Origin of the sequence: Streptomyces sp. NPDC046197, assembly GCF_040646295.1 — a bacterium.
Classification (GTDB): Bacteria; Actinomycetota; Actinomycetes; order Streptomycetales; family Streptomycetaceae; genus Streptomyces.
Map to the genome: position 1 here is coordinate 1 of NZ_JBEYZY010000018.1, position 57671 is coordinate 57671.

A 57671-nucleotide genomic window follows, 5' to 3' on the forward strand; every position below is an offset into this window, starting at 1 on the left:
CCTCGTACTGGACGTACTTGGGCTTTCGGCCGGTGCGGCGAGAGTGCGTGCCGGGCGTCGCGACGGGGCGAACGTTGCCTGCCGGGGCACTAGCCCTGCACGGTGCGAGCAGAGTTGGCGGGAGCAGTCAAGGACACGTCAATCAACGTCTGCCGGTGTGGTCACCGCCCGGCCTGCCGGGAGCGGGCCCGGACGGGCGGAGGTGCCCCACAGCCTCACGGCGCCGTCAGCGCCGTCTCAGATGGCGGCGCGAATGGCTCGCTCGAAGCCCTCGACGTGACTGCGGGCGAGTCGTGCCGCCGTGTCGGGTTCACCGGCCACGATCGCCTCGATCAACGGTCCGTGTTCTCCGACGTGGCCGGCCATGTCGGACAGACGGTCGATGAACAGGCACCAGATACGGGTGGCCAGGTTGTCGTACCGGACGAGGGTGTCGTCCAGATACGGGTTGTGCGTGGCGGCGTAGATGGCGCGGTGGACCTGGAGGTCCAGGTGCAACAGCTCGGCAGCGTCGTACCGAGGGGAGTCCGCGCTCTCCAGTTCCTGCCGCAGGGTCGTCAGGGTCGCCCGGTCCGCGGCCGTGGCGCGCCGCGCGGCCCGGGCGGCGGCCAGGGGCTCGAGTTCCTGACGCACCTCGGAGATATGGGCCAGGTCGGTGATGTTGACCTCGGTGGCGAAGGTGCCGCGCCGGGGATAGGTCGTGATCAGGCGCTCGTACTGGAGCCGCTTGAGGGCCTCACGCACCGGCGTCCGCCCCACACCGAGGGACTGTGCCAACTGGTCCTCGTTGATCGGCGCGCCCGGCCGGATCTCGAGCATGACGAGCCGGTCACGGATGGCGCGGTAGGCGCGCTCGGCGAGGGACAGCTCCTCGCCCCTGGGCTCGGTCGCCACCTGCTGCATGAGGCCCCCTTGACCTGTCCGGCGCGCTCCCATACCTTACCGGAGAGGCTAATATATCAGTTGTGCAGTAGTCGTCCCTCAGGATGGTGTGCAGATGGCAACGACCCCGTCGATCACCACGGTCACCTCCCGACTCTCCCTCCCGCTCGGCGAGCTCGACCCGGAAGTCGCCGCCGCGGTGAACGCCGAGCTTCGCCGTCAGCAGTCGACCCTCGAAATGATCGCCTCGGAGAACTTCGCCCCGGCCGCCGTCATGGAGGCCCAGGGCTCCGTGCTCACGAACAAGTACGCCGAGGGCTACCCGGGCCGCCGGTACTACGGCGGCTGCGAACACGTCGATGTCATCGAGCAGTTGGCCATCGCCCGGGTGAAGGACCTGTTCGGCGCCGAGGCCGCGAACGTGCAGCCGCACTCGGGTGCCCAGGCCAACGCGGCCGCGATGTTCGCGCTGCTCCAGCCCGGCGACACGATCCTCGGCCTCGACCTGGCGCACGGCGGGCACCTCACCCACGGCATGCGCATCAACTACTCCGGCAAGCTGTACAACGTGGTGCCGTACCACGTGCGCGAGTCCGACATGCGCATCGACATGGACGAGGTCGAACAGCTCGCCCTGGCCCACCGGCCCAAGATGATCGTCGCCGGCTGGTCGGCCTACCCCCGACAGCTCGACTTCGCAGCGTTCCGGCGGATCGCCGACGCGGTGGGCGCCTACCTGATGGTGGACATGGCGCACTTCGCCGGGCTGGTGGCCGCGGGCCTGCACCCGAGCCCGGTGCCGTACGCCGACGTCGTCACGACCACCACGCACAAGACCCTCGGCGGGCCGCGCGGCGGTGTGATCCTCAGCCGCGCCGGCCTGGCCAAGAAGATCAACTCCGCTGTCTTCCCGGGGCAGCAGGGCGGCCCGCTGGAGCACGTCATCGCGGCGAAGGCAGTGGCCTTCAAAGTGGCGGCGAGCGAGGAGTTCAAGGAGCGCCAGCAGCGCACCCTGGACGGCGCCCGCGTGCTCGCCGGCCGCCTGCTGGCCGACGACGTGGCCGAGGCCGGGATCACGGTGCTGACCGGCGGCACCGAGGTCCACCTGGTCCTCGTCGACCTGCGCAACTCCGTGCTCGACGGGCAGCAGGCCGAGGACCGGCTGCACCACATCGGCATCACCGTCAACCGCAACGCGGTGCCGTTCGACCCGCGCCCGCCGATGGTCTCCTCGGGACTGCGGATCGGAACCCCGGCCCTGGCCACCCGAGGCTTCGGCGCGGAGGAGTTCCGGGAGGTCGCCGACATCATCGCCGAGGCCCTGAAGGAGGAGCGGCTCGGCGACGAGCGCGCGGGCCTGCTGCGTGACCGGGTCGAGAAGCTCGCCGGCGCGTTCCCCCTCTACCCCCGCCTGAACGGAGACGCGGCATGACCGCCGAGCCGCTGCCGGAGCATCCGGACTTCCTCTGGCGCAACCCGGAGCCGCGCTCCTCGTACGACGTCGTCGTCGTCGGCGCAGGAGGCCACGGCCTGGCCACCGCCTACTACCTCGCCAAGAACCACGGCATCACCAGTATCGCCGTCCTCGAAAAGGGCTGGCTGGCCGGCGGCAACATGGCCCGCAACACCACGATCATCCGCTCGAACTACCTCTGGGACGAGAGCGCGGCGATCTACGAACACGCCCTCAAGCTGTGGGAACGCCTCCCGGAGGAGCTGGACTACGACTTCCTGTTCAGCCAGCGCGGCGTCCTCAACCTCGCGCACACCCTTCAGGACGTGCGTGAGGGCGTGCGCCGCGTCAACGCCAACCGCCTCAACGGAGTGGACGCCGAGTGGCTGGAGCCGGACGAGGTCGCCAAGGTCTGCCCCATTCTCAACGTCTCGCCCCGCACGCGGTATCCGGTCCTCGGCGCCACCTTCCAGCCGCGGGCCGGCATCGCCAAGCACGACCACGTCGCCTGGGCCCTGGCCCGCCGTGCCGACGAGATGGGCGTGGACCTGATCCAGGGCTGCGAGGTCACCGGTTTCCTCAAGGACGGGGACCGGGTCGTGGGCGTCGAGACCAGCCGCGGCCGTATCCTCGCCGGCCGGATCGGCCTCGCGGCCGCCGGGCACAGCAGCGTGCTCGCGCGGCTGGCCGGCTTCCGGCTGCCGGTGCAGTCCCATCCGCTCCAGGCGCTGGTCTCCGAGCTGCACGAGCCGGTGCATCCCACCGTGGTGATGTCGAACCACGTACACGTCTACGTCTCCCAGGCGCACAAGGGCGAACTGGTGATGGGCGCGGGCGTCGACGCCTACAACGGCTATGGGCAGCGCGGCTCCTTCCACATGATCGAGCAGCAGATGGCCGCCGCCGTGGAGCTGTTCCCCATCTTCGCCCGCGCGCACGTGCTACGGACCTGGGGCGGCATCGTCGACGTCACCCCGGACGCCTCCCCGATCATCGGCACCACTCCGGTCGAGAACCTCTACGTCAACTGCGGCTGGGGCACCGGCGGCTTCAAGGCCACCCCGGCCGCCGGCTGGACCTTCGCCCACACCATCGCCACGGGCGAACCGCATCCGCTGAACGCCTCCTTCGCCCTCGAACGGTTCGCGACGGGCGCGTTGATCGACGAGCACGGCGCCGCAGCCGTGGCCCACTGAGGAGGACACGGTGCTTCTGATCACCTGCCCATGGTGCGGTCCCCGGGACGAGACCGAGTACCACTACGGGGGACAGGCCCACGTCCCCTACCCCGAGAACCCCGCGGAACTCTCCGACGAGCAGTGGGCCGAGTACGTCTTCTACCGCGACAACCCCAAGGGCCCCTTCGCCGAGCGGTGGATGCACAGCATCGGCTGCCGCCGCTGGTTCAACGTGCTGCGCGACACCGTCACCTACGAAGTGCTCGCCGCCTACCGGCTCGACGAGCCGCGCCCGGAACTGCCCCAGGCCGGAGGAAACCGATGACCGACCAGCGATTCCGGCTCCGGCAAGGGGGCCGCATCGACCGCGGCACCGTGCTGCGGTTCACCGTCGACGGGCGGGAGATGACCGGCCACCCCGGAGACACCGTCGCCTCGGCGATGCTGGCGAACGGGCTCGCCGAGGTCGCTCCGTCGCTCTACCGCGGCCGCTCACGCGGCATCGTCTCCGCAGGCGTCGAGGAGCCGGGCGCCCTGCTGCAGATCGAGGGCCCGTGCTCGGAGGGCATGCTTCCGGCGACCACGGTGGAGCTGTACGACGGCCTGTCCGCCACCACGCTGTCCGGCATGGGCCGGCTCGACCCCGCCCCCGACCCCGCCGTCTACGACAAGAAGTACGTGCACACCGACGTCCTGGTCGTCGGCGCCGGACCGGCCGGACTCGCGGCCGCCGCCGCTGCCGCCGGATCCGGCGCCCGTGTGATCCTCGTCGACGACCAGCCCGAGCCCGGCGGTTCCCTGCTCTCCGGCCGCACCCGGAGGGCCGGCTCGCAGACCGCCCTCGAGTGGGTCACCGAAGTGCGCGCGGCACTCGACGCCGCACCCGAGGTCGTCGTCCTGCAGCGCACCACGGCGTTCGGGTCGTACGACGACAACTACGTGCTGGCCCTGCAGCGGCGCACCGACCACCTCGGAACCGACGCCCCCGACCCGTCCGGGGGCGTCTCCCGCCAGCGGCTGTGGCACATCCGGGCCCGCCAGGTGGTCCTGGCGACCGGCGCGCACGAGCGCCCGCTGGTCTTCGCCGGCAACGACCGCCCCGGGGTGATGCTCGCCGGGGCCGTGCGCTCGTACCTCAACCGGTACGCCGTGGCTCCCGGTTCGCGGGCCGTGGTCAGCACGACCAACGACAGCGCCTACGACACGGTCGCCGACCTCCACGCCGCCGGGATCGACATCGCCGCCGTCGTGGACGCGCGCCCCGAACTGTCCCGCCGGGCCGCCGAGGTCGCCGACGCGACCGGTGTGCGGGTGCTGACGGGCAGTGCGGTGGTCGACACCACGGGCGGCGGCCGGATCACCGGCGTGATCGTCCAGGCCCTCGACGACCGCGACCAACTCACCGGCGATCCGGAGTCGTTCGTCTGCGACCTGCTCGCCGTCTCGGGCGGTTGGAGCCCGGTGGTGCACCTGCACAGCCAGCGCCAGGGCCGGCTGCGCTGGGACGAGACCCTGGTCGCCTTCGTCCCCGACGGCACCGTGCGGGACCAGCAGGTCATCGGAGCGGCCCGAGGAACGTACGACCTCGACGGCTGTCTGGTCGAAGGGGCGCGGGCCGGTGCCCGGGCCGCGACGGACGCCGGATTCCCGGTGCCCGTGCCGTCGCCCGACGATGCGCGCTCCGGGGGCGCCCCGATGCGTGCACTGTGGCTGGTACCCGGCGCCGAAGGCGAGCCCGGAAGCTGGGACACACACTTCGTCGACCTGCAGCGCGATGTCACGGTCGCCGACGTCTGGCGGGCCACCGGCGCCGGCATGCGCGGCGTCGAGCACGTCAAGCGCTACACCTCGCTCGGCACGGCGAACGACCAGGGCAAGACCTCGGGCGTCAACGCGATCGGCGTGATCGCCGAGGCTCTCGGCGGGGGCGCGTCACCCGGAGAGATCGGTACCACGGCCTACCGCGCGCCGTACACGCCGGTCGCGTTCGCCGCCCTCGCCGGACGCGAGCGCGGCGAGCTGTTCGACCCCGAGCGCACGACCTCCATCCACAGCCGGCACGTGGCGCACGGGGCGGTGTTCGAGGACGTCGGACAGTGGAAGCGCCCCTGGTACTACCCGCAGCCCGGTGAGGACATGGACTCGGCCGTGGCCCGCGAGTGCCGCGCGGCCCGTGAAGGCGTGGCGTTCATGGACGCCTCCACTCTCGGCAAGATCGAAATCTGGGGAGCGGACGCGGGCGAGTTCCTCAACCGCATCTACACCAACGCCTTCAAGAAGCTCAAGCCCGGCCTCGCCCGCTATGGCGTGATGTGCAAGCCCGACGGCATGATCTTCGACGACGGCGTGACCCTGCGCCTCGACGACAACCGCTACTTCATGACCACCACGACCGGCGGCGCCGCCGGAGTCCTGGACTGGCTGGAGGAGTGGCTGCAGACCGAGTGGCCCGAACTCGACGTCCACTGCACCTCGGTGACCGAGCAGTGGTCGACGATCGCCGTCGTCGGCCCGCAGTCGCGTCAGGTCGTGGCGCAGCTCGCGCCCGACGTCGACCTGTCCGCCGAGGCGTTCCCCTTCATGGCCTTCCGCGAGACCGCCCTGGCCTCCGGCATTCCGGCCCGGATCTGCCGGATCTCCTTCTCCGGCGAACTCGCCTACGAGATCAACGTCTCCTCTTGGTACGGCCTGGCCGTCTGGGAGCAGGTGCACGAGGCCGGGAAGCCGTACGGCATCACCCCGTACGGCACCGAGACCATGCACGTCCTGCGGGCCGAGAAGGGCTACATCATCGTCGGCCAGGACACCGACGGCACCGTCACCCCGCAGGACGCCGGAATGTCCTGGGTGGTCTCGAAGCAGAAGGACTTCGTCGGAAAGCGGTCCCACTCCCGCGCCGACACCTCCCGCACCGACCGCAAGCAGCTGGTCGGCCTGCTCCCGAACGATCGCACGACCCGGCTGCCCGAGGGCACCCAGCTCATCGCTCCGGACGTGCCCGTCACCCCTGAGGCCGGGCCGGTGCCGATGCTCGGCCACGTCACCTCCAGCTACCACAGCCCGGCCCTGGGCCGCCCCTTCGGCCTCGCCCTCGTCGCCGACGGGCGGGCGAGGATCGGCCAGACCCTGCTCGCCCCGGTGGGCGAGGACCTGGTCTTCGTCCAGGTGACCGACCCCGTCCTCTACGACCCCGAAGGGACCAAGCGAGATGGCTGAGCGGACGATCGACACGGGCGCGGGCCCGGCGGCACTGCGCACCAGCCCCCTGGCACATCTGGAGGAGCGGATGCGCGCCGCGACCGTCACCGGCGCCCGCGGCGTGGCACTGGCCGAGTGGCCGTTCGTCACCATGGTGAATCTTCGTGTCGACCCGGCTTCCGAAGCGGCCGACCGCATCGAGAAGACCCTCCGTACGCCGCTGCCGCAGGAGTGCGGCCACACCACCGCTTCCGGCGCCCACACGGTCGCCTGGCTCGGCCCCGACGAGTGGCTCGTGCTCTCCCATGCCGAAGAGGGCGCCATGGCCGCCGAGTTGCGAGAGGCACTCGCAGGAGACCCGGGCTCGGTCGTGGACGTCTCGGCGAACCGCACCACGCTGGAGCTGAGCGGCCCGGCCGCCCGGCAGGTGCTGGAGAAGGGCTGCCCGCTGGACCTGCATCCCCGTGTCTTCAAGCCCGGCCGGGCGGTGTCGACCACGGTGGGCCCCGTCCCCGTACTGCTCTGGCAGGTCGACGACGCGCCGACGTACCGGCTCCTCCCACGGTCCTCGTTCGCCGACTACCTGGCCCGCTGGCTCATCGACGCGATGAGCGAATACCGCGGCCCGGAGGTCCCCTGACGGCCTTGAGCGCCTTGGTTCCGGGGTGCCTGCCCGGGGCACGCGGCCGTACGCGCCGGTCCTCCCGGAACCGAGCGGCGCGAGGGATCAGCAGAGAAACTTGTCGGCCGGCAGTCGTGCGATGGCCCAGTCCTGCATGGCCACGCCTACGCTCCTGAACACCGTTCGCTTGCCGTGGTCTGCGGGGACGGAGGTCAGGGCGGTGCCGAGTTCGGTGAGGTCGTTCCGGGTGATGGCGCCGGCCCGCAGGGCATGAATGATCTCGCCCGACTCCTCGAGGGGGCGCCGAGTTCGTCGACGACCACCGTGCTGTCGGCCAGCGGTTCGTCCGGCAGTTCGCGCATGGTGGGGCGGAAGGCACCGATGGCGTTGACGTGCACCTCGGCAGGCAGAGCGGATGCGGGCCCTGTTGTGGATCTCCGGGAGGCCCGGCGTCGTGAGCCCGCGTGGGCGGACCGGTCCGTGGCCGACGGGCGCTCGGCGCGGATTCAGCGTTCGAGGCGCTTCGCGACGGCTCGGCTGTAGAAGGCGGCGATGAGGGCCCCTGCGAAAGCCGCCGACGCCACGACGAGCGAGACGATCTCGATCGTGCTGGTACCCGTGCTCGTGCCCGACCCCTTCGCGTATCCGCCGCTCTCGGAGGCGGTGGTCGCGGCGCTGGGCGAGGTCGCAGGGGGTGCGGAGGCGGCGAGCGCTCGGAGGGTTCCGCACAGCGCCGGGGCGGTGGCGTCCTGCGTCTGCGTGGCGTTGTCCTCGCTGGGCCCGAGGGCGTCGTCGTACTGGCCGTGGCCGTCGTAGTCGATGCCATGGACGACGAGGACCGCCGTGCCGTACTCCAGCGCCTCCACGGTGTCCCGGTCGAGTGTCACCGTTCTTCCGTAGGCGAGATTGCTTCCCGAGGGGAAGCGGTCCGAAGCGAACGCCCGGGCTGGGCTGGTGTCCCCGCTCACCGTCAGCGATGTCATGATCTCACCGTAGGCGGGGGCGCCGTCGGTGGCGCTGATCGCCGTTTGGTGGTTGTGCTGCCTCGCCATCGAGGCATCGGGGCATCTGCCCTGGCCGTGGATGTGGATGTGCAGGGCGTGCCAGCTGTTCACGAGGCCGGCGGTCGCGACCGTGACCTGAGCCTGGGTCCCGCTGAGCTGCAGGTTGGCCAGACCCGATCCATTGACCCGGTTCGTGGGAACCGGGTCCAGGACGGCCTGGTACCGCTGGACGCCACCCGGTTGTGCGACAGGGGCACCGGGCGCCGCGGTTGACGCCATGGCCGCGAAAGCCACGGCGGCGTAGAGCGGTCTTTGCACGCTGTCTCCTCGGTGTCGTGTGGGTGGGCCGTCCGTCGCTCCGCGTTGCGGGAGAGCCGCCCCCGCGGACACACGGACGGACAGCAATGGGTCCATTGCGTAGAGTCACATTTCATACGCAACATAACGTAACAAAACGGTTCATTCGGGAGATGATCGCCTCATGTCATGGATGGTGCTCAAGCGGCGGGGCCGAGCGGCCGAAGCCGTAGAGGTCCTCTCGCACGGATGGCGGGACCATCGTGAACGGTGATCGCAGCGGTCCCGGCCCTGACGAGGAGCTGCTGCTGACCATGTACACCGAGCACCACGAGCCGCTGCTGAATGACGCCATGCGTCTCACCTCGGGGGATCGGCAGCAGGCGGAGGCGCTGGTGCAGGACGCGTTCCTGCGGGCGTGGCGCAACCCCGAGGCCTTCGACCCGAAGCGCGAATCCGCCCGTGAGTGGCTGCGCTCGGTCCTGCACGGGCTGGCCGCTGACACCGGTTCGGCGGCCCGCCCGGAGCGGCCCGCCCATCCAGCCACCGAGCAGGTCACCCCGGCCCAGGAGCGCGGCCGGTCCACGCAGGCCCGGCAGGTGGCCGAGGCCGTGCGTGCCCTCGTCCCCACCCATCGCGCCGTACTCCTGGAGACTCACTACCGCGACAGGAGCCTGGCCGAGACCGCTGAGTTGCTCGGCGTTCCCGTAGGCACGGTGAAGGCCCGTCTCTATCACGCGCTCAAGAAGCTGCGCGCTGGGCTGTCCGAGCGGGGACTTGGGGGTGTCGGTCCAGAGGCCGCGGACGGTACGACGGCTGTGGGCGTGGAAGCGGCCGGGGGGCCGGTCGAGCCGGCCGACGCCGACCGGGCCGACGAAAGGCGCACACGAACCTCGGGGTTCGACCCCGCCCGGCTCTCACTGGGCGCATACGTGCTTCAGAAGCTGGCGCCGGACGATGAACGGGCGATCGCCGCCCACCTCGCGACCTGTGCCGACTGCCGGTCGGAACGCGATGTACTGGCCGCGCTCGTCCCGCTGCTCGACAGCATCAGCGAGACGGACGTGACCTCGGAGCCCGCCGCCCCTGAGACGGACGTGATCTCGAGGCCCGCCACCCCCGAGACGGCCGGGCCCGGCGGCACGGCGTCGGTCAGGCGCGAGGGCCCCGGGCAGGCCGCGCCCGGTGAAGCCGGCGAGGCCCAGCCCGGCCGGACCGAGCTCGACGAGATGCTTCGGCGGGTCCGTGACCAGCGGCGCGGCGAGCGGCTGCGGCGGTATGCCGCCGTGCTCGCTCTGGTAGTGCTCGTTGCCCTGGTCACCTGGGTGGTGACGTCACGCTTGTCGTCCTCCGGCACCGCGTCCCGCATCGGCGCGGCGGGCACCCGGTCCTTCAGCGCGACCGACCAGGCCTCCGGCGTGAGCGCCACGGTGGCCACCGCCCCCGTGCCCTGGGGCAGTGAAGTACGGCTCAAGGTCTCCGGGATCTCCGCCGGAATGCACTGCAAGCTGGTGGCCGTGGGCCTGGAGGGCAGCCAGGATGTCGCCGCGACGTGGCTCGCGGGCAACGGCACCGACAGCGTCCCGATCCCCGGCGCGTTCTCGAGGAGCGTGGACATGATCGCCCGCTTCAACGTCGAAACGGACACGGGGCAGCCGTTGCTGTCGGTCCCGACGAGCTGATCACTGCTCGGCGCCCGCGGCACCGGACGCTCAGCGGTTGCCCGACCACCACTGATACAGCGCCTGCATCCGGGAGCCGCTGACGACGCCGAGGGTGACCTTCCCCTGGCGGTCATCGGACCAGGCCACCGCCGGGGCGCCTCGGTCGGTGAAGCAGTACAACGTCCCGGAGGCGGCCGCGCTGCCGGTCGGCCAGTTCTGCGCCACCGGCCGGGCGCTCGTGCAGGAGCCCTTTGCGACCCGCGCGGTCCGCGCACCGATGACCTGGTCCAGGGTGTCGGAGCTGTCGAACTTGTACAGGTTCACCACGGTCGGCCCACCGGACGAGCCGCTGTTGCGCACCGAGCAGTGCACGGCGGCGCGGACCGCACCGTTCTCCACGCTCTGCATCGGGTGGCAGTCACCGACGAAGTGCGAGGACCGCACCAGCTGCTGCTCGGCCGGGTTGAGCGTCTCATCGGTGTCGTCCGCCGTCGGGAGCGCCGTGGTGAACAGCGCCGACAACGTACCTGTCCCCGGTGTCGGGTTGGCCGAGGGTGTCCGGGGAGCCGTCGGCGGCGCCGCGGGCGCGTGCGAGGACCGCAGGCCGAACGCTGCCAGTCCGGCCCCCAGCACCACGACGCCTATGGCAATGATCAGGAGCGCCTTGCGGCTGAGCAGCGGCGTCAGGAACCGGCGCAGCACTTTCAGCAACCGGCGTGCCGGCGGCTCGCCGTCATCCGGGCGTTCGCGATCCGTTCCGTTTTGTGCGCCCGTGCCGCACTGCGACCCGGTGTCGCGGTCCGGAACCGTGCTGCGCCGGTGTGCCTGGTCCGGCGCGAACTGGGTGGCCCCCGTCGTGCGCGGGGGCGGCGTGTGTGCCGCGGGCGGGGTGTCCTGCGGGGGCGAGGCGCGTTCCCCGGCCGGGGCGCCCGGTCCGGAGTCGATGCCCACGCCGGTGCCGTGCCCCCGGGCGGTCGTCGTCGCCTCCGTCACGCGTCGCAGGTGCCGTATGAGCTCGCCTGCCGTTGGATAACGCTCCTCGGGCTGCTTGGCCATGCCCTTGGCGATGATGTCGTCCAACTCCGCCGGGAGCCCGGGGACAGCCTCCGTGACACGAGGAGGCGGAAGCTCGATATGGGCATGGCACTGGGCTGCGAACTCGTGCCCGGGGAATGGGGTACGACCAGTCAGGCACTCGTACAGCACACAGGCGAGCGAGTAGACATCGATACGCGTGTCCGTGCCGGCGCCCAGGAAGCGCTCCGGGGCCATGTACTCCGCGGTTCCGACCGCCTGGGTGGGCGCGGTGAGGGTGGTACCGCCACCGGAGCGGGCGATGCCGAAATCGGCCAGATAGACGAAGGGAGCGCCGCTGTGTGCCTGGCTGAGCAGGATATTCGACGGCTTCACGTCCCGGTGCATCACATTGGCCTCGTGGGCGGCGTCGAGTGCGTCGGCAACCTGTGCGAGGACGTCCGTCGCCTCCCCCGGTGTCAGCGGGCCGCGGTCGCGCAGCCTGCTGCGCAGATCCTCACCCTCGACCAACCGCATGTCGAGGTAGAGACGGCCCTCGATCTCGCCGTAGCGGTGGATGGGGATGATGTGCGGCTCGTTCAGCCGCGCCACGATCCGCGACTCACGCTGGAAGCGCTGGTGGAACTTCTTGTCGAGCCGCAGCTGAGGGGAAAGGATCTTGAGTGCGACCTCTCGGTCCTGGCTCAGGTCGTACGCCCGGTAGACCTGTCCCATACCGCCCTCGCCGAGTAGCTCGCACAGCACATAGTCGCCAAGCGTGTCGAAGCCCGCGAGGCTGTGAGCACCCGAACGGTCGCCGGAGGATTCCTCGACGGCCGACAAACGCCGTTCGTCCGACTCCCCGTCGTGCATGATCGGAGCCTCCCAGCTCCGGTGCCGAAGGTACGGTCCATTCTACGTCGGCACCCGCCGGCGGCTCCAAAGAGGGACTGCCTGCGGTCGTTCCCGAGCTGCACTTGATCTTGGGCCGGGTGGTGACTTTGCCGGTCACCGGTTGACTCAGTGGAGGCAGAGGCAGAACGGATGGCCGGCCGGGTCCGCGTAGATCCGCCAGTTGGCCTCCGGGCGGAGCTGGTCCGTCCGCTCCAGCACGGTCGCACCGAGGGAGAGCGCCCGTTTCTCCTCCTCATCGAGGTCGTCCACGTCGAAGTCCAGGTGGAGCTGCTGCGGCGACTGCTGGCCGGGCCATTGGGGCGGTCGGTAGCCGTCCACCCGCTGGCAGGCCAGCGGAGTTCCCTCGAACCCGTGCACCTCGACCCAGTCGGGATCCTCCGGGTCCGCGACCACCTGGCCGCCGAGCAGATCCGCGTAGAACTCCGCGAGCCGTACCGGATCGGCGCAGTCCAGCGCGACCGCCTGCAGCTTTCGAATCACTTCCGACACCCCACGTTCCTCGGCCGCTTCCACGACTCCCCCGTAATGGAGGGGGCGTACCCGCCGCCGCGTCGGGCATGCGCGGCGGTCCGCCGGTTCGTCGCCGGACTGCCGCGTGGCGAGTGGTGCTCGGTCATGGTGACCCGTGCGGAGAGACGCTCGCCACGGCCGGACTGCCGCAGGGCAAGTCACCGACCAACGTGAGCCAGTTGGGCAACCTCGTCTCCGCGGCCGCCCCTGACCCGCGGCGCGGAGCAACGAGGCCCGTCCGCTGCGGTGCGGGAACCGCCGACTGCGCGGTCAGCGGGCGCTGACGAGGCCGTCCACCAGCGACCGTAGCCCGTTCAGGTAGGTGTCCTCGGCAGTCAGCGACGCCCAGTGGTTTGCGACCTGCGCCAGGCGCGGAAGTTCGCGCTCGTCGATCTGCAGGAAAACCTGCTCGCGGTAGGTCGTCCGGTCCTCGTCGGAGCGGCGCCGGGCTGCCGTCGCTCGGACGCTTTGGGCGTGCTGGCGGGCGGCCTGCTGAGCGAGTACGCGGGATGGCGCTGGGTGATGCTGGTCAACCTGCCCATCGTGGCGGCGGCCCTCGCGCTGGTTCCCGCAGGCGTGCCTGCCGGAGTGCAACCGGCCCGACGCGAGAGGCTCGACGCCCTGGGCGCGGTCCTCGCGACCGGCGGCATCGGACTCCTGGTGTTCGCGGTCGTCCGCACTGACACCCACGGGTGGGGATCCGCCACCACTCTGGCCACCCTTGCCGCCGCGGCCGCGCCGCGCTGCTGGCCGCCTTCGTCTACGCCGAGTCGCGCACCACCGCACCGCTGCTGCGCCTGGGCCTGCTGCGCAGCCGCTGGGTCACCGGCGCGAACGTACTGGTGTTCCTGGCCGCGGCCGGGCAGTTCACCGCGTTCTACTTCGTCTCCCTGTATCTGCAGCAGGTGCTCGGCATGAGCCCCGCAGCCACCGGCGCCGCGTTCCTGCCCTTCTCCGTCGGTCTGGTCGCGGGCACCGTCGTCGCCACCCGCATCACCGCCCACCGCTCCCCCCGCGTGGCCCTCGTCCCGGGTGCCCTGCTGGCCTCCGCGGGCCTGGCCCGGTTCGCCATGATCCGCCCCGGCGGCAGCTTCCTCGCCGACGTGCTCGGCCCGTCCTTGGTCACCAGCATCGGCGCCGGATTGGTCCTGGCGCCGGTAGCGGCTGCCGCGACCACCGGGGTGGCCGGGCACGAAGCAGGCATGGCCTCCGGCCTCCTCAACAGCTCCCGCCAACTCGGCGGCTGCATCGGCCTCGCCGCTCTCGCCACTGTGGCCGCACATCGCACGGGCACGGCGGGCACTCCCGCCGCGCTCAACGGCGGCTACGCCCTGGCCCTGACGGTCACCGCCGCCCTCTTCCTGCTCGCCGCGGCCGTAGCGACCACCGTCCTGCCCCGCCGACAGACCACCGAACCCGCCCCGCACGCCCCTGTTCGCAAAAACCACCGGTTGGAAGGAACACGTTCATGACGACCAACGCCATCGACCTCTTCGCATCGGCTCTGCACTTTCGCCCCGACGGCGAAATCAACGCCGACGCACGGCAGATGACGAGCGGCCGGCCCGGCGCCTGGCAGATCGCCACCTTCCACGTGGAGACCGACGCCGATGTCCAGTCCGACTACTGGGAGATGCACCCCGCCGCAGAGGAGGCGGTGTGCTGCCTGACCGGCGGTGTGCGTCTCTACTTTCGCCCCACCGCCCCCGGCGGCGCGGAGGAGTTGGGGCGAGTGCCGGCCGGCACCGCCGTGATCGTCCCGCGCGGCCGTTGGCACCGTCTGGAACTGAACGCCCCTGGCGACCTGGTGTCCATCACCCTTCGCCACGGCACCCGCCTCGAAATACACACCGACATCCGCTGAGCGGAAGCCGAACCGGCCGACGACCGGCTGCGCTGCCCCGGGCCCGGTGTCGGTGAGCCGGGGTATGGTCCCCACTCAAGATCCGTACATCGAGATCCTGAGGGGGGACGTCTGCCATGAGCAGCGCCGAAAGCAGCGCGTACGAGGGGTTCACGGCCGAGGAACGGGCCGCGATGAAGGACCACGCCCGAGAGCTCAAGAAGTCCGCACGCCGGAGCTCGCGTGCGGACAAGGCAGCGGAGGCGGAGCGGGACGTGCTCGCGAAGATCGCCGAGATGCAGGACTCGGATCGGATCATGGCCGAGCGCGTGCACGCCGTCGTCACGGCCGGCGCACCGGTCCTCGCGCCGAAGCTCTGGTACGGGATGCCCGCCTACGCGCTGGACGGCAAGGTCGTCTGCTTCTTCCAGAGCGCGGAAAAGTTCAAGGCACGCTATGCAACGCTCGGGTTCAGCGACCAGGCCAAGCTGGACGACGGCCCCATGTGGGCGGCCGGATTCGCCCTGACCGAGGTGACGCCCGAGGTAGAGGCACGGATCGCCGCGCTGGTGAAACAGGCGGTGAGCTGACGTCCCGGCCGGGTCGGCAGTCGGGGCCACACTGCACCGCTTGGTGCTCGACGAGCCGGGATCTCGCGGCGAGTTGGAGTGGACGCGATGTGCGACTGACTCGGTGAACATGCGCGACCTGAGAATGCACTCTCCTCTACCACCGGCGATTGGCCACATGAGATGGCTCGTCAACAGATCGCACGGAACCGGCCATACCGGATAGTGCACCGCACACCGCATTGAAGCGTTCATGGCAGAGCGCCTAGCGTGTGCGAGGCACGCGCGGCCGGGTGCTGACCGGCACCAGAGCGCACGGCCGCGCGCCCATGCCTGCCCTCGACCAGGCGGGCCACCCTCAAGGGGAGGACCATCATGCACCTGCGCACTGCCCTCGTCACCCGCGCCGCAAGATCGGCGGCAGCCGTGCTCGCCACAGCGGCACTGCTGGTGACCGGCGCCACGGCCGCGCACGCCGCCACCCCGAAGCCCAAGAAACCGGCCATCGCCGACGGCACGACCTACCACTACGCGCTCAAGAACCAGAACACCGGCCGCTGCGTGGACGACTCCTGGGACTACGGTCTGCGCGCGTTCACCTGCAACGGGCTCAACTACCAGAACTTCAACTGGTACCACCAGTCCGACGGCTCCTGGGTCATCCAGAACCAGAACACCGGCCGCTGCATCGACGACAGCACCGACTACGGCCTGCGCGCCTTCGGCTGCAACTACCTGTCGTACCAGCGGTGGACGATCGTCTACCAGTCCGACGGGACGGCGACGTTCAAGAATCAGAACACCGGCCGCGTGATGGACGACAGCATCGGCTTCGGACTGCGTGCGTTCGGGTACAACGGGCTGTCATACCAGCGGTTCACGTACGTCGGCTGACACCGGCGCAGACTGAGCTGGTGCACTACACCGGCAAGGCCGGAGCGTTCCCGGTCGGCGTGGCCCCCGGGATCAGACGGGTGGGGCCGGAGGAGCGGCTGGACGCCATCCTCGTCGGCCGGGAACCTCCGGAGGTGGAACTCGTTGAGGACCGCCGGCCATGTAGTAGTTGGCGTTGCCCGCGGCGGCGACCTGCAGCGAGCCCTTGCCCGAAGACGGTGCCGCCCTCGGCGGTCACGGCGGACTTGGCGCTTCTCTGCGCGGACGCGTCACGGCAGCCGTCCGTTACAGCAGCCGTCCGTTACAGCAGCGGTCCGTTACGGAACCTCGGACATCCGTTCGCCATCAAGCAAGGAGGACAGGCTGAGGCGTACGGACGACATGGGGTGGCGCACGGTGGACAGGTGGATCAGGGGGGCGGCGCTGGCCTGCGCCCTTCTCGCGACGGGCTTTGCGACGGGCTGCACGGCCCAACGCCCGGCGGACTCTCCTCCCGCCACGCAGCCCCGCTCGGTACCGTCCGCACAGGCTCCCGGTGGCGACGCGGGTGCACAGGCGGGCACCGAGGCCGCCTACCGCAAGTGGGGCATCAAGCCCCTGGCCGCCCCGCCCGCGCCGCCTGCGACCAAGCCGACGGGGCGCCCGGCTACCGGAGGCCGGCTGCCGGTGATCAGCGAGATACCCACGAACATGAAGATCGTCTTCCTCACGTTCGACGACGGGGCCGAGAAGGACCCGAAGTTCGTGACGATGATGCGAGAGCTGAAGATCCCCTTCACGATGTTCCTGACGGACTCCGTCATCCGATCCGACTACGGCTACTTCACGAAGCTCCAACAACTCGGCGACGGCGTCCAGAACCACACGCTGACTCATCCGAACCTCCGCACCCTGGGCGCGGCCGCTCAAAAGCACGAGATCTGCGGCCAGCAGGAGAAGCTGAAGGCCCGGTACGGCACCGCGCCCCGGCTGTTCCGTCCGCCCTACGGCAACTGGAACGAGAACACCCGGGCCGCCGCGGCGTCCTGCGGTCTCCAGGCAATCGTTCTCTGGCGCGAGTCCATGCAGATCCAGAACATGCAGTACCAGCGCGCCGACCACAAGCTCCACCCGGGCGACATCATTCTGGCCCACTTCCGCGGGCCGTCCGAGCTCAAGGGCACGACGATGACCCGGATGACGGCGAACCTGCTGCGTCATATCCAGGAACAGGGCTTCGCGGTCGCCCGCCTGGAGGACTACCTGTAGCCCCGACCGGCCGGACGGCTTCCGGAGACGTGCCCGCCTCATCGATGATCGACGTCCCGGCGGACGGCTCGGGCCGGTCATCACCCATCCCCCGCGCTGGAACGACAAGCAGCGCTTTACCGTCGGCACAGCCGTGGGGGCTGGTACTACTTCGGGTCCGGCGGCAGCGGCGGCGCGACGGCGAAAGCGAGCGCGACGGCGAGGGAGTGCCCCGGCGTCACACATCCGCTGGGCGGCCGACACGGCTCACAGGCAGTAACGCGCCAGCCGTTCACGGGGGTTGTAGGTGTGCTTCGCCGGGTCGGGCATCCTGACTGACCGTTCTCGACCATCTCGGGGCGGGAGGTGGTTGTGGCTCAGTGCGGGTAGTCGTGGCCGTCGGAGTGGTCGTGACCTGCGGGGCGTTGTGCCAGAGCTCGGGTGCGTGTGGTGACTTCGTCCGGGGACACGGCGCACAGGCCGGCGAGGACGTCCTCGAGGGCGGCCAGCCACAGCTGGTAGTAGTTGTACGGCTCGCCGGGCGCCGCCGTGGCTTCCCAGGCCGTGATCCGGGCGATCAGTGCGGCCTGGAATTCCGGCCAGGTGAACGCGCCCGCCTCGTACAGGCTGACGACCATGCCGAAGGCGCGGCTCTCCCACGGCTCGGCGAAGACGAGCTCCCCGTTGGAACGGGGCGGTGCGGCCGGGCCCTCGATGTCCAGCGGCGCGCTCATGGTGCCGCCGCCTTCGCCACGCCCACCATCGCGTCCCGCGGCACCAGCGGCACGAGCTCCTGCTCGGTCAGGTGCTCGGTGCCGGCCGGACGCTCGGGCAGGACCAGCCACCTCACCTCGCTGCTGGAGTCACGGACGGTGATCTGCACCTCGTCGTCCAGGTCGAGCCCCATCTCGGACAGCACCGTGCGGGGCTCCTTCACCACGCGCGCGCGGTAGGCCGGGTCCTTGTACCAGACCGGCGGCAGGCCCAGCACCGGCCAGGGGTAGCACGAGCACAGCGTGCACACCACTACGTTGTGCGTGGTGGGGGTGTTCTCCACGACGACGATGTGCTCGCCTTGAAACCCTCCGAAGCCCAGTTCCCTGATGGCGGCCGTGCCGTCCTCGAGCAGCCGGCGACGGTACTCCGGGTCGGTCCAGGCCCTGGCGACGACCTTGGCGCCGTTGAGCGGGCCGACGTTGGTCTCATAGGTGGTGATGATCCCATCGATCGTCTTCGGGTCGATCAGGCCCCGCTCGGTGAGCAGTTGCTCGAGCGCCTCGGTGCGCAGAGCTGTGGGAAGGGCCTCGTCCGGTCCGCTGGTGGTGGTCATGAGGTTGCCTCCAGGTAACTCTCGAAAAGCTCTATGGTGAGGTCGAAGGACTCGGCGTCGGCGCCCCACAGCTCGTGGGAGTCGAACCGCACCGAATAGACGTACTGCGGGTTCTCGCCCAGGAAGTGGGCGTTGGTGTCCGGCAGCACGCCGGCGGGCTGAACGATGTCGACAACGCCGACATGCCCTCGCACATAGCGCGGCAGCCTGGTGTGTCCAGGCGGCGACATGTCCTTCGCGCGCACGTGCTCACCGACGCCGAAGGCGGGCCCAGTGTCCAGGGAGCGCAGCGTGCCCTCGGCGGTGGGCGCATAGTCGGGCTTGGCCGGCTCCGGGACCGGGGGCTCCTCCACCTGCTCGCCGCGGAGGTTGCGGGCGCGGGCGTCGACCGCACCAGGTGCCAAGATGGCGCTGTCGAGGAGTCTCAGCTCTCCGGCGTTGAGCCAGCGCCCGTAGTAGCCCTCCTCGAGGTAGGCGGCCCTGTCCAGGCGCTCCAGCGCGTGCCGGAAGGAGTCGAGATTTCCTCCGGACACCCGATTGGACAGGATTGCCAGTGCGAATGCCCGGCCCTGCCAGGACTCCGCGAAGACGGGTTCGGTCTTTCTCGGTGGCTGCACGGGACCCCAGCCAGGGGTTCCTCCCATGTCGGCAATACCATCCATGACATCACCTCTCACGTGTCCGTTATGACGGATACGTGTGTTACTGACTTTATGCTGACGACACCTCCGGCGTCTTGGCCGGGCCGGGCCCGCACGCGCCATTGCAGCACGTGCAACACCGTTCGGCGGATGTCCGGTCTCCGGCGTCGCGACCCTCCGGATGGGGCCGGACCCGACGGCCGTCCGCCACTCGCCATCGGCCGTCTCCTCCGGTCTTCGAGCCGCGCTCGCACAAGGACGGCCCTCGATGCCACGACCCGTGCCGGACAGACAGGACGCCCGCAAGCTGGCACGGGTCAGGTGGGCTGTCCGTGTCTGAAGTGCAAGCCGGTGCCCGTCTCCAGCCGAACGGCGGAACCACTGCCTCGGTGATCTCCAGACCCCGTGCCTCGTGGTCGCGTCACCCCCGTCAGAAGGGGTGCGTTCTTCCACGGCCGTGCGCGGCGAGTACGTCGAAGCGGCAGGGCCTGGCGGGAGATACCGCTCGCGCCTTCGATCGCCGACCGCGCGCCCGCCGGCGTCGGCTGGGATCCTGCCCTCGTGGCAATCGACGTGACGGTGAGACGCGTGATCCCGCTGCCGCCCGGGCAAGTGGCTGCTTACGCCATGGACTGGCGCCACGACGCCGAGTGGACCCAAGGGATCCGTACGGCTGAGCTGACCCGACCGGCGGCGGGCGGCGGGTTCGGCGTGGGCGCCGAGATCACCCGCACGGCGTACTTCCTCACGCGGCGCATCGACTACGTCCTGCGCGTGGCCGCGTACGAGCCGCCGCGACTGCTGGACATGATCTCTGTCGGCGGACCGATGCCGATGCATGTCACCTATGCCTTCGAGCCCCACCCGCGCGGCACCCTGGCCGGTATCCGTGTGCGAGGAGGACCGGGCGGCTTCTACGGCGTCGCGGGGCCTCTGCTCGCCCGTCTGGTCCGGTCCAACCTCACCAAAGACCTGCGCGACCTCCAACGCCGACTGTCCGACCGTGAAGGAGGCGCGTAGTGGCGTATGACGAAGGGCCGGCCGAGCGAATCCGGGAACGGCTGGACACAGACCCCGACATCACCGAGAAGCGGATGTTCGGTGGCATCGCGTTCCTCCACCGCGGCAACATGGCCGTCGGCGTGACCGGCGACGACCTCATGGTCCGGGTCGGCCCCGACGCCACCGAGCAGGCTCTGGCCCGGCCTGGCACGAGAATCTTCGACATGACCGGTCGCCCGATGCGCGGCTGGGTCGTGGTCGCGGGCTCCGCCGTCGCAGAGGACGAGGTGCTCGGCCAGTGGATCGACGAGGGCCACGCCTTCGCCGCGAGCCTGCCGCCCAAGTAAACACTCGGCTGCCGCGCGCAACCCTCTGCCGACGCGAGGGCCCGCTGCTCCGCAGCCGCGCCCAGATCGGTGCCGGCAGCCAGTCGGCCGCGCGTCAGCGTGCGGCCAGGAGCCCGTGACCGTGCTGGGCAGGAGGAAGAGGGAGAAGATCGCGGTTGTGATGCCTGGACGTCGCCGCTCATGTCGCCGTTCCTCCCTTGCCCGGTACGGGCGTTGCGGGCGCGATCTGGGCGGGAACGGCCTCGCCGCACACCAGGTCGTCGAGTTCGGCGTCCAGTGGTGCGGCGTCCTCTGCGGGCTCGGCGGCGGTCTGCGGGGTGCTTCCGCGGACGGCGACGGCGATCCCTGCCACGGCCATCGGAAACGCCACGAACACCGCGGCGGTGCGCATGCCTCCCGGTGCCTTGAGGACCGTGGCGATCAGGGGCGGACCGAAGGCTCCGCCGGACTTGCCGACCGCCGCGGCCCATCCGCCGGCGGTGCCCCGGATGGACAAGGGGTAGATCTCGGCCGTGTAGGGGCCAAGGAGTGCGACGACGCCGGCGGTGCCGGCGAACAGCAGCATCACGGTGGCCAGGAGGACGGGCCGGCTGCCGTCCATGCCGACGGCGGCCAGCACCAGGAGCGCGGTGAGGGTGAGGGACGCATAGACGACCATGGTGCCCCTGGCCGACCAGCGCATGTAGAGCCATGCCGCGACCGCGCAGGTGGGGATGGCGAGCAGGGATGAGATGAACAGCAGGGTGGTGGCGGACATGCCGTGTGCGCCGGAGGACGCGAGCTGGCTGGGCAGGAACGTGATGAAGCCCCAGTAGACGAGGCCCCAGGCCAGTGCGTAGGCGCTGACGACCAGCGTCTTGGCTGTCTGCGGGCGCTTGAACAGGGCGGAAGCGGGGATGTGTTCGGGCCGTGACTGTCGTTCCGTGAAGGCGGCGGATTCCGGGATCCACCGGTTGAACGCGATCAGGATCAGGACCAGCGGGAGCTGGGCGAACCACAGCACGCGCCAGCCGGCCAGCGGGATGAGGATCGCGGCCAGCCCGGAGGCGGCCATGTAGCCGCCGGTGGTGGTGAGGCCGGCCTGGAGCACCATGATCGCCGCGCGCCGGCCCGGTGGCAGGCTCTCCGTCATCAAGGCGTAGACGACGGGCAGCATGCCTCCGGCCGCCATGCCCATCAGGGCGCACATGACGAGGTTGCCGCCGAAACTCGGCATGGCGCCGCACACCGTCGTACCGAGGAAGAGCAGCGACGCGATGACGATGGTGGCCCGGCGGCCGATACGGTCCGCCGCGCGCCCCCACATGAGTGACCCGAGCACGGTGCCGGTCAGCGCCACCGTGGGCAACCACGAGATCTCGGTGGTGCTGAGGTGGTACTCGGCGCGCATGCCGGGCGAGATGAAGGCCAGGGTTGCGGGCTTCATCTGGTCCACCAACAGGGCGAAGGTGAGGATGGCAATGAGGCGGTGCCGGTTCACCGTGACCGGCCGAGGCGGAGCGGAGGCGACCGCGGGACCGGTCCCGGACGGCTGCACCGCCGCGAAAGCCGAGATCACCACACCCACGACGATGGCGACCATGGCCGCCCACATCACCGGTGACATCTCCATCATCGACATGTCGAAATCCATCGATGCGGAGTCGGCGAACATCCATAAGTGCTCGATGACGCCGGCGCAGGTCAGGACGACGCCGGTCCAGAACAGCAGAGGACGGGGTATGAGGGCATCTGCTCGTGCGGTCAAGGTCAACTCCTGGTCGGCATGCGTGTGGAGGAGCCTGGGGGTTCCGGGGCGCAGGGGGAGACGTGTCCGCCGACCGGGGTGTGCTCTGGGAGGGTCGTGGAGACCTCCATGCTCAAAGCCCTCGGGAACGAGCACTGTTCATCAACGTCGAAGGTGGCCACCGAGCACAGGACCGGAATTGACACCCGAACGGGCCCCGCGTCCGTGTCGAGCCCGCGTCGAACGGGACTGCAGGAAGCCACTGGTGGCCCGGTTCGGTGGAATGCCTCTCCAGCGGCAAGCGGCAGCGGTCGGCGAATATCACCGACCGCCGGCCGCTGTGGGTGGACTGTCCGCACAAAGAGCTGATCACACGGCTCTTGGCAGACACCTGCGAGATCCGCGGAGCCGCGGGCGATGCCCAGGTGCATCACACCGTGTTCTCGCCGATCCCGTACACGCAGGACCGCCGCCGTCCGACTGGGTGCGCGTCATGCGTCCGCCTCACCGCGTAGGAGACCGTCTTACTGGCGCACGGCCCGGGCGGCTGCGATCGTGCGGGTGAAGAAGGCTTCGAGCGGTCTGATGTGGACGTCCGGTCGGCGCCATTCGTTCTCGAGGTCGTCCGGGAGGTGGAGCGTCTCGGCGAGTTCGCCCCGGCGGTAGTGCCGGATCACCGGGTGGAGGAAAGCGTCGATGTGGCCTTCGCCCAGCACCGAGGCCGAGAGACTGGGCTTGAACGGATCCGTCCGTTCGTGGTCCGGCCCGTACTCCAGGCTGACGGCAAAGGTGTTTTCGGCCTCGCCGAATGCCGGGTCATGGAGGTATCCGAAGGGTACTTCCTGGTAGTGCCGGACCGGGCCGGTGCCCGACACCTCGAGCAAATCGGCCAACACACCGAACTGCTGGAACAGCCCGGACGACCGATTGATCCGCTCGATCAAAGCCGCCGTCAGTTCTCGAGGCTCTGACGGAAGCTCATCGTACGGCCAGGTCCCGTTGTGGTACCGCTGCTCCAGGATGCGGCTGAGCGCGCGGGCCCCGTAGCGGAAGCCGTGGATGAAGCCGTTGGTCCCCTCCTTGAAGTCGAGTTGCTGAGTGAGAGTCCCGGCGAAGTACATGCCCGGCACGTTGACCGACTCATAGGCCCCAGTAAGCTCGGGAAAGCGGTCGTTGGCGGCGAGCTGCGGACGGCACTCGTCCTCGAAGACGGAGGTGTCGAAGCGGAAACCAGTGCACACGATCACACGGTCGTAGCAGTGCTCCATCGTCGCGCGGGTGAACTTGAATCGCACGCGGTAGCCTTCTGCTTGCTTCTCGATCCCAAGGATCCTCGCGTCCACGATGGCGTTTTGAATCTTCAGCTGGGAGGTGTCAATGAAGTTGTTGTTGATGGCCCGGAGATGCCCCAAGTAATGGCTTTGCCAAGCCAGGCGCACCGGGTTGGGGCCGGCGACATGGACGACGGCGGCCGTCTCCAGCAGGTTGCCGGCGGTCTCAAATGCCGAGTTCCCTTTACCTATGATCAGCACCCGCTGATCGATGAAATCCTTCGGGTCGACGGAGACTGTCGTATAGTGCTCCGCCAATTCAACACCAGGAATTTCCGGTATGTTTGGCCTGCTCACGCCGGTGGCGATAACGACCCGTCGTGCTCGATACGTTCCCCCGGTGCTGTCCCACGCCTCGAACCCGTCCCCCGCGCGGGCAACCCTCGTGATCCGCCGATTGAAGCGGATTCGGAGGCCTTGCCTTTCAGCGAAATCGGAGAGGTAGCGGAGCATGTCGCCCGCGAAGGGGAAGTAGCTCTCGGTGTAGCGAGTGAATCTGAGTTCCGGCCTGTCCGAGAGCAGAGAGTTCCAGTCCGAGCGCAGATTGAACTCCGGATCGCTGCTTCCCGTGTACCGCTTGTTAACCGAGATCAGTTGGCGGTGTCGCGGGTACCTGGCGAAGAACGCACCGGGCATCCCCGATTCTTCCACCACCTCGTAGTCATACCCTCCTGCGTGCAGAAGTTGGGCTACCTGAAGTCCGGCTGGACCGGCACCCACCACCAAATAGTCCAGATCAGCGTCCGCCACACCGACCCCCTCTCACATCATTTTTCAAGCCAAGCACGGAATCGCGCCTACCGTCCGAGACTCGTCTGGTGCACCACATGGATGTCCTTTCTGTTCGACGGACAGAGGGTTCACGGGCATGAAGGGCTGCCGCACCGGCACGAGCCGGAATCGTCCGCACACACCACGGCACGATGGCTGCCGGCTTCGACCAGCGGATCGGCGACAGTGCGGATGAAGAAAGCTCCGAGCGGCCCGACGTGACATCCGCCTACCGTCAGGCGCTATTCGCCCGGATCTGATCATCGGCGCGTTGCGGCACCAGACTGCTCAGCAGCTCCCTCGCGACGGCGCCCTCCTGCAGGAACACAGCCAGTTCGCCAAGCAGACGGCCGAAATCGGCTTCAGCGCTTGACCGCCGCTCACCTGCCCCCGCGATCCCATAGGCATATTCACGCCAGGCGGGGTCCCTCAGCAGGCGATCCGACAGAGCCTCCGTAAGAACGGAAACCCACGTGGGTCCAATCATGGCGAAGTTGACCTGGAGACACTCGCCGTATGCTTTTGTGGTGTGCCACCACCCCCGCGGCATGAACATCATGCCGCCGCTTGTCACCTCGGCGACCGACGAATCGCCGGGCATCGAAGTAGGGAACGGCAATTTGTCTGCGAACGTGAAGTGGGACTTGTTGATCTGGCGGTCACCTCGGAGGACCGTGGTGGTCTGATTCCGAACGTGTTCGTTTGGTGCCCATTGCCACACCTTACGTCCGGTGAGCAGCAGCGCAAGGTTCACCTCGGCATCGCTGTGCATCGCAAGTCCACTCGCATCCTCGTAAGCCGAGGAATTCTGCCCGGTTGAAGCAAAGATGTCGCAATGAAAGCCGGCACTGGGCATGCCCAGTTCCCCGGAGATCTGATCGATGGCCACCTGCAGCCCGGGCAGAAATCGCTCGGCACTCCGCAGGAGGCAGGTGAACTCCGCGTCATAGAACGGCAATGCTGCCTTGCCGTTCGGTACGTTGGCGAAAAACCCGTCGGGGCGGATTATCGATACACGATCCTCGAAAACCGCCATCGTACTCCTGGCGGAAGCCAGTTCTGGAATCGACTCCATCAACGGAGTGAGGCGTGCGGGGTCTCCGGCGAAGCAGCCCGGCACATGCGGCCAGTGTCCTCGAAGGAATTCTTCAGCAGTGAGAGGTGCTACGAGCATGTCCAGATCTATCACGGAAACCCCTTCCGTCATGCCACTCTACGGTAATACCGTCGCCGCAGGACAGACAAGAGCGCCTGCGGCCTGCGCCCGTGCACCGATGTCGAAATCGTTGAATCGAAGCGGACGCTGCGGGTCGCAGCCCGGTCCCGACCTTGCGGAAAGTAGTCGCCGGACGGGAAATGAATTTCGCTGCACGGGACGATCCTGAATCCGACCTACCCGCGAGCAGAGAGTCGGCCGCGCAGACACGGATAATTCGCGGAATCTTTCCTTGAGATCATGCCATGAACATGAGAGCCGGTACAAGGGTGTTCTTCAAGTGAGCCACTGGATACGTCGATAACCAAGGCTCCGTCACGGACTGCCTGTCCGGCGACTCCGCCTATTGAGCCGAAACGGCAGTTGTTCAGGGCCGTTTAACCCCTGTCCGAGTGAGCTGGTGGGGTACGGACGTCAGTTGTCCCGGTCGGAACAAGTGGCCCTCCGGCCGCGTGCGGTGGCGGAAAGAGATGCACTCCCAGCCCCTGAGCGTGGGGACCGGTGTTCGTCATGTGGTTTCGTACACCAGGTCGCGCAGGAGCTCACTCGCCCCGGCTGCGATCGGTCCGGCCATGGCGTCCCGGTACAACCGAGCTGCCACGGCGTCGGCGGCATACCCCCGTGCGCCGTGGAACTGCAGGCACGTCTGCGCCGCTGTGACGGCCAGTTCGGTCGCCCGGAGTTTGAGGACGGAGGCGGTGCGGGTGTCGAGCCGGCCGTTGGCCTGCAGCCAGGCCGCACGGTAGCCGTAGTGGCGGACCAGTTCGTACGAACTCTCCAGGTCCGCGATGCGGTGCCGTACGGCTTGGTGGGTACCCAGTGGCACTCCTTTGACCCGGTGTTCGCGCACGAAGGCATGGAGGAGGTCGAGGCAGTGGCGGACACCACCCACGGCGAGCATCCCGGCCACCAGGCGTTCGAAGTCCAGAGCGTGTACGAGGTGCTGCAGCGCCCGGTCGCGTCGGCCGACGAGCCGGTCAGCGGGGACATCCACGTCCGTGAAGCGCACCCGGCTGACGTCTGCGCTGTGCCATCCCAGCATCGGCTCCGGGTGTCGGCTCACGCCAGGGGTGCCCGCGTCGATCACCAGCAGACTTGCCCCGGTCAGACCGTTGCTGCGCTGCGCCGTGCGGGTCGTTGCCAACGTGACGAGGAAGTCGGCCCGGGAGCCGTTCGCCACGTAGAGCTTTTCGCCCGTGACGCGGTAGCCGTTCTCCGTGGGATCCGCCCGGGTGCTCAGCTCGCGCAGATCCGAACCGGCCTCGGACTCGGTGAGGGCCAAGGCCGCGATCAGCCGACCCTGCCGAACGCCGGGCAGGTACCGTTGCCGCTGGGCCTCGCTGCCGAACAGGTGGAGATAGGACGCCGCCATATAGGCGTGCACGGCCACGGACGCGCGAATGCCACCGTAACCGAGTCCCCCCAGTTCCTCCAGGAAGATCGCGCTGCGCAGGAAGCCGGGACCGGAATGCTCCAACGACAGCAGGCCGGCCTCGCCCAGACTCCGCCAGCCGCTTCGGGAAATGCCCCGCTCGCTCTCCCAGTCATCGGCGTGCGGGCGCACCAGGCCGTCCAGCAGACCACGTATGTGTGCACGAAAACCGTCGTGGTCGGCGGCGAGAAAGCCGACGTGGCCGGGATCGCTCAGGTCAATGTGTCTCACTTGATCGAGACGACGGTATGCGCAGGCAGGATGTCGGTGATCTTCATCGGGATCTTGAAGACGGCCCGCGGTGTGCCGGCTGCGGCCCATGTCTCGGCGAAGGCCAGAAGGTCCTCGTCGACGAACACCGTCAGGTTCTCCTTGTGTCCCAGCGGCGGCACCCCGCCGATGGCGTATCCGGTCACGGTCTTGACGAAGTCGGCGTCTGCCTTGGCGATGTCGCTGCCCAGAGCAGCGGCGACGGCCTTCTCGTTGACCCGGTTGGGACCGCTGGCCAGAACGAGTACCGGCTCTCCGGTGGCGACGCCACGGAACACCAGCGATTTGACGATCTGGGCCTTCTCGCACCCCAGAGCCAGGGCCGCGTCGTCGGCCGTGTGCGTCGACTCCGGGAGTTCGACGACGGTCAGTTCGAGACCGCGCTGGTGAAGAACGTCCTGGAACTGACGGGCACGCTTGCTGAGGCTCATGACGGTGACACTCCGGATGGGTGATGAATGGTCAAGAGGGCCCGACGGTCGACCTTTCCGGTAGCCGTGAGGGGTAGTGAGCTGCACAGGTGTACGGCCGACGGAATCATGTAGTCGGGCAGTCGCACGCTCAGCCTTTCACGCACTGCTGAGGGGGTGCAATGGGGCACCGCGGGCACGACGAAGGCCACCAGTACCTTCCCGCCGGAGAGGGTCTCCGTCACCGTGACATAACTCTGCTTGACCGTCGGATCCTGGTCGAGGTGGTGAAAGATCTCGCCGATCTCGACCCGGAAGCCGTTGACCTTGACCTGGTGGTCGAGCCGCCCCTGGAACACCACGTTGCCGTCCTCGAGGAGATAGCCCCGGTCGCCCGTCCGGTAGATCCTCTCGCGGGAGCCGTCGATATCGCATACGACGAACGGGTCACCCGTATCAGCGACGTGGTCCAGGTATCCGGGGGAGAGTCCGGGTCCCGCGAGCCACACTTCGCCGATCTCACCGGGGGCGCACAGCCGCTTGTCGTCGACCACGTACATCCGAGTGTTCTGAATGGGCTGTCCGATGGGCAGTGCAGAGCCGGCCGGGGGTAGTTGGCTGACCGGATAGCAGGTGGCGAAGGTAGTGCATTCGGTCGGGCCGTACACGCTGACGAGTCGGTCCGGTCCGTAGTGGGCCAGTGCCTTGCGGATGTGAGTGATCGAATGCGCCTCACCCCCGGTCAGGATCGTCCGCACGCCGGACAGGGCGTCCGGGGCCTCGTCCACCACGGTGTTGAACAGCGCCGTGGTCAGGAAGACCACCGTGACGCCCTGTTCGGTCAGCACCCGCCGGAGTTCGGAGAGACGGATGAACGACGCCGGATACAGGACACATGTGCCCCCGTGGAGCAGCGATCCCCAGATCTCGAAGGTCGCCGCGTCGAACGAGACCGGAGACGCCTGCAGCACCACACTGTCTTCGTCGAGACTGGCGTAGCGCGCACCGAAGACCAGCCGGGCCACACTGCGATGACGGATCGGCACCCCCTTGGGACGTCCCGTCGAGCCCGAAGTGAAGTTGATGTACGCGATGTCGTCCGGACCGGCACGCGTATCGGGGTTCCCGTGCGGGAGGAGCGTTTCCTGTCCCACGTCCGCGGAGATGACCCGCTGGTCCGGCAAACGGTCTGCGAGTGCCGTGACCCGGTCGCCGAGGACCAGGCGACATCCGGCATCGCGGAAGACGGTGCGCAGGCGTTCGTCGGGCCAGGAGGCGTCGACCGGCAGATAGGCGGCCCCGCACTTCAGCACCGCCAGCAACGCACCGATCAACTCGGGAGAACGCTCGATGCACACGCCAATGGTCTCGCCTGGTTCGGCACCCGCCTTGAGCAATCGGGCCGCCACCACGTTGGCGAGCCCGTTGAGCGACCGATACGTCAGACGCCGGTCGCGGTGTACGACGGCCACCGCGTCCGCGTGGCGTTCGGCGCACGTCTCGAAGAGGTCCTTGAGACTGTCGTGGCTCGGGTACGGCTGGGCCGTCCGGTTGATCCTTCGGTGGATCGACAGGGCCTTCTCATCGCAACTGATCCTGTCCACCAGGTGCTCCCAGCCGTGAGTTGAGGACATCGAGCAGGTGAGGGCGGTGTGTGAGGGGGAAGAAGTGCCCACCCGGCATTCCGATCAGCTCGCAGCCGTGACGGCCGAACGAACTCCAACGGGCCATGTCTGCCAGGCCGTCGGCCGGGTCGTCCCGTCCGTACATCGCGGTGATCGGCACCTCCACTCCGACGTCGCACCGGCCGCCCCACGTCTCGGCGAGCCGGATCTCGCTGCGTATCGTCGGCAGCATCAGCCTCATCAGCCGCTCGTCGTCGAGGAGTTCCGGTGGGACACCTCCCAGCCGCAGCAGTGCTTCGCGGAAGTCGCGGTCCGGCAGATCGTGCATGTAGGGGCGGGCCTGCGGGGCGTCCGGGCTACGGCAGGCGGAGACGAACAGTCTGCGGGTCCGGCGGGGATGTGCGGCGTCGGCGAGACGAGCCAGTTCATAGGCCAGTCGCCCGCCGAAGCTGTGACCGTAGAGGGCGTGGGGCCGCTCCAGATAGGGCGACAGTGCGGTGAAGGCGTCCTTGAGCAGCAACCCCCAGTCTTCATAGAGGGGTTCCTTGATTCGAGGACCCCGTCCGGGCAGCCGGACGGCGAGTACCTCGATCCCGTCGGCCAGACCGCCTGCCCATGACCGGAAGATGTCTGGACTGCCACCGGCCCACGGGAAACAGATCAGCGTGATGTACGGGTCATGAGACGGACGTTGGCACGTCAGGACCCAAAGGGAGTCGTCAGGCCGCACGGTGGTCTCTAGGGACCGGCGAGCGGCGCCGACCGGCGCCTGTTGCGCTCGATTTGTGAGGCAAGGGCTCGGATGCTGCTGTCGGCGAACAGGTCGTCGGGCGGCAGCGCGTCCTCACCGAACGCCTCATCGACCCGCGCGATCAGCTTCATCGCGCTCAGCGACGTACCGCCGGCCTCGAAGAAGTCGTCCTGCACGGTGGCGACGTTCAAGCCCAGTGCCTGGCATTCACTGATGAGCCATTGTTCGACATGTTGCTCGTCCACTGTCTCGGACATGGTCCTTCCTCCTATCGCACCGGGAAGCGGTAGCCGTTGACGGTGTGGTCGACGACGTTGTTGTGCCGGAACCTGTCCTCACCGGACACCAGGACGGTGCCGTATCGATCGAGGCTGGCGGCCCCACCGAATTCCTCCAGGGCGTCGGAATACGGGTACACCTGCACCTGCGTCGGCACATAGCGGGCGGCGAAGCCCAGACGCATCCGGTCGGTCGCGCCGTTGTGCGGGTGGGAGGCGTGCATCAACGTCGACCAGAAGATGATGAACTGGCCCTGCCGCATGACCTGGGAGACCGCCTTTGACTCATCAGGAGACCAGTCCGGGTCCCTTTGCAGCTGCCGGTAGTCGTATCCGAAGAAGCCCCGCCGGATGCCGTTCTTCTCCACGTTGTTGATGGAGTCCGGGTCGTACGTCATGACCTTTGATTCGTCGTAATTCATGGTCCTGTGCGAACCGGGAATGAATTGCAGGCATCCGTTGTCGCGACTTGCTTCGGTGAAGGCCGACCAGACAGTGATCGTGCCGCCGAAATCCGAGTCCTCCGGCCAGACGATCTGCGGGTGCTTGGAGCCGGCCACGTTCGAGAAATTGTCCGCCTGGTGCCAGTCCGTCCCTTCGTCTCCGGGGTACTTGGGAAAGAACTCGGTGCGCCAGCAGAGTACGTCGGGACCGATCAGGCTCGCCACCCGGTGGACGATCTCGGGTCGGGTGATGTGCTCTGCAAGGAAGTCGACGTCCAGGTGGCGGTCGTAGTTGGCCAGGTTGGTGCTGCCCGAGGCGGCCTGCTTCTGGCTGTAGATGGAGGTCTTGGTGTCAATCAGTTTGGGCCGGATCCGGCGGAGGTTCTGCTCCATGTCGTCCTCGGGGTAGAGGTCGAACGGCCCGATAAACCCGTCCCGGTGAAACTGCTCGATTTCCTGAGCGCTCAGCGCAAAATCAACGGACTGCTGTTTCATGTGTGGCCTTCCTTCAGATATCTGTCACCTGCGGCCGGAGCCGGACCGAGGGAAAACGGTGTCACATACGTGGCCCGCAGCGTTCCGGCGTGTCAGCACGCCATGGGGCAGGGTCGGCATGTTCATGCCGCGTCCGGTGAACTACCCGGCCTCGCCGTCCACGTACTGGTTGGCAGGACGGACCACTCCATAGTGGTCACGCAGCGTCTTTCCCGAGTACTCGGTGCGGAAGAGGCCTCGGGCCTGCAGGATCGGCACCACATGGTCGACGAAGCTCTCCAGGCCCGAGGGCAGCACCGGCGGCATGATGTTGAAGCCGTCGGCGGCGGCGTTCTCGAACCAGTGCTGCATAGCGTCCGCCACCTGCTCAGGTGTGCCCGCCAAGGTGTGGTGACCGCGGCCCGCCCCCAGCCGACCGATGAGCTGGCGTACCGTCAGTCGCTCACGGCGGGCAAGGCCGACGACCAGCGCATAGCGTCCCTGTCCTCCCTCGATGCGCCGGTCAGTGGTAATGCTGGCGGGCAGCTCCTCGTCCAGGTGCAGCTCGTCGGCGGGCACCTGCAGGATGTTGACCAACTGCTTGATGGCGTACTCAGGCTTGATCAGGCGTGCGAGCTGGGCGTCGGCCTCCTCGGCTTCGGCCTGCGTCGAGCCGATCGTCGGCACGATGCCGGGCAGGATCTTGACGGTCTCCGGATCGCGGCCGAAATGGGCAGCCCGCTTCTTCAAGTCGGCGTAAAAAGCTTGGGCCTCGTCCAGGGACTGTTGCACGGTGAACACGGCGTCCGCATGGCGGGCCGCGAAGTCCCGGCCGTCTTCGGACGACCCGGCCTGGACCAGGAGCGGGTAGCCCTGCGGACTGCGCGCGACGTCCAGTGCCCCGGCGACATTGAAGTACGTTCCGACGTGTGCCGGGGCGTGGAGCCGACTGTTGTCACCCCAGACTCCCGCCTCTTTGTCGCCGAGTATCGCGTTGTCCTCCCAGCTGTCCCACAGCTTTCGGGACAGCTCCACGAACTCGTCGGCGCGGGCATACCGGTCCCTGTGCCCGGGGAGCTCGTCCAGCCCGAAGTTGCGGGCTGCTATCAGGGTGGCCGTCGTCACGATGTTCCAGCCGACCCGGCCACCGCTGACATGGTCGACGGAGGCGAACCGTCGAGCCAGGTTGAAGGGTTCGTTATAGGTCGTGGAGGCTGTGGCGATCAGGCCGATGTGCTCGGTCGCACCGGCCAGCACGGTCAGCAGTACGGTCGGTTCCAGGGCGGCGGCCGGCTGGCGGCTGATGTCCCCCCACAGTCCGGGATGGTCGGCAAGGAACAGGGAGTCCAGTTTGCCGCGCTCCGCCACCCGGGCCAGGTGTCGGAAGTGCTCGACATCGGTGTTGGCCAGCGGGTCGCTCTCCGGAAGCCGCCAAGCCGACTGGTGATGTCCAACGCTGGTCAAAAACGCATTGAGGTGCATTTCCCGGGTCATCGGATTCCCTTCTTGTCTCTTGCCCACAGCGTTGAAAGCGCGAGTAGGCCACGGGACCGGCGCCGCAGCGCATCCCCATGCCAAGTCGGTCAGCTACTGGATGTCGAACACGGGCCGTAGCGCGAGGAGTTCCGTGCGGTAATCCTCGGACTCGAACAGGTCCCAGGACCGCGCGTGCCGAACGGTGTATTTCTCGTGTACTGCGCGCAGCCGCAGCAGCTTCTCCAGCAGCGACAGGGCCAACTGCTCGGTCTCCAGCTCATTCTGGTGCGCCGAAATAGTAAGAGCAACGCAGACCCCCTCGATGAGCTTCTCCAGGGTCCACGCCGGGTAGAGCATGCTGCACCGGGAATGCGCACCGAACCGGAACGCTTCGCGTAGGTACCAGTTGCGCACCGTCGCGATCCGGTGGGCGCGGGAATCCTCGAACAGCGCAGCGCTGCAGGCGAGTTGCCGTTGCGCCTTCTTGAGGATGCGGCGGGAGTACAAGGTGTCGATCCGCAGCCTACTGCTCGCTGCCCGGGGGATTCCTGGCAACACGCGCTCTCGTTGCACCGCAGAACTGAGGTGCCGGCAGACAGTCTCGATGGCTGTCCCCTCGGCACAGGGGTGCGTTTCCGCCGCCGTCGCGTAATCGTGCAGGATCCGGCAGAGATAGTATTCCGGGAACCTTCCGATCTCCCAGCCGTACTCGGGCAGCCATTGTGCGAGGTCGTCCAGTGACGTGATCGCGGGATGCCCGGCCGCGTACCGGAAGGTGTTGATGATGTTGGCCTGGAGATCCGACCTTGGTTCGGGCCACTCCGGCTCGCCGGTGAGGAAATCGTCGGGACCCAATTCCCGGGCGCTCTTCAGCAGTTCTGCTGCCACCTGCCGCACAGCCGGCTGGGCCACGTCGAAGTCCAGGGAGAAGTGGTCCGCCAGGGTCGGGGTCACGTCGAAGTACGCATCCGGGCTGGGGTAGACGCATACGTACCCGGCATCGCTCTCCACCGTGCCATCGGTCAGGGCCAGCCGTGCGGCAAGGGCCTCGGCGATGGTCTCGTGCGCCTCAGCGGTCGGGTGGCAGTAGTCCACGAAGTCGGCGGGACTCAGCAGCTCGGCCAGGTCGACGACCTCGACGTTCGACCGCGCCGAAGCAGCTGCTATCCGCCGCCGGTACTCATTCTTTATGCGATAGAGATTGATGTCGCGCTCCGCAGCGCGCGCCGCATAGCTGTGCGCCTGGTCCTGCTGTCCTCTTGTCTCCAGCACCCGGCTCAGGTTGTATGCGGCGACCGCGCCGGACGCGCCCTCGGTCTCGGCCAGCTTCTTCAGTATGGCCACGGGTTCTTCATCGTCGTTCTGCTGATGTAACAGAACGGCAAGGTTATTCAGTGCGATCGCCGGGACGCGGCCCTCCCCACAGGCCAACTGGCGGTATTTTTCGGCGGCTTCCGCCAAGGCTCCGTTCTCATGCAGACGCAGGGCATCGATCAACGTATGGAGCGGCATGGTGTGACCGGTGAGTCCGTCGGCCAGCCGCGCCGGCAGCCCCACAATCTTGTAGTAGGGGGCATTGCTCCCCATCATGGCTGCCGGAAACCCCGTGTTGGCGATCGGGTTGATCAGCACGACGCGGGTCCCGCGACGGCGCGCCTCCCGCGCGATCGACTCCACATTCCTCTGGAAGTCCTCCGGCGAGGTCGCCACGGTGAGGCGTTCATCCCTGTCGTCGAACTCCCCCAGGTTCCTCTGCCGGATGCGGACGACCGGCCGTTCGCGCGGGGAGCGTGGCAGAAACCGATCGCGGTCACGCCAGCTGCGGTACGCCCCCTTGTAACGCGACTGGGCACCATCGGAATTTCCGAGGTACACGATGACCACGTCCCAGCCCCGACGTGACATTTTCCGCCGGAAGTACCGTGCCGCATCAGCGCTCGTGAAACCCGGAACGGCATGGTTCTCGACCCGGTGGACCCCTTTAAACATCGTATGCAGTACGGATGGGTAAACCACCTGTGGAGCACCGATACCCGCACTGCATGAATCACCGAGGACAAGTATTCGCACGGGGATATCCCTCCTGCTCACGAAGGTGAGTACGGGGTGCCACGCGAGGAGTGCGGCCGCCGGACTACTTCTGCGACCGCCGGGACAGCCAGGACTTGGGACTCAATCGCGTCGACCGGGATGTCACGGAGTGATCCGTGGAGGTGCTCATGGCAGTGGCCAGTACGACGCGCAGGGCCTCGGCGGCGGTGGCACTGGCCATGGACGGGCGCCGGTCCCGGTCGGCCGCCTGGGCCGGGGTGAACGGTATGTGCACGAACCCGCCCCGGATGTCCGGGAACTCGGTAGCGATGAGATGGGCGAGGCCGAAGGCGATGTGGTTGCACAGAAAGGTGCCGGCCGTGTGGGAAACCGATGCAGGTATTCCTGCTTTCAGCAGGGCCTTGGTACAAGCCTTGACCGGCAACGAAGAGAAGTAGGCTGCGGGCCCGTCAGGGACGATCGCCTCGTCGATGGGTTGATTGCCCTTGTTGTCCGCGCCCTCGGCATCGTTGAGATTGATCGCGACGCGCTCGACGGTGATGTCCGGACGACTGCCCCCCTGGCCCGTCGAGACGACCAACTCTGGCTTGACCCGGAGGATTTCCTTGCGCAGTTCGGCTATGGAATCCCCGAATGCACAGGGCAGTTGGACCACTTCCAACTCCAGATTATCCGGCGGGGATTCAGCTACGAGTCGACATGCCTCCCACGCGGAGTTCAGATAATTTCGACCGAAAGGTTCGACGGCGGTCAGCAGAGCGCGTGAAACGGTAGCCTCCGGGGTGTGAGGACAGCAAAGCTGTCAGACGTGTCGGCCTGTTGAAGAGAACGAAAGGGTTCGGCGTGGCTGCCTTACGTCGCGTGCCGTAGGCCACGTACGGAGGGGATGGCGAGGGGACAAAGCGTGAGGGCGATCCACAGGAATCCGCCGACCAGCGCGACACGGGAAGCCCCGAAAGCACTCGCCATGGGGGCAGCTGAGAGCTGCCCCGCCGGGACGGCGATGAAGGACCCGAGATTGTCGTACGACGAGATCCGGGAAAGCATGTTCTGCGGGATGTTCTCTTGGAGCGTGGTTTCCCAGGCGATGCTGTACAGTCCGAAACTCAGCCCCGCGATGAACGCGGTGGCAGCGAGCCAGTACGCATTCGCCACGAGCCCCAGAGCGATCAGGGGAAGGCCCACCAGGCTCGCACACAGCTGTGCCACGGGCAGCAGACGCCTCAGGGTGATCCGGTACATCACCACCGCGATGAGCAGTACGCCGACCGCCCTGACGCTGAGCACCATGCCCCAGGACGTCTCGCCGATCCGCTCCTTCGCGATCAGCGGTCCAAGGACCGTCCAGATGCCGACCTGAATGTAGTTCGCGACGCCGAACGAAGCGACGATCGTCCAGACCCAGGTCCTGGACCTGAATTCCGTCCAGCCCTCTCGCAGGGCAACGAAGGCGCTGGCCTTACGAGGCGGCGTCTTACCCGTCACGGTGAGGCGGAACATACAGAGCGCGGCGACGAAATAGGTGGCGGCGTCGACGGCAATGGCCCAACCGCCGTTCGTGGTCACCACAATGGCGGCCGCGACTGTCGGCCCCAGTACCTTTGCAGCATTCTTGGCCGATCCCAGAACCGAATTCGCGCGCTGAATCTGCGGCTTGGGGACTATGTCCGGGACGATTCCGCGCAGAGCCGGGTTCGTAAAGGCTGCCATCGTTCCATTGACGGCTTCCAGTAGGATCAGCGAACCGAGATGGTAGTACCCGGAGATCAACAGGAATGCGACAACGGCCTGCGTCAGGCCGGCACCGAGGTTCGACAGCAGGAGTACCAGTCGCCGCGAGAACCGGTCGCCGACCACACCGCCGGCCAGCGTGAACACTATGAGTGGGATGGTATTGGCAGTGAGCACTGCACCCATGTCGCCGGCACTGTTCGACGCGTTGAGTACCGCGAGGGACAGTGCCACCGGAGTCATCGCACTACCGAGTAACGAGACAAGCCGTCCTGTGAAGAACCATCGGAATGCCGGCAGATGGAAGGGACTGGCGACACCCACCCCCTGGTCCGGATCGTCAGCTGTGGCTTCGGTTTTCAGACTCATTCCCTCATCCTGCTTGACACGTACGGAACCCGGCGAAGAGACATCAGAGACTACAACAGCAATTGCCCATGCTTGCAGAGCAGTTGATGGCATGTCCACTCACGAAGAGGGGGTCCCTCACCTTCCCTGAGAATTCGTCCGGGACGAGACTGCACGCACGACGAGCGTTCGAGATGCTGCCCGTAATTCCCTGACACGGACGGGCCCGGCTCCTGCCGGGCCCGTCCGCCGGCTCATTCTCAGTGGTCGTAGCTCATGGGGCACCTCCTCCTTTGTCGGTCGGCTGGTTGATCACGGGCACGCCGTCCCTCCCGCAGCTCAATGGAGGACGGGGAAGGCAACGACTCGCAGACCGTCACAGGCCTGCGGGTCCGCGCCCATGAAGACTGAGTGGTGTGCCGTCACTGACGGAAGGTCACCGGCAGGGTGTCCAGGCTCCGCACCGTTGCCGTACGTCGGCGTACCGGTGCGCCGGCCGGCCTGAGCGGCGCGGCGGCGTCGAGGAGACCGATCACCAGCTGCTTCACCGCCAGCTGGCCGAATATCGTCCCGAGGCAGGCGTGCGGCCCCCAGCCGAATCCCAGATGCGGGTTGGGAGACCGGTCCAGGACGAGTTCGTCCGGGCGCGGAAACTGCTCCGGGTCCCGGTTGGCGGCTGCCATCAGCGTCAGCACCGTCTGGCCGGGCTCGATCACCGTGTCGCCGATCGTGGTCCGCCTGGTCGCCACGCGGCTCGTGCCCTGCGCCGGCCCGTCGAAGCGGATCAGCTCATCCACGCCGGTGTCGAGCAGGCGCTCGTCACGCAACTGCTCCAGCGCTTCGGGGTGCTGAAGAAGTGTGAGTGCCACATTGCCCGCGGTGGCATACACCGTGCCGAAGCTCGCATTGAACGTGACACTGGTGGTGTTCCGGATGTAGTGCTCCGGGACCCGCGCCTTCGCCGCGTTCTTCCGTACGTCGTGCAGTGTGCCCGGCCGGTCGTTGGTCTCGAACCAGGAGTCGACCAAGGCGTTGAACTTCTTCCGAGCCTGGTCCCCGGTCTCGATCACGCTGGGCAGCAGGCCGTAGTCCATCCGTCGCGCGAGCGCGTCCGATATCTGGACATAGGGACCCAGCTCCGGCTCTTCCACGCCCAGGAGTTCTGCGGTGAGCGTCAGCGAGACCGGTGCGGCGACCTCGGCCATCCAGTTGAACTCCGCCCGGCCGGACATGCGGTCGAAGATGTCCGCGATCTGTCGGCGGGCCCTTCGGCCGATGCCGTCGAGATCCTGTGCCCGCAGGGAGTTGATGAACAGGCCCCGCAACGAGGTCTGGGCCGGTGGGTCCAGGGACTGCACACTCTGCCGGAACTCCGGTACGTCCTCGCCCACCCGGCGCCTGTCCCGGGCGAAGAGTCCGTGGTCCCGCAGAACGTCACGGCAGTCGCGATAGCGGGTCAGAACCCATGACGCCAACTGCTCGTGCCAGAAGACGGGAGTCTGCTCCCGCAGACGGGCGTACAGGGCGTAAGGGGACGTGAGTGTGTCGGGGTCGAGTGGGTCATAGCGAATCGCGGGTGCGGCAGCAGCTTCCAGTGGGGAATTCATGTCTGCGCCGCCTCTAACGGGGCATTCTCATGGATTCTTTCCACGGCGGCCACCACGGCGTCGATCGCACGCTGGCACTCGGCCACGGATCGTCCTTTCACCGCCGCACAGCCGACGCCCAGGGTTGAAGCCTCCGCCATGTTCCGCATTGCGCTCCCCCGTTCGAGCCGCATGATCACTTTGTCCACTCCCGGAATTTTCATGATTTCTTCGGCTTCGACGTTGTTCAGCTTGCCGGGAGCCGTGGGAAGTATGGTCCATCCATGGGTCAGCTCAGTTTCTTCCGCCCATCGCGGTATGGGATCCCCGGTGATGACGCGCGCGCTCGCCTCATAGATGTCCACACCTATCACGCGTTGCGTCATCTCGCCCACGATCCCGCCGCCCGGGCGGCAGGCGAGTTCGCTGGCCACAAACGTTCCCGGTTCGCCGAACGCTTCGAGGTGGAACACGCCCGTGGTCAGCCCGAGTGCATGGAGCGCACGCAAGGTGAGGTCGGCGGCCGAATCGTAGACGTCAGGATTGAGTGCCGGAGTCAGGGCTATCGAGCGAATGGGTTTGCCATATTTCGTGCACAGTAGCGGTTCACTGTATCTGGAGACCATGAAGGCCGACAGCTTTCCGTTCTCCACAATTCCATCGAAATGCCACTCGCGACCTTCGACGAACTGTTCGACCATGGCTCGGCCCCCGTCAATGGAATCGGCCGCCGTCACGAACTCGTCCAGTTCCCGTACGACCTTCACCGACTTGCTCGCGCCCTCGGCAAGCGGCTTCACGACGAGCGGGAACCGGAGGTCGCTTTCGGCCAGCCAGCTCTCTGCTTCGGCTTCCGACGCGAGGCTGTTGCACAGGACGCGCCATGATGCCGTGGGTATCCCCGCCGCATTCCACTTCTTCTTCTGCACCCCCTTGTCCCGGCAGGCGAGCGCCTGGGCCGGGGTGAGGGACCGGGCGCCGGCCAGCTGTCCCAGGACCGCCGCGGCGACGACGGCCCACTCGGTCGTCGTGACCACCGCACCAATCGGGTTCATCGGCTCCAGATGGTGGACAGCAGACCACAGCGACTCAACCTTGCGGTACGAGTCCACCGCACAGATGCGTTCCACCTGATCGGCGAGGACCGCCACTCGCTCCCGGTGGCCCGGCTCGTACAGCAGGGTGATCTCGTGTCCGTCGGCACGCAGTCCACGTACGATCTCTGCCCGCGGCCCCACGAGTACGACATGCATGATTCTCCTCCGATACGCATGCTGGACTCAGTTCGTACTGGTACCGGGAATTTCGACGTCGACGAGCAATTCGTCGCGCAAGCGAACCCATTTGCCCTGATCGCTCGCATATAGTTCTTCCCGGTACCACGCCTTGACTCTTGAAACTTGGCCTCTCGATCTCCGGTAACGCGGCAGATCACCCCAGTAATAGAGGTGCCCTCCTGGCGCCTTCAGCCAGTGCAGCGCTCTGGGCAACGGGCTTTTGGGTTTCCCGCAGTTCACTGCGGCCAGCAGGTTCCGGATGTAGTTTATGTGCCGAGTCGCACGGTGCTCGTCCCAGCCCCTCGTTCCGAACAGGGTCTTGGCCCGCTCGATATCGTCGCCGTATGGGCGCGCCCGGATGAGGGCATCCCGTATGTCGGAGTCTTCGACGCCCCCGAGGGGGAAAGTAACCAATGGTTCGGGGATCAGCGCGCTCCCGGCGGCGCGAGCGTACTCACGATCATGTGGGCTCATGAAGTCGTTGTAAAGTCCGTAGGTCTCGCCATCGCTGGTTTCCACTGACCACAGGATTCTGGCGGAAAACGGCGTGTCCCACCATCCCAGAATGTTCGGGCGCCAGGCCCATCCTGCCAGCACCATGGCCATGAGGGCCACACTGAGCAGCCAAGCCCACACGCCGAAATGGATCGGATCGCCGGTGTGCGAAACAGAGAGGGCCGCGGCGGCCAGCACGGCGCCGGTCACGATGTTCTCCCAGAACAGCAGGCCCGATGTCAGCGCGACAACGCAATTGAACGTGATGGCACCGACGACGGCGAAGATGAAGAACCAGAGATTCGCGAAGGCCAGCAGCCCCGCCAACTCGATGAACATGGTTGCCGAATTGAGCGATGCCGCAGCGGGACGCAGCACGCCGACAATCCGTGCGGCTGTCCGGGCCGGCACGAAACGCGCCCACCCCCAGGAGTAGGAGGTGGCCACCAGAAGGTCGGTCCTGTTGTCCAGCATCCACGACCAGGGAAAACGCCCCAATGTCGCCTTGCTCCAGGCAGCCGTGACGTAATGGCTCAGGTACACGCTGCCCAGGAGCACCGCCAACGTCGTATTGCGCGGGGCTGTGGACGGTACCCGCAGCGCGTGCATCACGCCGACGACGAGCGAGTGGCAGAAGGCGGCTTTCACAAGACGGATGCAGACGTTCGAGTGATGTGTCCAGCCGCCCAGACGGCCACACACCAGTACCACTGCGACCAGGGCCAGGCTCGGCCAACGCAGCGCGGCCACGCCGGCGATGAAAACCACCAGCCTGTCGGCACGTTGCCAACCGATGCCCATGGCCGCGTCGTAGTCCAGGGTCAGGTACTTCCACAGGACGAGGGCCAGCGCAACGGTCGGCACCAGCGCCAGGCCCCCACTCGGTGCGCCTCCGACGACTGACGCCACCGCACTGAGGGCGGCGACGACGGCGCCCGCCGGGAGCGCTTTCCGTGGCTGGAACGCCGCCTCCGGGTACGCCCCGTTGAGCGCCTCGGCGGGATAGCGTCCGGCGCCCAACCGTATGGCGCACCAAGCAGTCACCGGCGAGACCAACCAGCGGTACAGGACGAGGGTCAGTGCGAGTTCGGCAGCGGTCGGCACCGCATCAGACGGTGGCATCGTGGTCCAAGCGTCCGCGGCGGTCATGACCGTCGTGCGATCGGGTCAGCGGAGACATTGCACATGTGCCTTTCTGATATGCCCTATGTGCGTGGTCGAGCGCTCCTGGGCTCCCGGTGTCACCTGCGCGCGGCTGTCTCTGCCGTGAGGTCGGGACCGGCGAAGTCATCCGTCTGAGGCCTCCCGTCACGGTGATCGAGCCGTCCGAGGGACGGCGCCGTCATCACCGCGGTGACGAGCGCGACGATGCCCGGCACCGTGAACAGCGCGGGCGAGACGATGCCGGCTCGTCAGTGCTCAAAGGCATCTCCCGCATCGCGGAGTTGCCCGTGCCGGTGATCAGCACGCGCTGGTCGGTGTAGCCGACCCGATCGGCCGACACCGTCGCACAGGGGTGCAGTCCGGCCGCGCTTGCGTCCAGCACCAGGTGTTCCGTCGTACGGCGTGCCATGGCCATTTCGCCGCGCTGTCGGTGCGTTCGTCGGGAGATGCGGTGGGCAAGGATGTCGCGTGCACTGCGCGCCATGCCGTCGGATGCACGCGGCGCCTCATCGGCGGATCAGGTAACTGCCCGTTTGCGGCCGGACATCCCGGTGCAAGGGATCACGTACCGCCCGGCACAGCAGGCCGACCGGCGTCAGCACGAGGTAGTAGAAGAGGAACAGGGCGGCTCTGCACATGTGGGCATCTCCGGGAGCCTGATCGGCGGCTGTCGAGGTCAGTCGAGTGGAATGTCGGTGCGCCAGTCGCCGTCCTCGCGCCATGCGGGCTGGTCCTCCTTGCGCAGGAGGAAGCCTCCGATGGCGAGCATGTCGATGTCCGTCCGCATGAAACATGTGACGGCATCGGCCGGCGTGTTCACGATCGGTTCGCCACGCACATTGAACGACGTGTTGACCAGCACCGGACATCCGGTGCGTTCCTTGAAAGCAGCCAGGAGGCGGTAGTAGGCGGGATTGTCCTCTTCGGTGACCGTCTGGATCCTCGCCGACATGTCGACATGGGTGACGGCGGGCAGGAGGGATCGCTGGATCTTCAGCAGCTCCAGACCTGAGATCTCCTCGGGTACCGGGCCCTCCACTCGCTTGCTGTGCGCGATGTCGGCGACCAGCAGCATGTAGGGACTCTCCTGATTGAGCAGGAAGTATTCGCGTGCATCCGGCGCGAGGACCGACGGCGCGAAGGGACGGAAGGACTCCCGGAACTTGATCTTGAGGTTCATCGTCGACTGCATCTCGGAATCGCGCGGATCGCCCAGGATCGACCGGTTGCCCAAAGCGCGGGGGCCGAACTCCATCCGCCCTTGGAACCACCCGACGACCTTTCCGCCGTCGAGCGCCGCCACAACCTCCCGGACCAGGACGTCGGGCTCGGGTCGGGAGTACGGCAGCCCCTGGTCGTCGAGGTAGGCCTGGATCGCCTCATCGTCATAGGCGGGCCCGAGGAGAGCACCCGCCATCCCGTCGCGTCCGGTGGCCAGGTGCGCGCGAGGGGCACCGCGCTCCATCGCGACCGAGAGGGCCGCGCCCAACGCACCCCCCGCGTCTCCCGCGGCCGGCTGCACCCAGATCTCGTCGAAGACCTTCTGCTCTGCGAGCTTCCCGTTGGCGACGCAGTTCAGTGCGACTCCGCCGGCCAGGCACAGCCGCCGCTCCCCCGTGAGCCTGCGCACTGTCCGTGCCAGCAGGAGGACGACCTCTTCGGTGACCTGCTGCACAGATGCGGCCAGATCGAACTCCCGGTCCGTGAGCGGGCCTTCCGGACTGCGCCGGGGCCCTCCGAAGAGCGTTTCGAAGCGGCGGCCGGTCATCACGTGACCGTGCAGGTAGGCGAAGTAGCGCATGTTCAACCGGAAGGAGCCGTCCGGCTTGATGTCGATGAGTTCTCTGCGGATCACATCGGCGAAGCGTGGCCTGCCATACGGCGCCAGCCCCATCAACTTGTACTCGCCCGAGTCCACTTTGAAGCCGCAGAAATACGTAAAGGCCGAGTACAGCAAGCCCAACGAGTGCGGGAACCTGATTTCAGCCAGCTGCCGGAGTCTCGAGTGCCGGCCGTGCCAGAGCGTGGTGGTCGCCCACTCCCCCACACCGTCGATGCACAGAACCGCGGAGGACTCGTACGGACTGGGGAAGAACGCGGACGCTGCATGCGATTCGTGATGGCGTCGGCGGGAGACGGGGGGAACCGGTCCGAGGCCGAGCCCGGCCAGCTCCTGCCGCACCGTGTCGTCCGCACGTCGCTTCCACGAGAGCCACTCGGGCAGCGCTTCCCGGAACGGAACGAAGCCGTACGGGACGGCTGCGGCGAAGGTCGTCAGGACTCTCCGGAACTTCAGCCGCGAATCTTCGTAGTAGACGACAGCTGACACATCATCGAGTTTGGCTCCACTCTCCTGGAGGCAGTACCGAACGGCCTGAGCGGGAAACGAGGAGTCATGACGACGTCGGCTGAATCGCTCCTCCTGCGCGGCCGCCACGGGTGTGCCGTCCTCGACCAGAGCCGCGGCGCTGTCGTGATAGTAGGAGGAAATCCCCAGTACCAAGTCAGGCATCTCACCGTCCCTTTGGAGGCGCCAATGTAATGGCCGAGATCAGTACAGCGGATACATCGTGGCGTCGCCGTTGCCCTTCTTTTTCCTGCGCATCGACAGCTTCCTGAGAAGGCCGCCGACGATGGGTATCCTGCGAAAAATCTTGGACATGACCAGCCTTTCCGTGAGCTTACCGGGATACTCATGCTCCTGGTCAGGCCGCCAGCTCCGGGACCAAACAACTGGCGTCTGTCCAGTAATCACAGTTGCGACCCGAACCCGGCGGGATCCGATCTCTGAAATCCGGGTCTGACAATAGAACGCAGACGGTACTCAGGATGGTTTCTCATGGTCAAGGTCTACACCTGCCATGAAAACATGGCCCAGCGATCCATGCCAGCGACTGCCGATGCGCACTCAGGGAAAGCCCGATGAATTGATAAGAATTCCCCGCGCCAGGCATCCCGCGCTTTGCCGCAGGCGCCGAGCCGCGCCGACGGACGCAGAGGACCGTCGGCGCGCATGACACAGAAGGCGCATGAGACAGGAAGCGCATGAGGCCGGCAACGAGGCCAGTCCCGGGAGTGCGAACGGACGGCGCGCGTCGGGGGCGTGGTGGCGAGGCGTCCCCGCCGCTGTCGGTGCCCGCAGTCCGCCGGCGACCCCGGGGCGGCAGCCGGCGAACCAGCTGCCCACGGCTTGGTCCGGGACGCCACCCTCGGCCGCTCACGCGGTGAGCGCGAGCGCGACGGCCATCCCGTGGCGTACTCCGCGCGGATCACTCGGATCGGGCACCGCTGCCAACCGCGCGAGCAGGCCCAGCACTTCATCGGGCACGGTCTTCCACTGGGATCACGGGACGGAGAGAACTTCATGATCTCGGGAGCCGCACCTGCCGCGTTCCCGGGGCACTACCGGAGTCGGCAGACCATCACGAACCGGACGCACTGCGACTGCGCGGAAGCCCTGGGTGCGCGGCCCTGTCTGCGAAGTCAAGCCACGCCTTGGCGCACTCCCGTGCCAGGTCCGCCACTGAATCAGCCTGGTGCGGCGGCACGTTGGCAATCAATCGGTCCCATTCCCGCGCCCGAACAATATGGAGTTCCAACAACCGAAGCAGGAAACGACCGGTCTCGGTCAGCCGGAAAGAGGGGTCCTGGCAGAGGGCCTGGTACCTCGCCACGCGGTCCGCGGCGGCTCCGCCACGACGCGGCACGGCGTGCGGGCTGGACCGGAAAGTCGGCTCCGCCACGGGCGGAACGTGTCGGGGGCGAGGGTCGGACGGGCTTCCGGTCTCCGTCACCGAAACCGGCGAACTCACACTCGCGGACGTGCTTTCCTCGGGAACGTCAGGTATTGCGGGACTCGCCTTTCGCCCGGGCAGACGCCTGACCCTGCCGTCGCGGCCGATCCTCAACGTCGTCTGAGGAATTTCCTCAGACGACCGCGCCCGAACGGCGCCCACCGTTTTGGGCGACAGACCTGCGAGAGCAGCGATCCTGCGATCCGACCAGTCGGGATGGGTGCGCACGATGCGTGTGGCGGCTGCCGTGCGGTCCGCGAGGGTCAGCGGCAGTCCGTGCCCGACGTTCGCCTGAACTGCCTGTACGAACGCCTCGTCCTCATCGCCGTCGAAGAACCGGACGGCGATCGTCTCACGGCCCGTGAGTTCGGCCGCCAAGAGCCGGTGCACCCCGTCGATCACGCGCATGGTCTGACGGTGCACCAGAATGGGCGGGAGCTTGCCCTCGGATTCGGCCAGCAGGCGGGCGTGGTCGTTGTTGACTCCGTTCTGCCGCAGCGAGTCGCCCACGACGAGTGATCGTATCGGCACAGATCGCACTTTTCCCTGGTCCTCGGCCCCTGCTGTCGGGCCAAACTGATCTCCGATTTCCATGTGGTTCGAGGCGTCCATGGTTCCCCCTTCTCCATCGAGCCGCGCCGCGCCGCGCCGAGCCGAGCCGTCACGGAGTGCACACCTAAGAGATTGGGTCAACGACCTCCCGTGCCCTTTGGTTTCATTTCGACGGCATGTTGGCGGCGGGCGAATTGGACATCGCGACTCCCTGCAAGCCCCGCCGGCGGCAGCAGCGTTCGAACACTCGGTGCGAATCGGGCAGGGAGCTGCAACTGAGAAGATCGACTGTGGAAGTATTCGCCGCCACGAGTGCCAGCGTGTGATGCACCCGACAATTGAGATGTGCGGCCGGGTCCAGGGCTGACGATCGCGCTCAGGCTCTCGATTTTTCGCGTACCCGTCGAATGCTGCACCTACGAACTCGGGTGAACAAGTGGTTTCAACAATGCACAACAGCCCTCTTGCGTCACTCCAGACAGACATTACCGAGATAAGACGTTCCTGGAGAACTCTTTGGTCGAACGGCCGTTGAATCCCCTCCTCAGGAGGTTTGAGGCATGAGGCACTCACGCCCGCAGCGCCGGCCAGACCAGTGGAGGTGGCTGCACCTCAGGTCTCGTCCAGTCCCCGCCTCGTGCCGCTGCCGCGCTGCGGCTGCTCACCCCACGCGACAGGTTCTCGGGACCGGATCGGTGGAGCCCGCCGGGGGGACCTCGTCGGGCGCTGTGCTGGACGCCCACGGGGCCGGGCACCCGGCAGGCCGGCGACTCCTCGCGAGGTCCTGCACGCCGTCAGGTAACGCGGCTGGGCCTGCGCCCCCGGCCCGGTGCCGAACGGCATGGTCACGTTCGCCGCCCCGATGCGCGACCGGCTCGGTGTCGCTGATGCCGCCGTGAGCGGCACGGGAGTCACCGCACGCGTGCGCCGGGACGCAGGGGCACACACCCATGCGGTCTGCGCCGTCCGGACCTGCGCCCGCGCGATCTCGCACGACCTGGCCGCCGTGGGCTGACGCGGCCGCCCGGCTCGTCAGGTGCGGCGCTCCAGTTGCTCCGCGAATTCCAGCCACCGCTGGGCACACCCACGAGCCGCCTGTACGACCGAGGACGCGCGGTGCCCGGGCACGGCTTCCACGAACTGCTGTGTCTTGTCGCCCTGGAGGACGAGCGGAACGCTCAACATGTGGAGCAGTGCCCTGCCCGCCTCCGTCAGCCGCAGGGACGGGTCCTTGCGGAGCCTTGCCACCAGGAGACACATATCGCCGTCCCCGGGCTCCGTCTCCATCGACGTCCTCCGCGCAGGACCGCCCATGTCGGTGGCGGCCCCGGGCCCACGGAACCTGCGCGGGACAGGATCCTCACCGCGGCGCATTCGCTCCCGTACGTCGCGAGCGGTGGCGAGGGCGACACCGGCGTCCGCGGCGATCTGCCGGAGCGAGGCATCGGGCCGCTCGGCCAGCAACAGTCCGGCGCGCCTGCGCCCCTCGGCGGGGTCCACCGGCCGCAGCCTGCCGTCCTTGCCCTCGCGCGTGTTCAACTGCTCGCCCCGGACAGTTGAACGCTTTCGTACGGCCGCCACGGTGCCCGCGGTCACTCCCGCCGCCGAGGCGATCAGTCGGTCCGACCACTGGGGATGTGTACTCAGTATCCGCAGGACGGCAGCGGCGCGATCGGCCTGGGTCAGGGGCAGCCCACGCGAGGAGTTCAGCCGCACCGCCTCGACGAACACGTCGTCCGCGGCTCCGTCGAAATAGCAGACGTTGATGTGGCCCTCCCCGCGAAGCCTGGCTGCGTGGACGCGGTGGACTCCGTCGACGACGCGCAGTGTCGACCGGTGCACGACGATGGGGGGCAACGGCCCGGTGACCCGGGCGAGTTTCTGCACATGTGCCGTGTCCACGCCCCCGGTCCGCGGCGAGTCGGAGAACCGCAGTGTGTCGAGCGGCAGGGTCGCCGCCGGAGGGCGACCGTCCGGGTTGGCTTGTTCCTCGTCCGCGGCCTGCCCTGCATCGTTCGCTAATGCACTCGAGTTCACGCACATGACGCTAGGCAGAGGACAGCGGAGCGTCAATCTGTCCGCTGCAGCGGATGAACTTACTCCGGCCACCACCGCCCGGCACCTCGCGAGGCCCGTATACGGCTCCACCCTGCGCCTCTGGCTGCCTGTTTCCAGGTCACCGCCCCCACTAGCCGTCGACGCGAGGGCAGTCGCGCCCGTCGCCGACGAAATGTTCGCGTAATCAACTCTGCCGATATTGGCCGGATTGCGCTCACTCCGCGTCCTGAGACGGTCCACACTGATCCGAGGTGGCGCTGACCACTGGAGCGGACGGGCGAAAGGTGGATTATGGACAGGGGTGGGTCAGATCCCCGCGACACGAGTCGGCCTCTGTTGCACGACCTCGACGAACGGCTCGGCAGTCTGATCACGACCTTCTACCCCGACGAGCGCAAACGCCCGGGATACGCACGGCTCGCCCGGCTGATCCGGGAGAGGACCGGAGGGTCGATCTCAGCGACCTATCTGTGGGAGCTTGCCACCGGCAGAAAACGCAATGTGACGCTGGAACAGCTCGCGGTACTCGCCGAGTTCTTCGGCGTCCCGCTTGAGTACTTCATCAACGACGAGGTGTCACGCCGGGTCAACACACAGCTGGCACTCGCCGTCGCACTCCGCGACACGAGGGTGCGCAGCCTCGCCCTACGGGCCGAGGGCCTGTCGTCCGCGAGCCTGGACGCACTCCTGACCATCGTCAACGAAGCCCGCCGCGTGGAGAAGCTGGAGCGCGTCGGCGAAGGGGAGGAGGAGCCGCCGGACCCCCGGACCCATGACGCCGACCACCACGACGCCGACGACCGGCCGGACCGCTCCGAGGCGTGAAGACCCTGGTCCCCACGCACCTCCTGTCCTCCTCGATCTCTGGCCCCCCACGTGAAGAAAGGCCCCCGCTGCGGACGCTCATGTCGAACGGATCCCTCAAGCTGCGCCGTCGCTGCCAAGCGGTGATCGACCGGCTCGAACTCCCCCACGCCCTGTCCATCGAGGTCCTGTGCCGCCATCTCGCAGCGCAGCGTGGAAGACCGCTACGTCTTCATCCCCTGCCGCCTGAGGCAGCCACTGCCGGTACCTGCGGTATGTGGCTGGCCACCGACGCCGAGGACCACATCTTCTACGAACAGCGCACCGCGCTCCTCCACCAGGAGCACATCGTCCTCCACGAGATCGGGCATCTGCTCTTCGACCACCGAACGCCGGACCTGGACGGCGAGACCGGATGGGGCGCGTTCCTGCCCGACCTCGACATGAGCGCGGTGCAACGGCTCCTGCGCCGCACGAACTACGCAACCGACCAGGAACAGGAGGCGGAGTTGTTCGCCAGCCTCCTCGGAACCCGTATGAGCGAGCCCTCCCACCGGCGCGTGGGCGGAGTCCTCGGCCGGCTGGAGGCGGCCATGGGGGTGGCCTCGCCGCACGGCACGGCATGACCCACGACGCCGCCGCACTCGGCGCCGGGTTGCAGCTGCCCAGCGTGCTGCTGCTGTGGACGGCGGTGCTGCTTCGCGCCCCGTCCGGCCTGCGCTCGGCAGCCCAGCGCGGCGTGCTGCTGGCCGTGGCCACCGCGGCCGCGGCCATGACGCTCGACCTGCCGTCCGTCCTGCACGAGGCCGCCCGCCGCAGTGAGGCCAACGTCGTCGCCGGGGCCAGGAACGCCCTCGGTGTGCTGTCCGCGGGAGCCGTGCTCTACTTCGTGGCTCAGGCCACCACAGATGTCCGCCGGGTGAAGACGGTCCTCGTCCTTGCCACCGGTTCCGTACTGGCCGTCCTGTTCACACTGGACCTCACGGCTGAGCCGCACCTGAGGATCGCCGTCCCTGCCAGCGGGTCGCCGAGCCCTTCCCTCCTCTACTGGCTCGTTCTCATGGGCACGCATCTGGGGGCCAACGCCCTCTGCGTCCTGATGTGCCTGCGATACAGCGCGACCTCCGCGAGCCGCTCCCTGACCCTGAGTCTGCGCCTGTTCGGCCTCGGTACGGCTCTGGTCGGCGTCTACTGGCTGGGGTACCTCCTCCGGGTCACCACAGGCGCACGATGGCCCCTGCCCTGGCTTCCCCTGCTCATGGATCTGCACGGCGTGCTACGCGCCCTGGCCGTCCTGGTGCCCACGTACTCGGTGTTCCGGCGGGCCATGTCGGGCATCGCGACCGCCTGGCGTCTGTGGCCGATGTGGAACGACCTGGTCACCGCCGTTCCGCACGTCGCCCTGGCCACACCGCGGCACCGCGTCTGGGAGGTCGTGTGGCCCCGGATTCCGTATCACGTGCTCGCCTACCGCAGGATCATCGAGACGAGAGACGCCATTCTGGCGCTCACGGACCATGGCTCTCCTCCTCCCGCGACACCGTTGACCGGGAGTCCGCCGGGGCCCGAGGCGGTCCCGGACGCCGCCGCCCTGGCCGCCGTCGTCAAGAGCGCCCGGGAGGCGAAGCTCCGGGGCCTCGCCCCGACGCCGCACACGTCGAACTGCGCGTCGGCGGGCAGCACGGATCTCGCGGGCGAGAGGGCCTTCCTGCTCCGGATGGCCAAGGCCTATCGGTCCGTGCCCGCCCGCGTCGACGCTGATCCCGCACCCGCGGCGGAGGGCTGAGCCGGGCGGCCGCACAGGCCGGTGCCGCCACCGCTGCGACCGACTGCCAACCGCGGTCGCGGCCACCAAGTCGGCGCAGGAGTCAGCACGGGGCCTCCAAACCTTGCCCGAACAACGCAACTCGGACAGCGCCCTTCACGGCCTCGTCGAAGCCGTCACAGAGGCTCCGACACCGCTTCCATGGTGGCCGCACGCACTCCCACTACCTCAACTATGGTGTCCCACCACATACGCCTCTGACCTGCGGGTTCCTACGGTGTGGCGACACGCAAACGTCCCCGTCACACGCCAGGAAGTGGTGCCGATGTCCTCCCCCGCAACCGCTCCACCAGCCCCGTCCAGCCTCCCCCGCATCGTCGCCGCCAGCCTCATCGGAACCACCATCGAGTGGTACGACTTCTTCCTCTACGGGTCGGCCGCCGCGCTCGTGTTCAACAAGTTGTTCTTCCCCGACTCCGACCCGCTGGTCGGGACGCTGCTGTCGTTCCTGACGTATGCGGTCGGGTTCGCCGCCCGGCCGTTGGGCGCCCTGGTGTTCGGGCACTACGGGGACCGGCTCGGGCGCAAGAAGCTGCTGGTGCTGAGCCTGCTCATGATGGGTGGTGCCACCTTCGGCATCGGGCTGCTGCCCACGCATGCCGTCGTCGGGACCGCGGCCCCGGTGCTGCTCACCACGCTGCGCCTGGTGCAGGGCTTCGCACTGGGCGGTGAGTGGGGCGGAGCGGTACTGCTGGTCTCCGAGCACGGGGACGCGCGGCGGCGCGGGTTCTGGGCCTCGTGGCCGCAGACCGGGGCGCCGGCCGGGCAGTTGCTGGCCACCGGAGTGCTCTCGCTGCTGACCGCCGTGCTCTCCGACGACGCCTTCGGCAGTTGGGGATGGCGGATCCCGTTCCTGCTGTCCGGTGTGCTGGTCGTCGTCGGTTTGTGGATTCGTCTGTCTGTCGATGAATCCCCGGTGTTCCAAGAGGCGTTGGCGCAGGCCGAGGCCCGCAAGGCCGAGCGGGCGGCCGCGGCCGAACCCGAGAAGCTGCCGCTCGTGTCCGTACTGCGGCACCACTGGCGGGACATCCTCGTGGCGATGGGCGCGCGTATGGCGGAGAACATCAGCTACTACGTCATCACCGCCTTCATCCTGGTCTACGCCACCACCTCGGCCGGAGTCTCCAAGCAGACCGCGCTCAACGCCGTGCTGATCGGCTCCGCCGTGCACTTCGCGGTCATCCCGGCCTGGGGTGCCCTCTCGGACCGGATCGGGCGCCGCCCCGTCTATCTGCTGGGCGCGGTCGGGGTCGGTGCGTGGATGTTCCCGTTCTTCTCGCTCACCGACACCGGCGGCTTCGGCAACCTCGTACTCGCGGTGACCGTCGGTCTGGTGCTGCACGGCGCCATGTACGCCCCGCAGGCCGCGTTCTTCGCCGAGATGTTCGCGACCCGGATGCGCTACTCCGGCGCCTCCATCGGCGCGCAGTTCGCCTCGGTCGCCGCGGGTGCCCCGGCGCCACTGATCGCCACCGCCCTGCTCGCCGGCTACGACAGCTCCACCCCGATCGCCCTGTACGTGATCGCCGCGGCCGTGCTGACGGTGATCGCCGTGGGCGCGGCCAAGGAGACCCGGCACCGCGACCTCGCCGAGGTGGCGGGAGCCGGTGCCGGCGAGCCGGCCACCGCCCCGTCGGCGGCGGACGCCCGTACCGTCTGACCTCCGTCCTCCTCGCTTCGGCCCCCGCATGCACGCGCGTGCGGGGGTCAGCCCTGTGCCGGTGACGGTGACGACAAGCGGTGCAGGCGCAGGGCGAGTTGGATCTCCAGGGCGCGGGCGGGTGTCTGCCAGTCGTCGCCGAGCAGGCGGCCGACGCGTTCCAGTCGCTGGGCGACGGTGTTCACGTGGACGTGCAGTTCGTCCTTCGTGCGAGCCGGGCTCATGCCGCAGGCGAAGTAGGCGTCCAGGGTGCGCACCAGGTCGGTGCCGCGCCGCTCGTCGTAGGCGACGACCTGGCCCACGGTGCGGTCGACGAAGCCGGCGATGTCCCGGTCGCCCGCGAGGAGCAGGCCGAGGAAGCCGAAGTCCTCGGCGGCCGCGCCGTCGGCGGTGCGGCCGAGCAGGCGCAGGGCCTCCAGGCAGCGGCGTGCCTCGGCGTAGGCGGCGGCGACGGTGTCGGGGCGGGCGGCGAGCTCCTCCACGGGCGCCGAGGCGCCGACGGTGACCGCCTCGTGCACCGCGGTACCCAGGTGATGGGCGGTGCGGCGGGCCAGCTCCGTCGCGGTGCCGGCCCCTTGGAGGGGCAGCAGCAGGACCGTACCGCCGTCGCGGGCGGCGGCCAGGCCGTGCCGGGTGGCGGCCAGATGGGAGGCCGCCGACCACAGACGGCGGCGGGCGTCGGCCTCCTCGTCGGCGTCGGCCACCGGGGCGTCGAGACGGGCGGCGAGGACGACATGGGTGGCGTCGAGGTCGGCGTGCAGCCGGGCGGCACGCTCGCGCAGGAGGCGGGGATCGCGGTCGCGGGCGTCCAGGAGGTCGTCCAGCAGCTCGCCGCGGACGCGCTGTTCGGCCTCGGCGGCCGATCGCCTGGCGAGCAGCAGCAACGAGGTGACCATCGCGGCGCGCTCCAGGGTGCGCTGGTCGACGGGGTCGAGGCGGGGGTGGCCGCGCAGGACGAGCGCGCCGAGCAGTTCACCGCCGGCGGCGACCGCGGCGATCCAGTCGTCCCCGTGCCGCACGGCGTGCCCGTCCGCCCGGGATGCCTGCAGGGCGTCGGTGGGTGCGGCGGTGGCCTCGGTGAACTCGACCGTGCCGTCGAGGACTTCGGAGACCGCGTCCGCCACGTCGTGCACCCCGCCGCCGCGCAGGACCAGTTCGGTGAGCCGGTCGTGGACGTCCGAGGCGCGTTCGATGACCGCGCTGCGGTCACGGATGATCTCGTGGGCCCGCTCCAGGTCGGCGAGGGCCGAGCGGGTCTCGGTGAGGAGATTGGCACTGTCGATGGCGGCCGCGGCGAGGGCCGCGAAGGAGCCGAGCAGCGCGATCTGCTCCCGTTCGAAGACCCGCGCCCGCCGGTCCGCCGCGAACAGGACTCCGATGACGTGCGGGCCCAGCATCAGGGGAACGCCGAGGATGGCGATCAGGCCTTCGTCGCTCACGCCCGCGTCGATGGTGCCGGTGTGCTGGAAGCGGGCGTCCTTGAAGTAGTCGTCGGTGACGTACGGACGGGCCGTCTGCGCGACCAGGCCGCCGAGCCCCTCCCCCATGCCCAGGCGCAGCTGCTGGAAGCGCGCCGCGACCGAGCCCTCGGTGACGCGCATGTACGTGTCGCCCCGGATCGGGTCATTGAGGGTGAGGTAGGCGACGTCCGTACCAAGCAGGGAACGGGCGCGCTGCACAATGGCCGGCAGCACCGCGTCCAGGTCCCTGAGGCCCGCCAGGTCGTGGGCGGTCTCGAACAGGGCGGACAGCTCCGCCTCACGACGACGGCGGCCCTCCAGCTCCGCGCGGACACGCAGGGCGAGGAGCTTGGCGTGTTCGAGGGCGGCGATCCGCTCGGCCGGCCGGTGGGCGGCACGGGCGAGCAGCACCGGCTGTTCGTACGCGTCGGCCGGCGCGCCCCGGGCCAGCAGTTCGAGGAAGGGCGTCTCGGCACTGCCTTCGGGCACGGCCGCGCTGCCGGTCGGCACGGTGGCGCTGCCGGTCGGCACGATGGCGGTACCGCCCGGCACGTTGGCGCTGCCGTCCGGCAGGGCCGGGCCGGCCGACGCCCCGGCGCCGGTGACGGGACGCCTGGCGGACTGCACGTGATCGCTGGACATGCTCACAGGATTCCCCATCATCCGGCCCTCCGGTGAGCCCTGTGGACAACTCGGCGGCGGGCGGGCGCACGACCGGTCAGTGCGCGCTCCAGCCGCCGTCCAGTACCAGCGAGGTGCCCGTGACGAAGGACGCCTGCGGGCTGCAGAGATAGGCCACGGCCTCGGCGACCTCCTCCGGTTCGATCAGGCGTTTGACGGCACTGTCCTGGAGGAGGACCTCGGACAGCACGCGTTCCTCGGAGATGCCGTGCGCCCTGGCCTGGTCGGCGAGCTGCTTCTCGACCAGAGGTGTGCGTACGTACGCGGGGTTCACGCAGTTGGAGGTGACGCCGTGCGGAGCGCCTTCGAGTGCGGTCGTCTTGGACAGCCCTTCGAGACCGTGTTTGGCCGCCACGTACGCCGACTTGTAGGCGGAGGCGCGCAGTCCGTGAACGGAGGAGATGTTGACGACCCTGCCCCACCCCTGTCCGTACATGTGGGGCAGGGCACCGCGGATGAGCCGGAACGGGGCCTCCAGCATCACCGTCAGGACGGTGTGGAAGACGTCGGGCGGGAACTCCTCGATGGGTCGCACCAGTTGCAATCCGGCGTTGTTGACCAGCACGTCGGTACCGGCGGCCACGTGTTCGGCGGCGTCCAGGTCGGTGAGGTCGAGGACGTGCGGTTCGACGGCGCCCGCGAGACCGCCGGACTGCTCGGCCAGCGCGTCCAGGCCCGCCGCGTCCCGGTCGACGGCTCTGACCTTCGCCCCGGCGGCGGCCAGGCGCAGCGCGCAGGCGCGGCCGATGCCGCTCGCGGCGCCGGTGACGAGGGCGGAGCGGCCGCCGAGGTCGAGCGCGGCGGCGTGGGGGAAGGGGGGAGCGCTGGACGAGGTCATGTCCCCGACCCTAGACACCGCTCCTGACACACCACATGTGGTCACACCCCATACTTCAGTCAAGACTCGTGGACTCGAACCATGTGGGTTCGTCGGACAGTGCCTGCTTGATGCGGAACTGCTGGCCGGCGTCCATCGGCGGCAGCGCATCCACCTCGTACCAACCGACCTGCACGGACTCGTCGTCGTTGACCCGCGCCTCGCCGCCGACGGCCCGGCAGCGGAAGGTGATGTCCATGAACTGGCACATGTCGCCGTTGGGATAGGTGACCTGCTTGCCCGACCTGACCAGGACGACGCGCTCGGCAACGCAGCGCACGGCCGTCTCCTCGTACACCTCCCGCACGGCGCAGTCGGCGGGCTGCTCGCCGGGGTCGGGGATGCCCGTGATCACGGTCCACTTCCGGTTGTCCGCCCGCTGCCCCAGCAGGACTCTGCCCGCGTCGTCGAAAACGACGGCACTGACGCCGGGAAGCCACAGCAGCTGGTGGCCGGCGGCGGAACGGATCTCACGGATGAAGTCAGGAGTTGGCATGCCACGACCCTAACGGGCCGTTCCCGGCTCCCTGGCCTTTCTCCGTCTGGGGCAGGTGGCCGGCGTGCGGCTACGCGTCACCGGCGCGCCGGCCGCGCGCACCGGCCCCGATCGCCCAGCCGAGGCCGCCCGCGGCGACCAGGACGAGGGCGATCTCCGGCAGGATGCCCAGCTGCGTGGCGGGCGTCGCGGAGGAGCGCAGCGGCACCTTCTGGACCAGGAAGTCGGCCACGAACATGCCGGTCTTCCGGGTGATCCGCCCGTCCGGCATGATGATCGCGCTGACGCCGCTGGTCACCGGCACCGTGACGGTCCGGCTGTGCTCGACCGCCCGGACGCGGGACATGGCGAGCTGCTGGTAGGTCATCTCGCTGCGGTCGAAGGTCGCGTTGTTGCTCGGCACCGAGATCATCCGCGCGCCGGCGGTGACCTCGTCGCGGACGGCCCAGTCGAAGGCGGCCTCGTAGCAGGTGGCGAGGCCGATCTTGGTGCCGCCGACGCTGAAGACGACCGGCTTGGTGCCCCGGCTGAAGTCCTGCCGGACCATCGACGTCCAGTTCTTGTTGATCGCGCCGAGCAGCGAGCGCAGCGGGAGATACTCGCCGAACGGCTGGATCTGGCGCTTGTCGTACGCCTGCGCGGGGCCCTTGACCGGGTCCCACAGAATCTGCTCGTTGAACAGTTTGCCGTCCCGTTCCACCACACTGCCGACAGAGATCGGCACGCCGACCTCCTTGGCGGCCCGGTCGATGACCAGGCGCGCGTCGACATTGGTGAAGGGGTCGATGTCGGAGGAGTTCTCCGGCCAGAGCACGAAATCGGGCCTGGGGACCTTGCCCGCCTTCACCGCCTCGGCCAGGCGTGCCGTCTCGCGCGCGTGGTAGTCGAGGACGGCGCGGCGCTGGGCGTTGAACTCCAGGCCCGAGCGCGGCACATTGCCCTGGATGACCGCGACGGTCGCCGTGCCGTCTTCCGCCTTGTCGCTCACCAGGGGCCGGGCGGCCAGGGCGCCCGCCACCGGAACGGCCACGCTCAGCAGGGCGGCAGCCGCGGTGGACCGCCGCACCGCGCGCGTGCGCCGCCCTTCGGCGGCCAGGCGCACGATTTCGTACAGGCCGAAGCCGCACAGCACCACCGCGAAGCCCAGCACCGGGGTGCCACCCACGGCGGCCAGCGGCAGGAACACGCCGTCCGCCTGGCCGAAGGCGATCTTGCCCCAGGGGAAGCCGCGGAACGGCACACGCGCGCGTACCGCCTCACCGGCGATCCACACCGCCGCCGCCCACAGCGGCCAGGCGGGCAGCTTCGACACCGCCGCGATGCCCACACCCACCAGCGCGACGAAGACCGCCTCCACGGCGACGAGCGCGAGCCAGGGGCCCGCGCCGACCTCCACGCCGGTCCACACCAGCAGCGGCAGCAGGAAGCCGAGGCCGAACAGGTAGCCGAGGCCGAGGGCCGCCTTCCAGGCGCGGCCACGCAGCACCCAGCCGAAGACCGCGAAGGCCGGCAACGCCAGCCACCACAGGGTGCGCGGCGGGAAGCTGACATAGAGGAGCACTCCGGACAGCGCCGCGGCAACGGCGGGCACGAGCCGTACGAGCTTCGCGCTCCAGGGCGCCGGCGCGGGCTGCGTTCGCAGGCGGTCCGACTCGTCGACGGAAGTTGCGGTGACGGTCACCCGGGGAGTGTACGGCGCGTGACCTCGGGGCCGACAGCGCGGTCCGCAGGGGGGGCAAGCGGCCGCCTTCTGCGTCCGGACCGCACCGTTCCTGCGCAAGGCGTCCACAAAACGGGCATCAGCCGTTACGGTGTGCCGGAGCCTTCGCCGTGCGGCGCTCCCGGCCTGGCGGCCGGGGGCCGTTCACAGGTCGGGGGCGAGCGGGGTTCGGGGGGCGACGGGTGCGGTCCAAGGAGATGTCCGGGGAAATGGCGTCTGCGGACGGGGCGGACGGCGCAAGACAAGCGGACGACGCCGGGCGGGTCGGCGACGAGCGAGCCGTGAACGACAGGCGAAA

Annotated in this window: 49 protein-coding genes and 3 pseudogenes (1 of these 52 running past the window's edge); 20 read left to right on the forward strand and 32 right to left on the reverse strand. The window is 68.3% G+C overall.

Going from position 1 to position 57671, the window contains the following annotated elements:
- Nucleotides 1-237 precede the first annotated feature (237 nt).
- Entirely contained in the window at nucleotides 238-903 is a 666-nt protein-coding gene (locus AB0A61_RS24255) for a GntR family transcriptional regulator (RefSeq protein WP_361295826.1), read from the reverse strand.
- 94 nt (nucleotides 904-997) lie between these two features.
- On the opposite strand from AB0A61_RS24255, the gene glyA reads away from it, so the two are divergent.
- The 5 genes from glyA to AB0A61_RS24280 are packed head-to-tail and all read left to right on the forward strand — an operon-like array spanning nucleotide 998 to nucleotide 7351.
- Nucleotides 998-2314: a serine hydroxymethyltransferase gene (glyA, locus tag AB0A61_RS24260; RefSeq protein WP_361295829.1), complete on the forward strand. Its 1317-nt coding sequence runs from the start codon at nucleotides 998-1000 to the stop codon at nucleotides 2312-2314.
- Complete coding sequence (locus AB0A61_RS24265) at nucleotides 2311-3531, forward strand: sarcosine oxidase subunit beta family protein (RefSeq protein WP_361295832.1); 1221 nt, start codon at nucleotides 2311-2313, stop codon at nucleotides 3529-3531. Before glyA ends, AB0A61_RS24265 begins: the two co-directional genes overlap by 4 nt.
- Before the next feature lie 10 nt (nucleotides 3532-3541).
- Nucleotides 3542-3838 carry a sarcosine oxidase subunit delta gene (locus tag AB0A61_RS24270; RefSeq protein ID WP_361295835.1) on the forward strand — a complete coding sequence of 99 codons (297 nt, stop codon included), beginning with the start codon at nucleotides 3542-3544 and terminating at the stop codon, nucleotides 3836-3838.
- Nucleotides 3835-6729, forward strand: a complete 2895-nt coding sequence (locus AB0A61_RS24275; protein ID WP_361295838.1) for a sarcosine oxidase subunit alpha family protein — start codon at nucleotides 3835-3837, stop codon at nucleotides 6727-6729. The genes AB0A61_RS24270 and AB0A61_RS24275 overlap by 4 nt, the downstream gene beginning before the upstream one ends.
- Entirely contained in the window at nucleotides 6722-7351 is a 630-nt protein-coding gene (locus tag AB0A61_RS24280; RefSeq protein ID WP_361295841.1) for a sarcosine oxidase subunit gamma family protein, read from the forward strand. Before AB0A61_RS24275 ends, AB0A61_RS24280 begins: the two co-directional genes overlap by 8 nt.
- A gap of 488 nt (nucleotides 7352-7839) precedes the next feature.
- On the opposite strand, the gene AB0A61_RS24285 is transcribed toward AB0A61_RS24280, so the two are convergent.
- Nucleotides 7840-8655, reverse strand: a complete 816-nt coding sequence (locus AB0A61_RS24285) for a hypothetical protein (RefSeq protein WP_361295844.1) — start codon at nucleotides 8653-8655, stop codon at nucleotides 7840-7842.
- A gap of 242 nt (nucleotides 8656-8897) precedes the next feature.
- Between AB0A61_RS24285 and AB0A61_RS24290 the strand changes: the two genes are divergently transcribed.
- A complete protein-coding gene (locus AB0A61_RS24290; RefSeq protein WP_361295846.1) occupies nucleotides 8898-10316 on the forward strand; it encodes a sigma-70 family RNA polymerase sigma factor in 1419 nt (472 codons plus the stop codon).
- A gap of 30 nt (nucleotides 10317-10346) precedes the next feature.
- Here the strand turns inward: AB0A61_RS24290 and AB0A61_RS24295 are convergent, their stop codons facing one another.
- The 3 genes and pseudogenes from AB0A61_RS24295 to AB0A61_RS24305 form a co-directional block, all read right to left on the reverse strand.
- Nucleotides 10347-12185, reverse strand: coding sequence for a serine/threonine-protein kinase (locus AB0A61_RS24295; protein ID WP_361295848.1), 1839 nt, complete (start codon nucleotides 12183-12185; stop codon nucleotides 10347-10349).
- A 147-nt stretch (nucleotides 12186-12332) separates the two neighbouring features.
- The gene (locus AB0A61_RS24300) at nucleotides 12333-12707 is read right to left on the reverse strand and encodes a VOC family protein (protein WP_361296243.1); all 375 of its coding nucleotides are present in this window, start codon (nucleotides 12705-12707) and stop codon (nucleotides 12333-12335) included.
- Nucleotides 12708-13007: 300 nt separating this feature from the next.
- Nucleotides 13008-13202 (reverse strand): annotated as a pseudogene (locus AB0A61_RS24305) (TetR/AcrR family transcriptional regulator); the annotation flags it as partial.
- On the opposite strand from AB0A61_RS24305, the pseudogene AB0A61_RS24310 reads away from it, so the two are divergent.
- From AB0A61_RS24310 to AB0A61_RS24330, 5 genes and pseudogenes are all read left to right on the forward strand, one after another.
- A pseudogene (locus AB0A61_RS24310) lies at nucleotides 13203-14209 on the forward strand (MFS transporter); the annotation flags it as partial.
- Nucleotides 14206-14601, forward strand: coding sequence for a cupin (locus AB0A61_RS24315; protein ID WP_361295850.1), 396 nt, complete (start codon nucleotides 14206-14208; stop codon nucleotides 14599-14601). The pseudogene AB0A61_RS24310 and the gene AB0A61_RS24315, both read left to right, overlap by 4 nt.
- Nucleotides 14602-14717: 116 nt before the next feature.
- Nucleotides 14718-15170: a hypothetical protein gene (locus AB0A61_RS24320; protein ID WP_361295852.1), complete on the forward strand. Its 453-nt coding sequence runs from the start codon at nucleotides 14718-14720 to the stop codon at nucleotides 15168-15170.
- 354 nt (nucleotides 15171-15524) lie between these two features.
- On the forward strand, nucleotides 15525-16043 hold the full coding sequence (locus AB0A61_RS24325) for an RICIN domain-containing protein (RefSeq protein WP_361295854.1): 519 nt from the start codon (nucleotides 15525-15527) through the stop codon (nucleotides 16041-16043).
- Between the two features lie 381 nt (nucleotides 16044-16424).
- Nucleotides 16425-17291 carry a polysaccharide deacetylase family protein gene (locus AB0A61_RS24330; protein ID WP_361295857.1) on the forward strand — a complete coding sequence of 289 codons (867 nt, stop codon included), beginning with the start codon at nucleotides 16425-16427 and terminating at the stop codon, nucleotides 17289-17291.
- 356 nt (nucleotides 17292-17647) lie between these two features.
- Here AB0A61_RS24330 and AB0A61_RS24335 read toward each other — a convergent pair whose 3' ends face one another.
- From AB0A61_RS24335 to nthB, 3 genes are read right to left on the reverse strand one after another with little or no spacing between them, the layout of a single operon-like run.
- The gene (locus tag AB0A61_RS24335) at nucleotides 17648-18004 is read right to left on the reverse strand and encodes a nitrile hydratase accessory protein (RefSeq protein WP_361295860.1); all 357 of its coding nucleotides are present in this window, start codon (nucleotides 18002-18004) and stop codon (nucleotides 17648-17650) included.
- A complete protein-coding gene (gene nthA / locus AB0A61_RS24340; RefSeq protein WP_361295863.1) occupies nucleotides 18001-18600 on the reverse strand; it encodes a nitrile hydratase subunit alpha in 600 nt (199 codons plus the stop codon). The genes AB0A61_RS24335 and nthA overlap by 4 nt, the downstream gene beginning before the upstream one ends.
- Complete coding sequence (gene nthB / locus AB0A61_RS24345; protein ID WP_361295866.1) at nucleotides 18597-19262, reverse strand: nitrile hydratase subunit beta; 666 nt, start codon at nucleotides 19260-19262, stop codon at nucleotides 18597-18599. Before nthB ends, nthA begins: the two co-directional genes overlap by 4 nt.
- Nucleotides 19263-19802: 540 nt before the next feature.
- On the opposite strand from nthB, the gene AB0A61_RS24350 reads away from it, so the two are divergent.
- Both AB0A61_RS24350 and AB0A61_RS24355 read left to right on the forward strand, forming a co-directional pair.
- Nucleotides 19803-20261, forward strand: a complete 459-nt coding sequence (locus tag AB0A61_RS24350; protein WP_361295869.1) for an SRPBCC family protein — start codon at nucleotides 19803-19805, stop codon at nucleotides 20259-20261.
- The gene (locus AB0A61_RS24355; RefSeq protein WP_361295872.1) at nucleotides 20261-20590 is read left to right on the forward strand and encodes a TfoX/Sxy family protein; all 330 of its coding nucleotides are present in this window, start codon (nucleotides 20261-20263) and stop codon (nucleotides 20588-20590) included. Before AB0A61_RS24350 ends, AB0A61_RS24355 begins: the two co-directional genes overlap by 1 nt.
- A 178-nt stretch (nucleotides 20591-20768) precedes the next feature.
- On the opposite strand, the gene AB0A61_RS24360 is transcribed toward AB0A61_RS24355, so the two are convergent.
- The 16 genes from AB0A61_RS24360 to AB0A61_RS24435 all read right to left on the reverse strand — a co-directional run bounded on the left by AB0A61_RS24360 (nucleotide 20769) and on the right by AB0A61_RS24435 (nucleotide 41431).
- On the reverse strand, nucleotides 20769-22337 hold the full coding sequence (locus AB0A61_RS24360) for an MFS transporter (protein ID WP_361295875.1): 1569 nt from the start codon (nucleotides 22335-22337) through the stop codon (nucleotides 20769-20771).
- Nucleotides 22338-22840: 503 nt separating this feature from the next.
- Nucleotides 22841-24397, reverse strand: a complete 1557-nt coding sequence (locus AB0A61_RS24365) for an NAD(P)-binding domain-containing protein (protein WP_361295878.1) — start codon at nucleotides 24395-24397, stop codon at nucleotides 22841-22843.
- Between the two features lie 256 nt (nucleotides 24398-24653).
- Nucleotides 24654-25625, reverse strand: coding sequence for a cupin-like domain-containing protein (locus tag AB0A61_RS24370; RefSeq protein ID WP_361295881.1), 972 nt, complete (start codon nucleotides 25623-25625; stop codon nucleotides 24654-24656).
- A gap of 517 nt (nucleotides 25626-26142) precedes the next feature.
- Entirely contained in the window at nucleotides 26143-27297 is a 1155-nt protein-coding gene (locus tag AB0A61_RS24375) for an acyl-CoA dehydrogenase family protein (protein ID WP_361295884.1), read from the reverse strand.
- On the reverse strand, nucleotides 27294-27767 hold the full coding sequence (locus AB0A61_RS24380) for a YbaK/EbsC family protein (protein WP_361295887.1): 474 nt from the start codon (nucleotides 27765-27767) through the stop codon (nucleotides 27294-27296). The genes AB0A61_RS24375 and AB0A61_RS24380 overlap by 4 nt, the downstream gene beginning before the upstream one ends.
- The gene (locus AB0A61_RS24385) at nucleotides 27764-29350 is read right to left on the reverse strand and encodes an amino acid adenylation domain-containing protein (protein WP_361295890.1); all 1587 of its coding nucleotides are present in this window, start codon (nucleotides 29348-29350) and stop codon (nucleotides 27764-27766) included. Before AB0A61_RS24385 ends, AB0A61_RS24380 begins: the two co-directional genes overlap by 4 nt.
- The gene (locus AB0A61_RS24390; RefSeq protein WP_361295893.1) at nucleotides 29328-30101 is read right to left on the reverse strand and encodes an alpha/beta fold hydrolase; all 774 of its coding nucleotides are present in this window, start codon (nucleotides 30099-30101) and stop codon (nucleotides 29328-29330) included. Before AB0A61_RS24390 ends, AB0A61_RS24385 begins: the two co-directional genes overlap by 23 nt.
- An 8-nt stretch (nucleotides 30102-30109) precedes the next feature.
- Nucleotides 30110-30379, reverse strand: a complete 270-nt coding sequence (locus tag AB0A61_RS24395) for a phosphopantetheine-binding protein (RefSeq protein ID WP_361295896.1) — start codon at nucleotides 30377-30379, stop codon at nucleotides 30110-30112.
- An 11-nt stretch (nucleotides 30380-30390) separates the two neighbouring features.
- Nucleotides 30391-31338 (reverse strand): chlorinating enzyme, encoded by a 948-nt coding sequence (locus tag AB0A61_RS24400; protein WP_361295898.1) that lies wholly within the window; start codon nucleotides 31336-31338, stop codon nucleotides 30391-30393.
- 141 nt (nucleotides 31339-31479) lie between these two features.
- Nucleotides 31480-32811, reverse strand: a complete 1332-nt coding sequence (locus tag AB0A61_RS24405; protein ID WP_361296246.1) for an LLM class flavin-dependent oxidoreductase — start codon at nucleotides 32809-32811, stop codon at nucleotides 31480-31482.
- Nucleotides 32812-32904: 93 nt separating this feature from the next.
- Nucleotides 32905-34884, reverse strand: a complete 1980-nt coding sequence (locus tag AB0A61_RS24410; RefSeq protein WP_361295901.1) for an SGNH/GDSL hydrolase family protein — start codon at nucleotides 34882-34884, stop codon at nucleotides 32905-32907.
- 43 nt (nucleotides 34885-34927) lie between these two features.
- Complete coding sequence (gene pcp / locus AB0A61_RS24415; protein ID WP_361296249.1) at nucleotides 34928-35602, reverse strand: pyroglutamyl-peptidase I; 675 nt, start codon at nucleotides 35600-35602, stop codon at nucleotides 34928-34930.
- Nucleotides 35603-35697: 95 nt separating this feature from the next.
- Nucleotides 35698-36945, reverse strand: coding sequence for an MFS transporter (locus AB0A61_RS24420; protein WP_361295904.1), 1248 nt, complete (start codon nucleotides 36943-36945; stop codon nucleotides 35698-35700).
- Between the two features lie 401 nt (nucleotides 36946-37346).
- A complete protein-coding gene (locus tag AB0A61_RS24425; RefSeq protein WP_361295907.1) occupies nucleotides 37347-38531 on the reverse strand; it encodes a cytochrome P450 in 1185 nt (394 codons plus the stop codon).
- Nucleotides 38528-39763: a hypothetical protein gene (locus AB0A61_RS24430; RefSeq protein ID WP_361295910.1), complete on the reverse strand. Its 1236-nt coding sequence runs from the start codon at nucleotides 39761-39763 to the stop codon at nucleotides 38528-38530. The genes AB0A61_RS24425 and AB0A61_RS24430 overlap by 4 nt, the downstream gene beginning before the upstream one ends.
- A 27-nt stretch (nucleotides 39764-39790) precedes the next feature.
- Nucleotides 39791-41431 (reverse strand): hypothetical protein, encoded by a 1641-nt coding sequence (locus tag AB0A61_RS24435; protein ID WP_361295913.1) that lies wholly within the window; start codon nucleotides 41429-41431, stop codon nucleotides 39791-39793.
- A 164-nt stretch (nucleotides 41432-41595) separates the two neighbouring features.
- Between AB0A61_RS24435 and AB0A61_RS24440 the strand changes: the two genes are divergently transcribed.
- Entirely contained in the window at nucleotides 41596-41766 is a 171-nt protein-coding gene (locus tag AB0A61_RS24440) for a hypothetical protein (RefSeq protein WP_361295916.1), read from the forward strand.
- 186 nt (nucleotides 41767-41952) lie between these two features.
- Here AB0A61_RS24440 and AB0A61_RS24445 read toward each other — a convergent pair whose 3' ends face one another.
- From AB0A61_RS24445 to AB0A61_RS24455, 3 genes are all read right to left on the reverse strand, one after another.
- Nucleotides 41953-42084 carry a hypothetical protein gene (locus AB0A61_RS24445; RefSeq protein ID WP_361295919.1) on the reverse strand — a complete coding sequence of 44 codons (132 nt, stop codon included), beginning with the start codon at nucleotides 42082-42084 and terminating at the stop codon, nucleotides 41953-41955.
- A 38-nt stretch (nucleotides 42085-42122) separates the two neighbouring features.
- Entirely contained in the window at nucleotides 42123-43958 is a 1836-nt protein-coding gene (locus AB0A61_RS24450; protein WP_361295922.1) for a carbamoyltransferase, read from the reverse strand.
- Between the two features lie 910 nt (nucleotides 43959-44868).
- On the reverse strand, nucleotides 44869-45852 hold the full coding sequence (locus tag AB0A61_RS24455) for a ParB/RepB/Spo0J family partition protein (protein ID WP_361295925.1): 984 nt from the start codon (nucleotides 45850-45852) through the stop codon (nucleotides 44869-44871).
- Nucleotides 45853-46609: 757 nt separating this feature from the next.
- Between AB0A61_RS24455 and AB0A61_RS24460 the strand changes: the two are divergent.
- A pseudogene (locus tag AB0A61_RS24460) lies at nucleotides 46610-46807 on the forward strand (hypothetical protein); the annotation flags it as partial.
- Between the two features lie 17 nt (nucleotides 46808-46824).
- Here the strand turns inward: AB0A61_RS24460 and AB0A61_RS24465 are convergent.
- Complete coding sequence (locus tag AB0A61_RS24465; protein WP_361295928.1) at nucleotides 46825-47829, reverse strand: streptomycin biosynthesis regulator; 1005 nt, start codon at nucleotides 47827-47829, stop codon at nucleotides 46825-46827.
- A 357-nt stretch (nucleotides 47830-48186) separates the two neighbouring features.
- On the opposite strand from AB0A61_RS24465, the gene AB0A61_RS24470 reads away from it, so the two are divergent.
- The 4 genes from AB0A61_RS24470 (at nucleotide 48187) to AB0A61_RS24485 (ending at nucleotide 52139) form a co-directional block, all read left to right on the forward strand.
- Nucleotides 48187-48675: a hypothetical protein gene (locus AB0A61_RS24470; RefSeq protein WP_361295931.1), complete on the forward strand. Its 489-nt coding sequence runs from the start codon at nucleotides 48187-48189 to the stop codon at nucleotides 48673-48675.
- 80 nt (nucleotides 48676-48755) lie between these two features.
- The gene (locus tag AB0A61_RS24475) at nucleotides 48756-49280 is read left to right on the forward strand and encodes a hypothetical protein (protein ID WP_361295934.1); all 525 of its coding nucleotides are present in this window, start codon (nucleotides 48756-48758) and stop codon (nucleotides 49278-49280) included.
- Complete coding sequence (locus tag AB0A61_RS24480; RefSeq protein ID WP_361295937.1) at nucleotides 49277-50440, forward strand: MAB_1171c family putative transporter; 1164 nt, start codon at nucleotides 49277-49279, stop codon at nucleotides 50438-50440. The genes AB0A61_RS24475 and AB0A61_RS24480 overlap by 4 nt, the downstream gene beginning before the upstream one ends.
- A gap of 304 nt (nucleotides 50441-50744) precedes the next feature.
- Complete coding sequence (locus AB0A61_RS24485) at nucleotides 50745-52139, forward strand: MFS transporter (protein WP_361295940.1); 1395 nt, start codon at nucleotides 50745-50747, stop codon at nucleotides 52137-52139.
- A gap of 47 nt (nucleotides 52140-52186) precedes the next feature.
- Here the strand turns inward: AB0A61_RS24485 and AB0A61_RS24490 are convergent, their stop codons facing one another.
- The 4 genes from AB0A61_RS24490 to lnt all read right to left on the reverse strand — a co-directional run bounded on the left by AB0A61_RS24490 (nucleotide 52187) and on the right by lnt (nucleotide 57334).
- A complete protein-coding gene (locus AB0A61_RS24490) occupies nucleotides 52187-54241 on the reverse strand; it encodes a helix-turn-helix domain-containing protein (RefSeq protein ID WP_361295943.1) in 2055 nt (684 codons plus the stop codon).
- 76 nt (nucleotides 54242-54317) lie between these two features.
- A complete protein-coding gene (locus tag AB0A61_RS24495) occupies nucleotides 54318-55118 on the reverse strand; it encodes a 3-hydroxybutyrate dehydrogenase (protein ID WP_361295946.1) in 801 nt (266 codons plus the stop codon).
- 55 nt (nucleotides 55119-55173) lie between these two features.
- Nucleotides 55174-55653 (reverse strand): NUDIX domain-containing protein, encoded by a 480-nt coding sequence (locus AB0A61_RS24500; protein ID WP_361295949.1) that lies wholly within the window; start codon nucleotides 55651-55653, stop codon nucleotides 55174-55176.
- Nucleotides 55654-55723: 70 nt separating this feature from the next.
- On the reverse strand, nucleotides 55724-57334 hold the full coding sequence (gene lnt, locus AB0A61_RS24505) for an apolipoprotein N-acyltransferase (protein ID WP_361295952.1): 1611 nt from the start codon (nucleotides 57332-57334) through the stop codon (nucleotides 55724-55726).
- A 248-nt stretch (nucleotides 57335-57582) separates the two neighbouring features.
- Here lnt and AB0A61_RS24510 point away from each other — a divergent pair, with 248 nt between their 5' ends.
- On the forward strand, nucleotides 57583-57671 hold the 5' portion of the coding sequence (locus AB0A61_RS24510; protein WP_361295955.1) for a hypothetical protein. The gene runs 1006 nt beyond the window's last position; 89 of the gene's 1095 nt are visible here — the first part of the coding sequence; its start codon is at nucleotides 57583-57585; its stop codon lies beyond the right edge, outside the window.

Bases quoted from the DNA above. Each gene is read 5' to 3' on its own strand.
- nthB (WP_361295866.1), bottom strand. From the start codon at position 19,262: ATGGATGGTATTGCCGACATGGGAGGAACCCCTGGCTGGGGTCCCGTG.
- AB0A61_RS24420 (WP_361295904.1), bottom strand. From the start codon at position 36,945: ATGAGTCTGAAAACCGAAGCCACAGCTGACGATCCGGACCAGGGGGTG.
- AB0A61_RS24425 (WP_361295907.1), bottom strand. From the start codon at position 38,531: ATGAATTCCCCACTGGAAGCTGCTGCCGCACCCGCGATTCGCTATGAC.
- AB0A61_RS24435 (WP_361295913.1), bottom strand. From the start codon at position 41,431: ATGACCGCCGCGGACGCTTGGACCACGATGCCACCGTCTGATGCGGTG.
- AB0A61_RS24500 (WP_361295949.1), bottom strand. From the start codon at position 55,653: ATGCCAACTCCTGACTTCATCCGTGAGATCCGTTCCGCCGCCGGCCAC.
- AB0A61_RS24280 (WP_361295841.1), top strand. From the start codon at position 6,722: ATGGCTGAGCGGACGATCGACACGGGCGCGGGCCCGGCGGCACTGCGC.
- AB0A61_RS24475 (WP_361295934.1), top strand. From the start codon at position 48,756: ATGTCGAACGGATCCCTCAAGCTGCGCCGTCGCTGCCAAGCGGTGATC.
- AB0A61_RS24295 (WP_361295848.1), bottom strand. From the start codon at position 12,185: ATGCACGACGGGGAGTCGGACGAACGGCGTTTGTCGGCCGTCGAGGAA.
- glyA (WP_361295829.1), top strand. From the start codon at position 998: ATGGCAACGACCCCGTCGATCACCACGGTCACCTCCCGACTCTCCCTC.
- AB0A61_RS24275 (WP_361295838.1), top strand. From the start codon at position 3,835: ATGACCGACCAGCGATTCCGGCTCCGGCAAGGGGGCCGCATCGACCGC.
- AB0A61_RS24430 (WP_361295910.1), bottom strand. From the start codon at position 39,763: ATGCATGTCGTACTCGTGGGGCCGCGGGCAGAGATCGTACGTGGACTG.
- AB0A61_RS24265 (WP_361295832.1), top strand. From the start codon at position 2,311: ATGACCGCCGAGCCGCTGCCGGAGCATCCGGACTTCCTCTGGCGCAAC.
- AB0A61_RS24445 (WP_361295919.1), bottom strand. From the start codon at position 42,084: ATGTGCAGAGCCGCCCTGTTCCTCTTCTACTACCTCGTGCTGACGCCG.
- AB0A61_RS24405 (WP_361296246.1), bottom strand. From the start codon at position 32,811: ATGACCCGGGAAATGCACCTCAATGCGTTTTTGACCAGCGTTGGACAT.
- AB0A61_RS24450 (WP_361295922.1), bottom strand. From the start codon at position 43,958: ATGCCTGACTTGGTACTGGGGATTTCCTCCTACTATCACGACAGCGCC.
- AB0A61_RS24395 (WP_361295896.1), bottom strand. From the start codon at position 30,379: ATGTCCGAGACAGTGGACGAGCAACATGTCGAACAATGGCTCATCAGT.
- AB0A61_RS24315 (WP_361295850.1), top strand. From the start codon at position 14,206: ATGACGACCAACGCCATCGACCTCTTCGCATCGGCTCTGCACTTTCGC.
- AB0A61_RS24370 (WP_361295881.1), bottom strand. From the start codon at position 25,625: ATGACGGAAGGGGTTTCCGTGATAGATCTGGACATGCTCGTAGCACCT.
- nthA (WP_361295863.1), bottom strand. From the start codon at position 18,600: ATGACCACCACCAGCGGACCGGACGAGGCCCTTCCCACAGCTCTGCGC.
- AB0A61_RS24490 (WP_361295943.1), bottom strand. From the start codon at position 54,241: ATGTCCAGCGATCACGTGCAGTCCGCCAGGCGTCCCGTCACCGGCGCC.
- AB0A61_RS24400 (WP_361295898.1), bottom strand. From the start codon at position 31,338: ATGAAACAGCAGTCCGTTGATTTTGCGCTGAGCGCTCAGGAAATCGAG.
- AB0A61_RS24485 (WP_361295940.1), top strand. From the start codon at position 50,745: ATGTCCTCCCCCGCAACCGCTCCACCAGCCCCGTCCAGCCTCCCCCGC.
- AB0A61_RS24330 (WP_361295857.1), top strand. From the start codon at position 16,425: ATGGGGTGGCGCACGGTGGACAGGTGGATCAGGGGGGCGGCGCTGGCC.
- AB0A61_RS24325 (WP_361295854.1), top strand. From the start codon at position 15,525: ATGCACCTGCGCACTGCCCTCGTCACCCGCGCCGCAAGATCGGCGGCA.
- AB0A61_RS24320 (WP_361295852.1), top strand. From the start codon at position 14,718: ATGAGCAGCGCCGAAAGCAGCGCGTACGAGGGGTTCACGGCCGAGGAA.
- AB0A61_RS24455 (WP_361295925.1), bottom strand. From the start codon at position 45,852: ATGGACGCCTCGAACCACATGGAAATCGGAGATCAGTTTGGCCCGACA.
- AB0A61_RS24380 (WP_361295887.1), bottom strand. From the start codon at position 27,767: ATGAGCCTCAGCAAGCGTGCCCGTCAGTTCCAGGACGTTCTTCACCAG.
- AB0A61_RS24255 (WP_361295826.1), bottom strand. From the start codon at position 903: ATGCAGCAGGTGGCGACCGAGCCCAGGGGCGAGGAGCTGTCCCTCGCC.
- AB0A61_RS24335 (WP_361295860.1), bottom strand. From the start codon at position 18,004: ATGAGCGCGCCGCTGGACATCGAGGGCCCGGCCGCACCGCCCCGTTCC.
- AB0A61_RS24495 (WP_361295946.1), bottom strand. From the start codon at position 55,118: ATGACCTCGTCCAGCGCTCCCCCCTTCCCCCACGCCGCCGCGCTCGAC.
- AB0A61_RS24480 (WP_361295937.1), top strand. From the start codon at position 49,277: ATGACCCACGACGCCGCCGCACTCGGCGCCGGGTTGCAGCTGCCCAGC.